The following is a 57,671-nucleotide window of genomic DNA, read 5'->3' as shown; positions in this document are numbered from 1 at the left end:
GGCGCGGCTTATCCGTAATTTTCTGGCGGCGGCGCTTGGGCACATCTTCCGGTGCACGTTCGGCTTCCACCGGTTCTTCCGGGCGCTCCACCAAATGGCGGGAGCCATCGTTATAAACATCAACCTGATGGGTTTTCAAAATATCATTAACATTCAGCTCGCCAGTCGCTATAGCAAAATAAAGGTCTACGTGCGAGGTGGTATCATAATATTTGACAAGCTGCTCCACAGACTCTTCATAGTCCACCTTCAGCGGTTTCAACTTGCGCTCCAGCGCTTCCCGGCCGACCTCTCCCTGTCGGCGGCGCTCCTCTTTCATGGCGGAGCGGATTTTAGCGCGGGCTTTCCCGGTTGTCACCATTTTCAGCCAGTCCTCTGTAGGGTGCTGTTTCTTATTGGTGATGACCTCCAATTGGTCCCCGTTGCGCAATTCGTAGCCCATGGGCACAATGCGGTTGTTCACCCGTACTGCCTGGCAGTGGTAGCCCACATCAGAATGAATGCCAAAGGCAAAGTCGAGTGCAGTAGCACCTTTCGGCAAAATGCGCATATCGCCTTTGGGCGTGTAAACAAATACCTCCTCGTTGAAGAGGTTATTGGATTTAAAGTCGCCCAAAAATTCAACGGCATCCGTTTGCGGATCCTCCAGGATTTCCCGCACGCTATCCAGCCAGCGCTCATACAGGTCAGGATTTCTGGACACTCCCTTATACTTCCAGTGCGCAGCAAATCCACGCTCGGCGATCTCATCCATGCGTACCGAGCGGATCTGGACTTCCACAAAGCGGCCCTGTGGCCCGATAACGGTGGTATGTAAGGATTCGTAACCATTGGACTTGGGCGTAGTAATCCAATCTTTGAGCCGCTCAGGTATAGGCGTGTGCACATCCGTCACGATGCTGTAAATCTGCCAGCAGATCAGTCGTTCCTGCTCAATTGGCACGTCTACTATGATGCGGACTGCAAAGAGGTCATATATTTCCTCAAAAGGGACATTCTTATTCTTGATCTTATTCCAGATGGAATAAATGGACTTAGCACGCCCCACAATTTCGTAGGGGACGTCAAGGTCATTCAGCTTTTGGCGCAGCGGCTCAATAAAAGCAGAAATATAGGCTTCTCTTGAGCGCTTTGTTTCTGCCAGTTTTCGGGCGATCTCGCGGTAGTCGTCCGGGTCTGTAATTTTCATACAGAGGTCCAGATACTCCGTCTTGATATTGTAGAGCCCCAACCGGTGCGCCAGAGGAGCATAAACATAACTCGTCTCAGCTGCAATCTTGAGCTGCTTGTGGCGCGGCATAGCCCCGAGGGTACGCATGTTATGCAGGCGGTCAGCCATCTTGATGAGCACCACCCGCACATCATCCACCAGTGTGCTGAGCACTTTACGGAAGTTCTCTGCCTGGGGGCTCTCTGCATTATAGGCACTATCCAGCTTGGTGAGGCCATCCACGATTTTCGCAATACGGGCCCCAAATTGCTCCCGAATATCCTCCAGGGTCACCTCCGTATCCTCAACAACGTCGTGCAGAAGAGCGCAAATGATAGCAGTGGGCCCAAGCCCAATCTCATCAGCACAAATCTTGGCTACAGCGATAGGATGCAGGATGTAAGGTTCTCCCGACTTACGCCGCTGGGCAGCATGGGCCTGCACAGCTAGCTCATAGGCTGCCCGGATATTTACGCGGTCCTCTTCATACACATCTGACTTGATAGACCGGAGCAAATCGCGGTATGCACCCTGAATGAGCTGCCTTTCTTCATTATTTTCGATCAATACCTCTGCCATAATCTTGTGTGTCCTGCTGGATTAGTAATTTGTTAGTTCACGTGTACAGATTTGCTGATTGACTAAGTTACTTTAATAGAACGCACAGGCAATGCCTATCGTCCACTTTTAGTGCTGACTTTCACAAATATTTAATATTCAACGATATACAATGGAAAACGTTTCACCATCCCAGCCAATAAATCGTCTTTTATCATTGCAGTTGATTCAATTGGAGCATGCCGTTGCTGCTGCTTTAGGCTGAAAAGGTGGATAGGGTTGTTTTGGTAAGGAGCAATCACTGTAGTTACTGCTTCTGCAGCCTTTTTACAAATCTAATAAAAAGAATTTCGTTTCCAACATACTTTTCAGCCTGCCTGCACTCCCAGCTATAGACTCCCCCCTTTAGATATTATTTTTTACGCCTTAGGTAGCAGTTTCCGAACAAAAACCTTATCTTTGCCGCTCATTTAATGAGATGTGGCAACTCGCAGTCGCTAAACGTAGCATACATGCCTGTTGAGTGGTCAATCTTCCGAGCGGGTGTGGCGAAATTGGTAGACGCGCTAGACTTAGGATCTAGTGCTTAACGGCGTGGGGGTTCGAGTCCCTCCACCCGCACAAGGAAAAGAAAAGGCAAGTGGAGGGGCGAGAAGTCTATCCCGGTCTCACAAGACATAGGTCAGGATTACCGGGAAGTCCCTCCACCCGCACAAGGAAAAGAAAATTGCAGTGTGCATAGCCTGCAATCACCCAAATACTCAGCGAGCGTAAAATGCATGCCCACCCGGGCATGGGTCAGAGCGCCGACCGCGAAGGCTGCATGAGCACTTAGAGTTATGCAGCCTTTATTATACTTACCCGATAACCAAGCATTCAACTTTCACTTCGGGTTACGGGTTCTCGCAAAGCTCAGAGCCTGCACTTTAATATTGAATTCATCAAACGCCAAGCGTTATGCCAAAAGTCGAACACGAAAATATCGACAACCTGAACGCCGTACTCACGGTGACCCTCGAGAAAAGTGATTACGAGCCTAAGTTCAAAACAGAACTCAGCAAATATCGTAAGCAAGCCAACATGAAAGGCTTCCGGAAAGGGAAGACGCCTGCATCTGTTCTGAAAAAGATGTACGGTAAAGGCGTACTGGCAGATGTCATCAATGAAATGCTCCAGAAAGAGCTGTACGACTACCTGACCGATAACGATATCAAAATATTGGGACAGCCCCTGCCTTCGGCTGATCAGGAACCGCAGGACTTTGACCTGAAGACCCTTCAGGACTACGTTTTCAAATTTGACCTCGGCCTCGCACCGGATTTTGAAGTACAGGGTGCCGATGAGCACACGACTTTCGAAAAGATGGCCGTAGAGCCCGGCGAAGAGATGATAGACGAAGACCTGCAAGCCGCCCGCAAGCGCGCCGGCGAGCGCAAGGCCGTGGAAGACACTATACAGGACAACGACATGGTGAAACTGGAAGTGGCTGAGCTGGACGGCGATGCGCTTAAAGCAGATGGCATCACTTCTGAATTCAGCCTGCTTATCGGCAACAACACCAACGAAGACCTGAAGCAAGCCCTTAAGGAGAAAAAGCAGGGCGATAAGCTTAAGATTGACATCCTTAATATTGAGAATGGCCGGGACGAAGACTACGCCCGCAGATATTACCTCGACCTGGACGAGGAGGAGGATGCTGAAAAAGAATTCAATAATGAATTTGAAGCCACTATCACTGAGGTTACACGCATCGTTCCTGCTGAAATGGACCAGGAATTCTTCGATCAGACTTTCGGAGAAGGAGAAGTGACTTCTGAAGCCGAAGCCCGTGAGAAAATCCGCGAGCAGATCAAAGGCTTTTACAACGGTCAGGCAGAAGCGCTTATGTCCCGCGATATTCAGGAGAAACTGCTGGAGCTAAATCCTATGGAGTTCCCGGAAGCGTTCCTCAAGCGGTGGATGCAAGCCAACAACGAAGATGTTGACGAAGAGACGATAGAAAAAGAGTACGACAATTTCGAAAAGAACCTCCAGTGGTCGCTGATCCGCAATAAGCTGGTAGAGCAGTTTGAGATAGAGGTCAATAATGACGATATCGTAGAGGCCGCCCGCCGCCGCATCCGTCAGTATTTCGGAGGGCAATCTATGCCGGGCATGGAGCAGATCGTGGATAGCACCGCGCAGCGCATCCTTCAGGACCAAAAGCAGGTAGAGCAGCTGTACGAGGAAGTCCTCACCGACCGTACCTTCGAAGTCCTGATCGAGAAAGTCAATGTTGAAGAAAAGCCGGTAAGCCTTGAGGAGTTTGAAGGTGCCGTAAAAGCGGCACAGGCCTCTAATATCCCCGCTGTAGCGGAGGAAGAAGAGTAAGCAGGACCGGAGAAAAGGCTTGGATTACGCGCCGATTAAATATTTTCTGATATTTAAACGGTGGTGCTCCAAGTCTTTTTTTTATTTATTCAACCCCAGGGCACCAAAGTTGTTAATACAGTTGATATTCAAACCGCATCGGAGTTTTTGCTCCGGATAAGACCTTAAAGCAAAAAGCGCATGTTCCAAAAGAACGAATTCATGAAGTATGCTACCAAGCACCTAGGTATGAGTAGCATGCACCTCGAAAAATACATCGACCAAACCACTCCAATGGGTATGGGTGCAGGCCCTAATGTACAGGGTTTCACCACGGCTATCATCGATGAGCGCATCAAGAACGTTTTCCCAATGGACGTCTTCTCCCGCCTGATGATGGACCGTATCATTTTCATGGGTGTGCCCGTAAACGACTACGTTGCAAATGTTATTCAGGCACAGCTCCTTTTCTTGGAGTCTGATGACCCCAAGCGCGACGTGCAGATGTTCATCAACAGCCCGGGTGGCAGTGTAATTGCCGGACTAGGCATTTACGATACCATGCAGTATGTGGCTCCGGATGTGAATACAATCTGTACGGGCCTCGCTGCTTCTATGGGCGCTGTATTGCTTACAGCAGGAGAGACAGGTAAGCGTACCTGCCTCCGCCACAGCCGGGTCATGATCCATCAGCCACTGGGTGGCATGCAGGGTCAGGTCACTGATATGGAGATTTCCTACAAGCTGATCAAGGACCTGCAAAAGCAATTGTATGATATTCTTGCACAGCACACCGGCCAGCCTTACGAAAAAATCGAGGAAGACTGCGACCGCGACAACTGGATGACTGCAGAAATGGCTAAAGAGTACGGACTGATCGATGAGGTTCTGGACCGTAACAGCCCACGCAAAGAAAAAATATAAACAACCCTGACGGGCGGACCCTGCCGCAGAGTCCGCCCTGTCTCTTTTTGAGCGATTCAAGCCAGGCTGTTTTGGCCGGCAGTTTTATAAACAGCAGCGTATGCGAAAAAGCAAACAAAGCTACCGTTGTTCCTTCTGCGGAAGGGACAAGTCTGAAGCACTTATTCTCATTGCCGGTATTGACGGGCACATCTGTGAGGTTTGTGTTGAACAGGCAGGGGAAATCATTGAAGAAGAACTCTACGGTGGCAAACGCAAGGAAGAAGAAGCACCACAGCAGGACTTTCTGTTGCCAGATAAAATCACGCCACAGGAAATCAAGGGGCATCTCGATGAATATGTCATCGGGCAGGACGAAGCCAAAAAGTTTCTTTCCGTAGCGGTTTATAACCACTACAAGCGCCTGCGGCAGCACCGCAATGATGATATTGAGATCGAAAAGTCCAACATCGTCTTTGTAGGTCAAACCGGCACAGGCAAAACCCTGCTGGCTAAAACCATTGCGAAGTTCCTGAATGTACCCTTCTCCATAGTTGATGCTACCGTATTCACAGAAGCCGGCTACGTTGGGGAAGATGTGGAAAGCATTCTCAGCCGACTGCTACAGGTATGTGACTATGACGTGGCAGCCGCTGAAAAGGGCATTGTATACATTGACGAGATCGATAAGGTAGCACGCAAAAGCGACAACCCTTCTATCACACGCGATGTCTCCGGTGAAGGCGTGCAGCAAGCTATGCTGAAGATGCTGGAAGGCACTGATGTCAATGTCCCGCCACAGGGGGGGCGCAAGCACCCGGAACAAAAGCTGGTCAAAATCAATACGAGCAATATCCTCTTCATTTGCGGAGGTGCTTTTGACGGTATTGAGAAGGTAATCGCCCGCCGGGTGAATACCCACGTCATCGGCTTTAAAAACAAAGAAGCTTCTACTGATGCGGTTGACCGGACCAAGCTCCTGCAGTACATTAGTCATCAGGATCTCCGCACCTTTGGGCTGATCCCTGAACTACTGGGGCGTTTGCCGGTACTGGCCTATCTGGAGCCTTTGGATATCGAAGCGCTCAAGCAAATTCTGGTGGAGCCACGCAATGCCCTCATCAAGCAATACCAAAAACTGTTTGATCTGGAAGGTATCAAGCTGGAGTTTTCAGAGGATGCGATTGAGTTTATTGCCGAAAAAGCGCTGGATTTCAATCTTGGTGCGCGCGGCCTGCGGTCTATCTGCGAGGCTGTGATGACAGATGCGATGTTCGAACTGCCTTCCCGGCAGGATGTCGACCGGTTTGAAATCACAAAAGCATACGCAGAGGAAAAGCTCAGCCGCTCTAAAATCAGCAAGCAACTAAAGGCTGCCTAAAAAAAACAGCCGATACTATAAAAGTTAATGAAGGGCGCTGCGTGCAAGCAGGGCCCTTCTTCATTCCAAAAAGCAGGTCATGGCCAACGCACTTTTTTTCTTCAAAGCTTTACATGTGGTGGGGTTTGTTTCCTGGTTTGCCGGGCTGTTTTACCTGGGCCGTATTTTTGTATACGATGAGGAAGCATCCGGCAAGGCAGAACCGGAACGCAGCACGCTCAAACAACAATTCAACCTCATGGAATGGCGGGTCTACCGCATCATTTGCAATCCGGCCATGATGATCACCTGGACGGCCGGGCTGATTATGGTGGGGCTGGGCCTGTTTTCACCGCTTGTCCCCAACTACCTTACCTCCGGCACCCCCGGATGGATGCACCTCAAGCTGCTGCTCCTGGTACTGATGACCATTTACCACCTCTGGAATAAACGTATTATCCGGCGGATGGAAGCCGGGGAGCGCCCCTTCTCTTCCTGGCAGTACAGGCTACTGAACGAAATGCCTACTTTATTTCTGATTTCCATTTCCTACATCGCCGTCTATGGTAAGGCAGGTACCCTGAATTACCTCTACCTTGTCGGTGGGATCATCGTTTTTGTGGGTCTGATTTTTTTGGGAGCACGGGCTTACAAAAAGGCCAGGGAGAAAGTTCAGAGAAGTTAGCAAACACCCGTGACTTCCGCAGCTGCCTCGCTCAGGGCACTACGGGTTACCGGCCCAGGCCATGCTCTTCGTGCGGATAGCCTTTGTCTTCGAGTGGCTCCACTACCAGTACACGGCCCTCTTCTATCACATCCACCACCCGAACGGAGGAGCCCCTGCGGAGTTCCATCCCGGCAGTCATCGCCTCAATTTCGTAAGGAGCACCTTTAACATTTAGATGGACTTTGCCAAACCCATTCCGGTGGGAAGGCACGGTATACAATACTCTCCCGGTAGACTGCACCAGGCCTTGCGGGTTAGCAACTACAGGTCGGGGAGCCAAACGGAGCAGCATCAGGGTGACAGCCTTAGCCATAGCTGCCGCAATCAGCCCCGCCAAAGCACCACCTGCGATGACATAGTGTTGTGCCAGGCTGGTGTAAGAAATGAGCAAGCCCACCCAGCCAAAAAAGGTAAGGAAAGTAAGAATAGTCCGGGGGTTGAAAACCCGGGACAAACGTGCTGAGGCTTCGGCTTCCGTTTCCGGGTCCAACAGGCTCATGGCAATCAGGATGATCAGCAGTAGTGTGCCTGCCACAGCAACGAGCCATAAGCTCTGCTGTAGTACCGAAAGGGCTTCCCACCAATTGGAGAAAAATAATCCGGGCATAGGCCGTAAGATTTTGCCGGGCATTTTCAAATAAACGATACCCGGTATACAATATTAACAAGACCTGCTGTACTGTACACTTCCCTTCGACCAAGCCCGCCTGATTTTCGGCGAAAGCCGTGCCCTCCTCATAGCATGAGCGCCTTCCACAAGCATTTATCCTGGGACAGGTGTAGCCTCTGCCTTAAATCCTCTGCCTGATCTATGAAATACTACCTCAGAAGTTTTACCTTTGCCAAAGGCATAACCCACGACAAATGATCAAAGGCCCAATGGTAGAAGTTAAACTCTTCTCAGGTACGACATCCGCGTATTTATCCAAAAGCATTGCCGACCACTACGGGCATCCGCTGGGTGATATCAATGTCCACCGTTTCAGCGATGGAGAAATGCAGCCCGTTATCAATGAGTCCGTACGTGGCGCATATGTGTTTTTCATACAGTCCACTTATCCTCCTACAGAGAACCTGATGGAGCTGTTGCTCATGGTTGATGCAGCCAAGCGGGCTTCTGCCGGTTACATCACGGCTGTCATCCCCTACTTTGGGTATGCACGTCAGGACCGGAAAGACAAACCCCGTGTGCCTATTTCTGCCAAACTCATTGCCAACCTCCTCCACACCGCAGGCGCCAATCGTATCATGACGATGGACCTCCACGCGGATCAGATTCAGGGCTTTTTTGATATTCCGGTGGACCACCTCAAGAGTGAAGCCATTTATATCCCCTATTTTCAACAACAAGACCTCAGCAATACCATTTTTGCGTCTCCTGATGTAGGTGGCGTAAAGCGGGCACGCACCTATGCCAAGCACTTCCGCCGCCCTCTTGTGATTTGCGACAAATACCGTAAGCAGGCCAACGAGGTTTCGGAAATGACCGTGATTGGCGATGTCGAAGGCGCAGATGTCATTTTGGTGGATGACCTCGTCGATACCGCAGGTACCCTTTGCCGGGCTGCTGCCATTCTGGTAGAAAAAGGCGCAAGGAGTGTACGGGCCATGTGTACTCACCCTGTGCTTTCGGGGCAAGCTTATGAGAAGATCGAAAACTCCCATTTAGAAGAGCTGCTGGTATGCGATACCATACCGCTGAAGCAGGACTCCGAGAAAATTAAAGTCCTCAGCACGGCCAAGCTTTTCTCCCGGGCTATTCGTAATACCCACGAACATCGCTCTATTTCTGCCCTTTTTGTGGGAGATTGAGGCCTTTACATTCCGGTAAGACCTTTTCGCTCAACTTTTTAGCCAGCCAATTTTTTCTTTTTGGCCGGGAATACCTATCTTTGCGTGCCTTTTCAGGGCTAAATGTGTATTGAGTACACGATTCATTGGAATACAGAAAAAGACAAAGTCTATAAAATCATGGAAACGATAGCTTTTACAGGACAGCCGCGCACCGATATGGGCAAGCGAAGCACAAAAGCACTGCGCAAGGAAGGTCACATTCCATGCGTTGCGTACGGAAGTGAGGATCTGATCCACTTCTCCGTTAACCCTATTGACGTTAAGGATTTGATTTATACACCGGACTTCAAAATCGCGGAGGTTTCTGTTGACGGCAAATCTTTCAAGGCTATCGTCAAGGATATTCAGTTCCACCCGGTGACCGATGAGATACAGCACCTGGACTTCCTGCAGCTTGAGGAAGGCCGTGCGGTAAAGGTGGAAGTACCGATCCGTTTCAAAGGCACTTCTCCTGGTGTCAAAAATGGTGGTAAGCTGATTCAGCGCCTGCGCCGTCTCAAGATCAAGACCAAGCCGGAAAACATGGTGACCGAGATGCGTGTCGATATCTCCAAACTTGAGCTGAACCAGTCTATCCGTGTACGCGACGTAGACCAGAAGCTGGAGACCATCGAAATCCTGAATTCTCCTGGTGTACCTATCGCAAGTGTTGAGACACCACGTGCCCTTCGTTCTGCTGCATCTGCTGCTGCTAAAGCAGGAGCTGCACCTGTAGCAGATGAAGAAGCGGAAGAAGCTACTGAAGAGTAATTATTGCCGTCTGGTTACCCGGACGCATTATAACAAAAGAGGTGTAAGCATCGTGCTTTACACCTCTTTTTGTATTATGGCGCTATGAAAGAGCAATTAACCGTTTCACTACTACAGACCGAGCTGGCATGGGAAGACCCTTCCGCCAACTTCGGGTACCTGGACAGGATGCTGCAGCGGCTTCAGCCCGGGCAGACGAATCTGCTGATCCTCCCGGAAATGTTCACTACTGGTTTTTCCATGAATGCCCCCTGCCTGGCAGAGCCTACTAAAGGGCGGGCTTATCAATGGATGGCCGAAAAGGCGGCTCACCTTCAGGCCGTGGTCACAGGCAGTATTATTGCCGAAGTAAACGGGCAGTATTACAACCGTTTGCTTTGGGTACGCCCGGATGGCACCTTTTCTCACTACGACAAACGGCATTTGTTTACGCTGGCCGGAGAAGAAAAGGTCTATCAGCCCGGGCAAACCCACTTGCTGACCGAGCTTAAAGGCTGGACCATTATGCCACTGATCTGCTATGATCTCCGGTTTCCGGTTTGGAGCCGCAATACTATGGGCTATGACCTGCTGATTTATGTAGCCAACTGGCCTAGTAAAAGACGTAACGCATGGAAGAGCCTGCTCGTCGCACGAGCTATCGAAAACCAAGCCTACACCATCGGTGTTAACCGGGTGGGAGAAGACGGCAATGGCTTCCCACATGCCGGCGACACTTCCATACTGGACTACGCCGGTGACCCGCTGCTGCAGGCCGCTGATGTCGAAAGTGTTTTTACCGTATCGCTGGACCCCGAAAAGCAGGACGAATTCCGACGCAAACTACGTTTTCTGGATGACCGGGACACCTTCGAATTAAGGTGAGCAGCAAGCCGCCACCCTTTACGGCAGGAAGAGTTTAACCTTTCATTTAAAGGCGGAGAGAAAATGAAAAAGACCGCCCGACGTTGAATTCAGGAGTACATCCAAATTTTATCTATAGACAAGATTTTACAACGCAAGCAACAATGTATCAATTGCTCCCCCGATTTACGCAGCCTGTACTGGCACTAGCCCTCATGCTCCTAATCAGCTCCTGCGGCCTGTTCACCACCAAGTACAACTACAATACTTCCCGGGGCGGGTCGCCTGCTCAGGAACGCCCTCTTTACGAAGAAGAAAACACGCCTCCCGAAGACAGCCGCCCCTCCCGTGAGGACGAAGAGGACCGCGACACCGAATTTGTCTTTGAAGAGGAAGATGACCCGGAGCCCCCTCTTGATGAACCTGCTGAGGACCCTGACCTCCCGGAAACAGAAGAGGCGCTATTGCGGAAAGAGGCTGTCGACTATGCCAAGACCTTTCTCGGCACCAAGTATAAACTGGGCGGCACCTCGCCAAAGAGTGGCTTTGACTGCTCGGGTTTTACCTCCTATGTCATGAAGCAGGTAGACATTGCCCTGTCGCGCACCTCTCAGGCACAGGAAAATAACGGCAAAAAAGTACGCCTGAAAAACGTACAGCCCGGTGATCTGATATTTTACCGCCGTACCCCTCTGGGCAAAGTCTTCCATGTATCTATGGTCGTCGCCAATAAAGAAGATGGGATTTACGTCATTCACAGTACCTCCCGGGGCGTGGTCATTGATAATGTCACCAAATCGAGTTACTGGTCACCAAAAATTTCCTCTGCCCGGAGTGTTTTTTAGGTAATGCCTGGGCAGAACTGCTTGTACGAAATCCAAGGGTAAGGCCATATGAAAGTCAAAGCCCTTTGAATGAAGTCACTCCTCCTAAGTTTCTTAGCATTTTCGTATTTTGCCCGTTGCGATTCCGGCAGTGTGAAACTGCCATTTTATCAAAACAAACATGCCTTTCGGCAAGCTTCAGCTCCCAAAAGGCAAAAAACCAAAAATGTTACTACACATGATCAATCTGATACTCTTTGGCCCTCCGGGCTCAGGCAAAGGGACACAGGCTTCTAAACTGGTTGAAAAGTATAGCCTGCTGCATATCTCCACAGGTGACCTTTTCCGCTACGAAATGGGCAATGACACCCCGCTCGGCAAAGAAGCCAAAAGCTATATCGAGAAAGGTGAACTCGTGCCAGATAGCGTAACGGTAGGCATGCTGCGCAACAAAGTGGAAGCGAACCCCGATGTAGCCGGCTATATCTTCGATGGCTTTCCACGCACCACGCCACAAGCGGAAGCGCTGGACGAGCTGCTGAGCGAAAAAGATGACGCAGTTTCCTCCCTCATCATGCTGGATGTTCCTGATGAAGAACTGGTTAAACGCCTGTTGGAGCGGGGCAAAACCTCCGGGCGTAAAGACGATGCCGATGAAAGCATTATCCGCAACCGCATTGAGGTCTACAAAAGCGAGACCACCCCGGTATTCGACTACTACGCTGCAAAGGGCAAGGCAGTCAAAGTGCACGGCGTAGGCAGCATAGAGGAAATCTTCGGTCGTTTGTGCGCGGAGATTGACAAGCTGTAAAATGTCTACATTTGCCCTAACCAAATTTTAAACATGTCCGGAAACTTCGTCGATTACGTAAAGATTTGCTGCCGATCTGGAAAAGGTGGCGCGGGCTCTGCACACCTGCACCGAAGCAAAGCCACCCCAAAAGGCGGCCCTGACGGTGGTGACGGTGGCCGGGGCGGGCACATCATCCTGCGGGGCAACAGCAACGTGTGGACCCTGCTGGCCCTGAAATACCGCAAGCATGTTATCGCCGGAAGCGGTGGCAACGGCGGCCGCAATCACATGTTCGGCGCAGATGGTGAAGACATCATTCTGGAAGTGCCCCTGGGTACTGTAGCCAGAGATGCAGAAACCGGCGAGGTGGAGTTTGAAATCACCAAACACGACGAAGAGCGCGTTTTGCTAAGCGGTGGCCGGGGCGGGCTGGGCAACAGCCACTTCAAATCCGCAACCAACCAAACGCCGCGCTATGCACAGCCCGGCGAACCAGGGCAGGAGTCCTGGAAAATCCTGGAGCTAAAGACGCTCGCGGATGTAGGCCTCGTCGGCTTCCCGAATGCGGGCAAGTCCACCCTCCTTTCCGTGATCACAGCAGCGAAACCGAAAATCGCTAACTACGCCTTCACCACCCTCGTACCTAACCTGGGCATCGTTTCCTACCGTGATGGCCGCTCCTTCGTCATGGCCGACATACCGGGCATTATTGAGAATGCCCATCAGGGTAAAGGGCTGGGCTTCCGCTTCCTGCGCCACATTGAGCGCAATGCGACGCTGCTCTTTATGATTCCCTGCGATACGGAGAATATCCGAAAGGAATACAATATCCTCCTCAATGAGCTCCAACAGTACAATGAGGAACTGATGCACAAGCCCCGCGTCCTGGCCATCACCAAAAGCGATATGCTCGACGAGGAACTGAAGGAAATGCTCAAATCAGAGCTGCCAAAGGACTTGCCTACGCTCTTTATTTCCTCCGTTGCCCAGCAGGGCCTGCAGGAACTGAAGGACTTGCTCTGGACTACCATCTCTGAGTATAAGGCTATTGATCAGGCACGTGAGGAAGATCATTTTCAGGGTTGGGGGGAGGAAGAATGATTAAAAATCCTTCTTTGCCCAATGATCTTCTACCGCAGCAGCAACACCTCCCCCTGCACTTGCTCCACCCTGCCATTTGGCAGCCTTACCTCTAGCATCCAGACGTAAACACCAGCCGGGGCGCTTTCGCCCCTGACCTGCCCGTCCCAAAAGAGGCGCCCGTCTTCCAAAGGCAGATTGCTGCGCTCAAAAAACAAGCCGCCCCAGCGGTCAAATACCCGGAACTGTGCCGCCTCAATGCCCGGACGTGCTGGCAGGGGCCCAAAGGTATCGTTACGGCCGTCTCCATTAGGAGAAAAAGCATTGGGCAGGTAGTAAGCGGAAGATGGCAGGACGGTGACTTGCACCTCATCCATCGCCGTGCAGCCCAGGCTATCTGTGGCTAACAGTTGGTACACTTGGGTAGCCATCAGCTCTACATCGGTGGACAAACAAGTTGGGCAGCTTAATCCCTCTTCGGGGAGCCATTGCACCATTGCTGCACTGCTGCTGCCCGACAGCGTGACCGGCTGCCCCGGCAACACTTCCTGATCTGCTCCTGCGCTTACCATCACAGGTGGCGCTACAGCAAGTTCAAGACAGGTAAGAGAGTCACAGCCAGCCACCGTATTGTAAGTCATACAAACGCTTGTATCCTGCTCCCACACTTGCCCTTCCCAGCTAAACGCATCCCCCGCACAAATATCAGCCTGCAAACTGCTCCGGACCGTATCTGAGAAGTACAGGTGCAATTCATACAGCGAATCACAGCCCGCAGCACTGCTGTACACCCCTTGCAGCAAGGTATCCGAAAGGACTGGCTCCCCTTCCCAAAAGAAAGGCTCCCCGGCGCAGCGGCGTAGGGTGTCAGTTACCGCTATCGGCGCCTCAGGCTGCTCAATGATAGCTGTGGAAGAGAAAGTACAGCCTGCCGCATCTGTGGCCGTAACGCTGTAAGTGCCCGCAGGCAGCCCGGTAACTGTTGCACCCAACCCGACAGGCTGCCAGTTGTACGCATACGGTGGCAAACCACCGGAAGGCATCGCTTCCAGCACACCGGTGCTGTCCCCAAAGCAGACAACATCCGTAGTTTCCAGCAATAAGCCCGAGAAATCCGAATAAGCGACTGCTATCGTATCCGAACCAGTGCAGCCTTCGCTGTTGCTGGCTTGCAGGGCATAATCCCCCGGCTGTGCCACCGTGAAGGATAAGCCGGTGCTGCCATCCTGCCACTGTTCCACCTGCAGGCCCGCCGGGGCTTCGAGCAGTAAGGTATCGCCCTGGCATAAGGCCGTGTCTGCACCCAGGCTGAACACCGGAGGGGGAAGCAGGCTGACCGTAGCCACAGCGGTATCACCGGGGCAACCAGGCGCACCAGACTGAATGTAAAAATAAGCGCCCGGCGCATCTGCTTCCGGGTCGAAACTGCCACTGCCCGGTTGCCATTGCCCACCGGGAGCCGGGCTGCCGCCGAGCTGAGCAAATAAGTCTACCGGGGCACTGCCCGGACAGAGGGCCACCGCTGCATCTTCTCCCGCTGAAGGCGGATATGGGAAAATGGGGAGGTATGCAAAGGCAGTATCGCTCACATTGCCTGCCGCATAAGCAACCACTCTGATTTCCCGGGTGCCCTCCGGTGGAAGGCCGGGGCCTCCGTAGGTGTACTGGGCTGCACCCAGCACGGCCTCCCAGGCAGGCAATGAAGGCTGGCCCTGTTGCGGTAGGAAGCGCAGCTGGGCGCTGCCACTGCCAAGCACTACAATGCTATCAGTGCCGGTACTGGCCAGTTGCTCACCCATACCGCCCGGGCCTGACAGCGTAACCCGGATAGAATCTATAAACCCAATCTCGGAGAGCAGCTCCAGGCTTGGCGGCAGGATGGGCTGTGGGGCACCCGTACAAGCCGTGTCGGCCTGATAGGCGCTGCCGGGGAATGCACCACCTATTGGGTTAACTTCCAGCGCGCAGGGCGGGGGGAGGGATTCTTCGAGGGCAAAAAGACTGATAATTCGAAAATCCACACTACAAACGAATTCAAGGGTTTGTGCTTCAAAGTTAACTTCTAGAATTTCGTCTGTTTGCTCTAATACCGCATCAGTCACAAAAGTACGGCTATTCTGGCAGTCCACGGACACCGTACCCAAACCATTGGAAAAAGGTTCAAAAGAAGGATGCGGAAAAAGCAATTGGCTATTGGACAAATCATTGGTATCTAACTGATAAAATCCATCTTTCCAAGTACTAGCCACCAGATGTCCGTTAATCACAGTTAATCCGGAAGCCGCAGCAATAGGGTCTACCTCTCCGAAACTGGGGTTCAGTATTTCTTGCTCCCCGGTAATTAGGTTATATTTCCCCAAAGCAACCCCAGGTGAATAAAACACAGCAAACAAGGTCTCTCCAATGACTTCTAAGCCAAAAACTACAGCACCAAACTCTCCTGGTATTACTCCAAAATCTGTAACATAGGATAATGTTCCGGTCTCCAAATCCACCTGATATATCGTATCTGCTATTGCAGTGTAAAGGTTCGTATCCCGGTCAAAGGTGCAATTGCCAATCGGGCGTTCCGGCTCTATGACATGTGCAGTATCACAGGTTGACAAATCAATAATTCCAATATAACTGTTCAGTGAATCATCGTCTGAGCCTGCTGAAAAATACAACTCTTGAGCCGAAACGGAAAGTGAAACTAGGGCAAAGCCAAGCAGCAATAGAAGTTTAGAATGCGCCATGGGATTAGGATTTGGGAATAGGAAGAAAGCTCAGCTCTCCATAAAGAGAAAGCTGAGCCATGTTTTGATTTTAGAAACAGAACTACTTACGGATGAGCTTACCGGAAGTCGTAGCAGAAGGGGTCTCCACCCGGTAGAAATAGACGCCGGGCTGCCAATTGCGGGCTATGATCTGATGCTCTACTAAAGGCTGAAGCTGCTGCTGATGGATCAACTGCCCCGCAGCGTTAAATACGCGGAGTTGACCTACTTCCACTGTCCCACTAATTGTAAATTGCGCTCCAAATGGATTAGGGAAAACCACAATTTTTGAGTGCTGTTGCGGGGATATTGACCAACTGCGCTTATTCCCGTCCGGGTAAATATTCGCACCGCTCAATAGCGAAAATACTTCAGCTATGGTTGAGAAAGGCTGCTTCACTTTCGCCCTTACGGTCAATTGGTCGTCTTTTCCAAGTTCCAGGAATTGCTGTTCTAATGGAAGCCAGATGCCATGAAAGCGCCCGGTTTGGGCATTCACGGCATATCCCTCTTCCTGTAACCTAAAACCTCCTTCCCCACGGACTTCCAGTACTTCAAGGTGCTCGGGAGAAAGTATAAACTCAAGCCCAATTAACCATAGCTCTTTATACGCTTCCTCCGATGACAATCGAAGCTCGATTATTCCGCCTTCTGACAAACTTCCTGTAACCTTTGCTTTCAGCCCTGCTAGTGGAACACTATTTGAAGAACTATTAGTAGTAATGCACTGATTACAAGATACCTCTACATCTCCTGTTTTTACACCAATAAAATTGAGGTTGGGTGCACCGGAAAGTGGCGCGTTTATTACTGTTGCCGTTTCTCTAATCAAACTTAAGTTGAAACCATTTAAAACACCCCCACTCAAAGCGGCAGCATTGACCATCCGCCAGGATTTGAACCCGCCAGGGTAAACATCATTCAAGATGGCATTTCTGATCCCTATTTGATCAAGCGTGGTCACTGCATTGCTGAGATTAAAGTCCGCAGCAACGAACTCCCAGGGGTTTGTAAATGGAAACGAGCCCAGAATATGCCCGGAAATCCGGACAATATCTGCGTCATCCAAGCCACAGTCTGGTTCGGAAAGATCATACTCAGGGCTTACCAGATAGTCTTCTCCATCAAGTACGGTACCGGAATAATCCCCTGCCACATCTGTTTGAACAATTAAAGGAGTAAGGCCCGGCGCACTTGTGCTTGAGATGGTTACCGTAGCATCGGCTAAGCTTTGGTCGATAGAGCCCATGCAGTTTTGAATAGCAGTAATCGTCCCGGAGAGGGTGCTTCCTCCACTGAAAGTACAGGAAACCGGAGTATTTTGGAAAGTTGGTTGACAAGGAGTACCAGTTGGAATACCCGATTCTAAATTGATCATTGCTGAAGGATCAATCGAAGCGGTGACCGTTGCTCCGAAATCCCCAAGAAACTCAAAGGTGAATAGAGTCAACCCTGTACCAGAGAATGATGGTAGCTGAAAATTTGTAGAAGTAGAAAAACTTGTTCTGTTTACCGTAATTAAATTAGTTGGCGACACAGTCAGGTTATACCCCCCTGCTGCGGCAAGCTCACTTCCAAGTGTGGCGTTAAGGTTGTTGCCATTGGAGGATACAATAACCGTCACATTGAGACGAACCAATGGATCAGTAGGCGGACTAAACATCCTCACCTCATAGCTATTACAATCGCTGCCTGTTTGTATCAAAGCGATAACCGGGTCGGTACAAGTCTGGGCGAATATCATAACACTAGAGAAGAGAAGAGAAGAGAAGAGAAGAGAAGAGAAAATTTCTTCATGGCGTTTGGTTTGTCATACCCCGAAGGTACTTTCCGGGATACAGATTTAAGTAAATAACGCTATAGCAGAGATGCGGAAAACGCTTGTATATTTCAATTGCAAATATAACTACTTTCCAGGCAGCAGCATACGCCAAATATCCATTTTGTCTGAAAACCGCCAAATTTCCTCCTCTGCAGGAGAATAGTCACCGCGCCACCCCCTGCCGCAACAACCGTTCAATCGCCTCCTTCTTCAGCCCCTTCCCAATCACCACTAAGGTGGAAGGGCTATCCGTTGAAAGCGGTGCAGCTGCCGGTGTGATTTGCAGCGCCTTGCCGGTGGACTGTAGCAGATAGCTTTGACCATCTTCTTTACTTTTTACCACACCCTTAATGCGGTAAATCTGCTTGGCGTAGAGCATCAGGCTTACGGTCAGTACGTGCCGGAGCTGATTGAGGTCAAAGGGCTGGTCGAAAGTATGAGTAGTCGAGGAAATATCAGACTGCTGAAGATGGCTCGTTGCTTTGGGTTTTGCAGCCGCCGCAACACTCTCCGGTAATTGGAAAGCCATGCGGGAACGCCGGGTTTCGAGCCAGGATACGGGAATACGGCCGTCTTCACTGGGCACTACCGGCGCAAAGGGATTGAGCTGGCGGAGCAAATCACGGGCTTCTGCAATTTGCTCCTCCGTGGCTTCCTGTATTTTATTCAGCACCAGAAGATCGGCGGCGGTAATTTGACGGCTGACTTCTTCGGCTTCCTCAAGGCGCTGGGCGACATTGGTCGCATCCACCACACCGATGACCTGAGCCAGCTCATAGCGCTGGCTGATATCCCGGCGTAGGAAAATGCCCGACAGGCTGCCACTGTCGGCTACACCAGTGGCTTCGATAAAGAGGTGGTCGGGCACCGGGTCTTCGTGGACAAGCTCAGTGAGTACATCAAACAACTCGTCGTCAAGCGAACAACAAATGCAGCCGTTGCTGATCTCATAGACATCGCTGGAATACTGCCGGACCAATCCGCCATCAATGGACACCTGCCCGAACTCATTCTCAATGACCACATTATTCTGTCCGTTTAATTGTTGCAACAGCGCATTGAGCAGGGTCGTCTTGCCCGCGCCCAAAAAGCCGGTGAGAATGGTGACCTGTATCTTTTTCATGCACTCAAGGTATTAATTCCGCATAGACTCCGGGAAGAGGAACGGCCTTTTCACAAAGACTATGGTATATATAACATGCTGAAAGCCCCTTTTGGACCTTCCCGAAACAGAAGCGGGCAAGCGCATGATGAATTGCACTTGCCCACTTTGTTTTTTAACCGACCGGTCTACTGACCACTCAAAATTGAGTTGTACCGCGCCGTGTCATTAAGTAGCGCAATGGCTTCCTCAATTTCCTTATCGTTGCGCAGCCCCATTTTGATTTTGCCCTTCTGATAGTAAAAGCGGCTGGCTACATCTTTCTCAATGAGGTCAATAATAACCTCCTGATTCTTTTGCAAAGCATCTTTTTTGCTGGCTTTGATGTCCTGCTGCAGGGCGGCGATTTCTTCGGTCAGGTCATAGCCGTCTTTCTGACTCGCTTTCTGAAGTTTTTTGAGCAGTTTTTCGCTCTCTGTATCGTATTGGAAAGCCTGCGCATCAAGGTAATCGACAAAAGCCTGGAAATCATCGAAGCGATAGTCTTCTACTGAATCAATGCTGTCCACCCCTGAAAAATAGGCTGTGACGAAATCAAAAATCAAGTGTTGATCAATCAGGCTTTTGACGATGGAGGCATCGGTGAATTTGTCTACCACCACATCCGGCTTCACCCCACCGCCATCAAGTACGGTACGCCCGTTACGGGTGGTGAATGGCGTACGGCGGTCATCAGGGATATCCACAGGCTCGCCATCTTCATACTCCACACTTTGGATGCAGCGGCCACTTGGGATGTAGTACTTAGCGGTGGTAAGCTTGAGCTTGGAGTTGTAGCCGATATCGCGGGTATTTTGCACCAGCCCCTTTCCATAACTCCGCTGCCCCATGAGCACGCCCCGGTCATAATCCTGAAGCACACCGCTCACAATTTCTGAAGCAGAGGCAGAACGGTCGTTGATCAGGACAACCACAGGAATTTCTTCATCGGTAGGATTACCCATTGTACTGAAGGAGCGGTCCCACTCCTTAACTTTACCTTTGGTGGTCACCACCACTTCTCCACGGGGGATGAACACGTTGGAGACATTGACCGCCTCAGTGAGCAAACCGCCGCCGTTGCCGCGCAAGTCAAAGACTACGCCCTTCATATTGGGGTTTTCCGCTTCGAGCGCTTTGAGCGCACTGCCCACATTTTTGCCGGCATTTCGGGTAAAAGTAGTCAAGGCCACATAACCAATGTCATCATTGAGCATGCCATAATAAGGCACGTTCTCCACTTCCACTTCCGTGCGTGTAATGCTCACTTTAAATTGCGCTGCCTCACCAGGACGTTGGATTTCCAATTCAACCTCCGTGCCAGGGAAACCGCGCAGGATGTTATTGACCTGCTCCGGCGTTTTGCCCACTGCATCTTTGCCATCGATGGAAATGATGCGGTCACCCGGCTTCAGGCCAGCCTGATCTGCAGCCTGATCTTCGTATAACTCAACGATCGTAACGAAGCTGTCAATTTGCTGGCTGATAGCGCCAATACCGTTGTATTTGCCTTCCGTCATGAACCGGTACCCTTCAATTTCCGACTCGGATATGTAGTTGGTGAAAGGGTCAAGCGACTCCATCATGGCGTCGATCCCGGTGCGCATGAGTTGCCCCGGGTCCACATCGTCCACGTAGTAGGTATTGATTTCTTTGTAGAGATTGGTGAAAATCTCCAGGTTTTTCAGAATCTCAAAGTACTTGTTGCGGGGCGACATCGTAGCCGACATACCGATAACGACGATCCCTACTATAGCACTAATTTTTAGAATACGTTTCATATGCATGATTTTGTCCATCCCTGAGGGGGGACCGGGTGTTGTGAACTTACCGGTGTGGCCGGGCCGAATGCCTTGGATCCTGTTTCAATACCATAGCCTTTGCCATCAAATGTGTACGGCGGAATCCACCAGGTAAGCAATATATGTTTTCAATAACGTTATTTGATGCCAATCGTATGCGGTAAAAACCTGCTTTTTTGTTAAAAAGCCAATAAAACCGAATGTAGAACGTGTTTTAGGCGATCAGCTATTAAAAAAGCGACGAACTTTAATAAATGTTTAAGAACCTCCTTTGGCCGTTAATTTTGTTGGTGCCCGTGTTGACGCACGCGCAGTACCGCCTGCAATGGCTGGCCACGGACACCACGCAGGCATTCGTGGAGGAGGTTTTCTCTGAAACGGTGTCCACCTGGCCAGACACCGTTGCCCTGAAAGCGGGCCTCGCCGAAAATATACGCACGCTGCACGCCATGGCATTCGCTGAAGCCTCGGTGGACCGGCTTACACGCAAAGACAGCATCTTTTTCGCTACGCTGCACGTAGGCCCGCACTACCGGTGGATTGCACTATCAAACGGCAATATCTCTTCGGCGATCCTCGATGGGGCCGGATTTCGGGAACGGCTTTACCGCAACAAGCCTTTTCGCTACGATCAACTGCGCAAGCTGCAGGAGAAGCTGCTCGACTATGCCGAAAATCATGGCTATCCCTTTGCCAAAGTATGGCTCGACAGCATTCTGATCAATAAAGGGCGGGTAGCGGCTCAGCTGATGATGGACCGGGGGCCGCTCATTCTTGTGAAAGAGCTGGACCTGCGCGGCAATGCAAAAATTAGTCAGGTTTACATGGAGAACTACCTGGGTATCGCTCCGGGCCGGCCCTACAACAATCAGCAGGTCCGGCAAATCCGCAACCGCGTACAGGAACTGCCTTTTCTTACCCTGGCAGAGGACCCCACGGTCACCTTCATCGAACGGGAAGCGACGATACAGTTGCCTTTGGAGAAAAAACGGGCGAGCCGGTTCGACTTTGTCCTCGGCGTACTCCCTCAGAACGAAGCCGGCCGGCAACTCAATGACCGCACCGTGCTCGTGACAGGTACCTTCAAAGGGGAACTGCAAAATCAGTTTGGACGGGGCGAGCGCATCTATGCTTCTTTCGAGCAGCTAAGGCCGGAGACGCAGGAACTGGAGCTGGAGTTCAACTATCCTTTTGTGCTGGGGCTGCCCTTTGGTGTAGACTTTAGCTTTGATTTGTACAAACGCGACACCTCCTACCTCGACCTGGAGTCGGACCTTGGCATACAGTACCTGTTTGAAGGGGGCAACTATCTGAAAGTATTCTGGAACAACCGCTCTTCCACCCTGCTCACCGTAGATGAAGCCCGGCTGCAACTGCAGGAGCGCCTGCCCCAAAACCTGGATGTCAGCAATGCCTACTTTGGGCTGGAATACGCGCTGCAGGAACTCGACTACCGCTTCAATCCCCGAAAGGGCTGGTCTGTACGGCTGAGAGGAGGTGCTGGGGTAAAGCGCATTGAACGCAACAACCGCATTCTGGAACTAGGCTACGGTGAGCTGTACGACACCCTTGAGCTGCGCAGTTTTCAGTACAAGTTTAGCGGACAGATAGAAGGCTACCTGCCTTTATTCAACCGCAGCACCCTGCTCGGGCGGCTGCGCGGCGGGGCGGTTTTCTCAGAAGCGCCAGTGTACTTCAATGAGCAATTCCGCATTGGGGGCAACCAAATCCTGCGTGGCTTTGACGAGGAATCCATTTTCGCAACCCGCTACGCGTTATCCACTGTGGAATACCGGCTGCTGATTGGGCAAAATTCTTACCTCTATGCTTTTGGGGACGTGGCTTATGTGGAAGATGTGACGCCCGTGAAGGACGTGACCGACTGGCCCTATGGCTTTGGAGCAGGTATTTCTTTCGAGACCAGTGCAGGCGTTTTTGGCGTAAGCCTGGCGTATGGCAAGCAACTAGGCAACCCCATTGACTTTAGCGCACCCAAGGTCCATTTTGGGTATGTGAGCCTGTTCAATTAAGCATACGTTTCCTCCGCCTCCTTCACCCGCTCCATGGGGTAAGCAAGCCGGAAGTACAAACCTGCTGCAAAACCAAAAACAAAACCGCCAATGTGCGCCCACCATGCGGTGCCACCCCCTTCAGCCCCTACCTGCAGTGATGCCCAGCCACTACTCCACTGCATCCAAATCCAGATTCCCAAAAACAGGAATGCCGGGACCCGAAAGATCAGAAAGAAGAACCAAAGCTTCACGCGGGAGGCCGGAAACATAACCATATAAGCGCCCATTACGGCAGAGATCGCCCCACTTGCGCCTACCGTTGGCACCACACTACCCGGATTGAAGTAGATGTGGGCAGCATGGGCAGCCATTCCTCCCAGGAGGTAGAACAACACGAATCGGACGTTGCCAATCGTGGCCTCGATATTGTCTGCAAACACCCAAAGGAAAAGCATATTGCCCAAAATATGACCGAACCCGCCGTGCATAAACATACTCGTCAGCAAGGTGAACAGGTTACGGCCCGACTCAATCTCCGCGGGCACTGCCGCATATTGATCAATCAGCATACCCGGGCTCGTGAGCTGAAAATAAAAGGCTATAACATTAAGGACGATAAACAAATAACTAAACAGCGGGAAATGCCCGCCTTTTACCTGATCATCGCCAATGGGAAAAAGCATAAATTATGGTTTGTTATGCGGCTGTTGGCAGTGGATTTATATCGCCTCCACAATGAAGGTCACCACGTATTCCTCCGGCTGTATGGATTGCCCTGCCACCGGATAGGGCGTAACTTCCGACAAGCGGTAAATGTACCCGCCCATACTTTTGCTGGCCAGCTCCGGCTTGCCCTCCCGCAGGGTCAGGTCAAGCGTTTGCCGGTCGCCGTTGCCAAGTGCCAGTTGCACAACCGCCTGCCCTTCCCACACACAATTGGTGTATTCCGGGCAGCGGGAGTCTTCCTTGACCGCAATTAATTGAATAGGGGTATCCTGGCATTCCACAGTGCCCCCAATTTGCAGCTTGATGGGTTCGCCCATTGGGCAGCCCGTCAGATCGTCGCTGCATTTGGCAGCTGCCAGCGCTATAGCCAGCAGTGGCAATAGGTATTTGATTTTCATGCTTCCTGTTTTCAAAAATTAACGATTGGCATAAGCCCTGAAGTACAGGCACTCGTCAATTATCTGCTGATAAAAATCTGTGCCGGCATAGTTCTGCACCAATAACTCAAAGTTCTCAAAGCTCTGCACGGCATCCGGCCGCCAGCGGTTGACGTAGTACTCGTTGCGCTCGCACTTGGCCGCCATAAAGGTAGCCTTGGCAGCTAACTCAAGGCTATCGGTAGCCAACCGTGCCCTTTCAAAGTAAAGCCGCGCTCTGGAACAGTCAAAATTTTCCTGATTACCGTACGGAAAAATCGGATGAGGGGTCACATTATCGCCATCCCGGAGGTAAGCGGTTTCCAGGCTCGCTCCGCTGCGGTAAAAATCCATGGCTTTCCAGGCCTGCCCAAAGTAGGACATATTATAAAGCGCCAAACCGATCTCATAGTTCAGTACACCTACATCGCCAGTGCCTGCTTTGGCCTCATATTCTTTGGTCAGCAGTTCTTCGATGAGCTCTCCTTTGTTGTATAACGGGACGTTGGACGGCAGCGGGCACCGTATGCAATCCCGGATGCGTTCCACAAAAGGGTTGTAGAGCCCGTAATTGTCCCAGTCTACCCGCTCCATGCGCTTGAGGGTCTCAATGGCTGCCTCAAATTTGTACTCTGACATCAGGTAGCTGGCTTTAATATTCAGGAGCATTTGCTGAATGGTACTGTCGCCATCGGCAATGATTTGTTCTTCCAGTTTGGAGGGGTTGGCTTTTCGGGTGACGGCCAACAGGTTTTCGATCAACTCAGGCTTGATATTGGGCTTCAGGTGCTGAGGCGGGTGCTGCATCAGGAAGGCCTTGCCGGGCTGCCCGTTCTCTTCGTATAATTCAGTGAGGCGGTCGCGGAAGAAGTCCTTGAAGTCTTCAAAGACCTCATAGGCTTCATTGGTCTCCTGCAAGCCTACAATTTTGTTCTCAATTTCGTGATTGATATCGTCGAGCGCGTTGATGTACAGGGCCAGCTCAAAGGCATCAAGCTGCTGCTGCAGAATGGGCGGCAGGTCCATGTCCCGGGCTTCGTCAAAGGACTTACGGGCATCGTAAAAACTGCCGGATAGCATGGAGAGGTAGCCTTGGGCAATCTTCCAAAGCCCGGGCCTGGTGATCACGCCTTCTTTGAGCACCTGCGTCACGAATTGCTCCAACCGGATGATCCGCTGACCCGCATCGGCAACCGGAACGCCGTAGTAGAATTTGTTCTGCCGCCGCTGATTATTGAAGGACAGCCCGAGCAGGTTGCGCTCCAGTTTCAGCATCTCCTGTATGAGAAACATCGGTAGATAGGGGCTGTCGGGATCGCGCTGATAGATTTCCTTCATTTCCACCTGCAGCTTGCTGTTCGGAAAGCTGGCGCGGATGGCAAAAAGGGTGGCCTCTTCTTCGGGCGTCTTGCATTTCGCCAGAATAGCCGCCCATTCCTCGTCGTTTTTTACCGAAAAGCTGCGGTAAGCAGATTCGCGTTTGCTGGGGCAGCGGTCGAACAAGCGGGAATAAATGTATGCCGCCTCCACGCGCTGTCCCAGAGCCAGCAGTGCGCCCGCCCGGTGGCCTTCTATCCAGTCCTCGATAATACTGGGATCATTATCGATTTTGGGCATCAGGTCATCGTAGAGGGACAGGACTTTTTCGTATTGCTTGCTGTAGTGGGCCAGGCGGATAACCTGATAGGCGTACCGGAGGCGGATGTAATGGGACTTGGTTTGCAGGAGCTGATCCACCCCGTAAGTGATCCAGTCGTCCATTTCCTGATAACGCAGCTGTGGGTTGTCCCATGGGCTGCGGCGGGTAGCGTAGTACTCGCAATTTTTGGCGAAAGCCAGGTAGGTGACTGTCTCCTCGCACTGATGGCTTTTGAGGTATTTGGCGAAAGCGTTGTTGGTCAGCTTGTAGGGCAATGGTGCCCGCTTGCTTTTCACGGCCGTGACCAGGCTTTCGAAATCCGAGCGGGAAGATTGGTAGATCACATCGCCAATATCCTGCACGGTATGCAAGTCACAAAAGCGCTCCTGCCATTCTTCAAGATTCCCTTTGACTTGCGGGTCGCCCTGCTGACGGGCGTAGTCCTCCAGTTCCTTGAGGCTGACAAACAGGCGGGCCCCTGGCACTGCGGGGCTGATGAGGTTGGTGTTGATGAAACTATACCCCTGAAAAGGCGGCCGGTTGTCGCTGCACCCTTTCCCATTGAGTAAATCCAATGGGCTCAAAACCACCAGGAAGATAACAAACGTAAGCTTACGCATACTGAATATTTCGTGAAGGACCTGACCGGGCTGGCACTGTACATGCCACTACCCATTAACAAGAAATGAAAAAAATGCTTACATTAATCCAATATCCTTCGTAAAACTATGCTTACCGATCCATTTTATAATTATTCCATTACACTACTGGTTATCCTGATTACCGGAGGGACAGCGCTGCTGCTCTCCCGGCAGCGCATTCAGGCCTACCGGGCCAGCCGGTTGCTGACCCTATTATTGCTTAGTGTCCTGTTGCAGGCGGTTCTGCCCCTGGTCAAAGCCCCTATTGCCCAGTCACTTATGGATGGGCTGCTCCTGGCTATTGCCCCGCTTTTCCTGTTGCACCTGCGCAGCCTGCTTGGGGACTGGCTCAGCAAAGGTCGGGATGGCTATCACTTCACGGCTTTCGCGGTTTGGAGTGTCGTGAGCCTTTTCCCTGCCCAGGGGGCTGTCCATCAAACCTCCTGGTATGCGCTGTTTCCGGAGCTCTTTATGCTCACCTACCTGGGGGGTAGCTACCTGTATCTGCAAGGCCGGGTCGAAAGCCTGGTTCAAATTCGAAGCCGTATCCCGATGGGCAAAATCCGCTGGGCAAAAATATCACTGATTCTTCTGGGGCTTTTCGCCTTATGCAGCGCGGCAGCAGATGGACTGGCCATTCAGGCGGCTGCGGAAAGCCAACCCCTGTTCTTTGCTTTGGCACAAGGCATGACCGTGCTCGTTGCCATAGGGCTTGCCGGGATTGGGCTGACTCTTGAGCGGCCGGTGGTCCCGGTAGACCTGCAGGAGGAAGCGTTCCTCTTGCTTATTGCAGACCGCAGCGATCCGGAACCTGAAGACATTCGCGAGAATGCAACACTTTTCAAGACCCTTGACGCCACCATGCAGTCCGAGAAATACTTTTTTGATGACGATCTGCGACTGAATCAGCTGGCAGACCTCATGCACCAACCGCCCCGGGCCATTTCCCGGGCCATCCACCACGTAGGTGGGCAAACGTTTTTCGATTACGTCAATGGCTACCGGGCACTAAGCGCACAGGTGCTCATTGATGATCCGGAAAAGCAGCTTACCCTCGATGAGGTACACAAAGCCAGCAATATTGAATCCCGCATGGTCTTCAATAAAACCTTTAAACGGCTGACCGGGTCGGCGCCCACCGCTTACTACAAGCTCAATAATGGCACAACAGACTAAGAGATGCTAACATAGCATCTCTAAGAAATCAGCGAAGGCAGTTTCATAGCCAGCCCCATATCGCCTTTTATTTTGACCTTACCGGTCATTACGGCAGACATAGCGTTGATGTCCCCCTTTCGGATCCCGTCCAGCGTCTCAATACTGGTGGTAATCACGCAATCGGCTTCTTTGTCGTCATTCGTTACCTGGGCTTGCTCGCCGGTCAGGTCGATGTGGACGATGCCCTGGTCAAAGACAAACTTAATGGATTTACCCAGGCTGGGCGCTTTGGCAGCTGTTTTGCCGAACTGTTCTGTAATGGCTTCTAGTGTCATAACCTGATTTTGGAGGCAATATAGTGAATTCATTTGTGGAAAAGCCCCACACAGTCTTCTTGCAGCACACCACCTTCCACCTTAATATCGTACCAGGCCTTTTCTGCGATCTCCCGGCAGTAGATTTTCACCTGATGGCCGTGGGCAGCAGCATCATCGATGGTGGCGCCGAAGTAGATCTTAGAGACTCCCGCCCAAACCGCCGCCATGGCACACATGGGGCAGGGCTCGCAGGTAGAGAACAGGATGCTGCCGGTGGTTGAGATGCCCAGCTTCCGTGCCTGCCGGATAGCGTTGACTTCTGCATGAGCGGTTGGGTCGGCATCGGCTTTGACGCTATTAGCGACGATGACTTTTCCACCGGTTTCAGGCTGTAGGAGTACGGCGCCGTATGGGGTACCTGCTGACTCAGCTTTCTGAATAGCAGCCTGCATATAATAAGCCTTTAGGTCTTTCATTACTTCATGTGTTTCGCCAGGAAGCCCAGCATGGCTTTGTAAAACTCAAAGCGGTTTTCTTCATTGGAGAAGCCATGCCCTTCGTTGTACTTCACCATATATGGTACATCAATGCCGCGCTCCCGCAGGGATTGGACGATCTGGTCCGATTCGTCAATATTTACGCGGGGATCATTAGCCCCCTGCACCACGAAGAGCGGGGTTTTGATCTGATCGATATGAAAGACCGGGGAGCCGGCATGCAGGCGGTCTTTGTCTTCTTCGGGATGGCCCACCATTTCGTACAGCATATCCAGGTAAGGCTTCCAGTAGGGCGGGATGGTCTCCATAAAGGTGAAGAGGTTCGAAACCCCTACGTAGTCTACCGCACAGGCGTAGAGGTCCGGTGTAAAAGCAATACCAGCCAAGGTAGCGTAGCCCCCATAGCTCGCTCCGTAAATGGCCACGCGTTTGGGGTCCGCCACACCAGAATCGATCAGCCACTTCACCCCATCGGTAATGTCATTTTGCATATCGTGCCCCCACTGCTTGAAGCCCTTCATCCAGAAAGATTTGCCATAGCCGGTACTCCCACGGTAGTTGGGTTGGAAAACCGCATATCCCCGGCTGGCCAGCAGCTGAACCTCCGGGTTGTACCCCCAGCTGTCGCGCACCCAAGGCCCGCCATGTGGATTAATGACTACCGGCATTTTCTCCCCTTCCTTATTTTTAGGCACCGTCAGGTACCCCTGTACTTCTTCTCCGTCTTTGGCTTTGTAGGACACCGGCTTCATGGGCGCCATATCTTCTTCGTTCAGCCACGGGCTGATCTCCGTTATCTTCCGGATGCTGTCCTGCCGCAAATCGTAAAAGTAGTAAGCGCCCAGTGACCGGTCGCTGAAGGTACGGACCATGTATTTGTCTTCCGCCCGGTTGCTGCTTACCGCCACCACTTCATATCCCGGCAGCAGGCTTTCCAGACGCTTTTGCATTTGCCTGCGCTGCTCGTCAAAAAACTCAATCTGCCGCTTCCAGGTGGTGTACACGGCCCCGAGCAACACTTTACGCTTGCGGGAATACAGCAGGCTTCCAGCGTCTACTTCAGGGTGTGCGAAGACCGGTGAGCCCACTTCTTCTCCCTTTTCAAAGTCAAAGCGGATGATCTCGCTGCGGTCCCGGCCAATGTCGCTTACACAATAGACCACGTGGCCATCATCAAAGTCAAAGAACAACGGGCTGAGGCTTTCTTTGAAATTGGTTTTTACAACCGTACGGAAAGGCTGGTCTTCAGCAGCCCGGTACATGATGTGCTGGTTGACACCATTGAGGGTTTTGATGGCGATGCGCAGCCGGCCGGCGTGGTCAGTCATCCAACCGGTAATGGGCTCCTCCGGGTTGTCGTTAGGCGCCAGGCGCTGATAGGCTCCGGTTTGGACATTGAGCCGGTAGGGCTCAAACAGCATGGGGTTTTCCTTATTCATACCGATAATCAGCTCATCTTCCTGGTCTTCCAGATCGTCGATGAACTCGATTTTCACATTCTGAAAAGGCGTCAGGTCCCGGGGATTGCCCCCGTCCCGGTCTACGGCAAAGAGCTGAAAGTTCTCATCCCCGCCGCTATCCTTGACATAAACGATGCGGTTATTATTGGCCCAGAAAAAGCCGCCAATATCGCGTTCAGTTTCTTGAGTGATCCGTACCGGTTCGCCCCCCTCTGCCGGGCAGACGAAGACATTTTGCCGTCGTTCGTAAGGGCCGGCATAGGCCAGATAGTCTCCGTTGGGGGACAACTGAAACCCTGTTTGCTCAGGGTTGCGGAAGAAGTCTTCGACCGAATATTTATAATCGCCTTCCTCTCTTCCAATCAGGCGTAGCAGATCCTCAGCCGAGCTGGGCAATGAAGGGTTGCCCGGCAGTTCGTGTTCTTGTTCGAGGTTTGACATAGGTATACAGGGGTAGATTCCTCACAAAGGTAAGAAAAGGTAGCAGAGCGCTGGAAGACGGCAATAAAATCTACTGAACCGGAAGGCTATTCCCGGTCCGGGTACCGCGCCTTCATGTAGGCCACCGATTCCGATATTAATGCTCTGAGAACCAGGGGGTCTATATCCGAAAGGCGTTTGACGTACAGGCAGGATTTGCCGGTTTTATATTTACCCAGCTTTTCCATTAAACTTTCGTACCGGCTAAAACCCGACATGATATAGATGGAAAACTGCCGTTTGCGAGGCGAAAAACCGGTGAGGAAAGAAAAGCCCTCGTGCCCGCTGTCGTAGCGGTAGTGGTAACGGCCAAAGCCAATGAGGCTGTTGCCCCACATCACTGCTGCTTCACCGGTAGCTTCCTGCATTAATTTAAGCAGCTCGTAACTGTCCGCTCTTTTCTGTTCGTCTTCCAACTGATCCAGGTACTCCTGTACGCTCTGATCCGTTGGCAGGTTTTTTTGTTGTGCCATTCAGGTGGTTTTACCCAAAAAATACAGAAAAGGTTAAGAATATGCCCTCCGAATGCGTATAAATTTATTTTTTGTCAAAACCAGCCTTGCCATTATGTGTTATTGTTCGTAGAATAGGTCTAAATAAAGAAAATTACAATGAGCAATCCCGTTACCAAAAGCCCTGTAATGCTATATACCGAGCAGACCCCAAACCCGGAGTCGCTCAAATTCGTGACCAACCGGATGATTTACAAAGGCACTGCCGACTTCCGGGAGGAAGAACTCGCCAAGGAATGGTCTCCACTGGCTACAGAATTGTTTGAGATGCCTTTCGTCAAGGGGGTTTACATCTGCAACAACTTCGTGACCATTACCAAGGAATTCAATTACGACTGGGCAGACATCATGCTTAAAGTCAAAGAGTACCTCAAAGGCTATATTGGGGATGAAAAGCCCATTATCAAGGACGGCTTTGAAGACGCAATGGCTAAGATCGAGGAAGAGCGTGGCGCCAGCTATGACTACACCGAAAACGAGGCTGAGATCGTGAAGAAGATCAAAGATTTGATCGATACGCACGTAAAACCTGCCGTAGAAATGGATGGCGGTAATATCGAATTCAAATCCTGGGATCAGGGCAAGGTTACCTTGGTGATGCAGGGTGCCTGCAGTGGCTGCCCGTCTTCTACCGTAACTCTCAAGCAGGGTATTGAAGGTATGCTGCAGCGTATGATCCCTGAAGTAAAGGAAGTGGTGGCAGAAATGGGCTAAGCCCTTGCTCAGGTACAGCTTCTACTGTAAAAGCGCCCCTATGGATAGGTTTCCACAGAGGCGCTTTTGCTTTTGCCGGAACGTTAATGCAATTACAAACTAAATCCTACGGATACCTGTATGTTCAGGTTCCGGTCGTTATCGTCCCGGGTGACAAACTCATTTGTATCATTGAGCATCTGCCATGAAATATCCCGACTGGCATTCGTAATATCGCTAATACCATAGTTTAGGCGCAGTCCCAGAAAAAGCCCGCGGTTGATGTAATAGGATACACCACCAACCAACCCCAGGTCTAAGGTTTTGTAAAGGTTTTCATCCGACTCGGCTTCCTGGTAATAAGCCCCGAGCGTCTGAGGTATTTCTACCGGCTGATTATCAATATCCCGCCTAAAAACAGCAGTATTTTCTCCTTGCCGGAAAGGCTCATCAAAGTAATTATAGTCAAGGACCAGCAAAAAAGGCACAATAGGGTCGCCCTGCGATGAAGCACCCGCGAAACGGGTTTCTCCTGAAGCCCGGGATGCTACCAGAAAACCAAGGCTCATGCCAGCACTAATTTCAAATTTATTGAAGCGTGCCACGCCCATCACAGGGATATCAATGTAGGAATTGGTGACTTCCAGGGAGATTTCACGGTTGCCAGTGGATACAAATGACTCGCTACCATTAGTTGGCGTGAATATCCAATACGAATTTCCATTATAATTGTACACTCCTCCTTTTTGGGAGTAGAGCAATTCTGCCCGCAAACCAAAAATGTCTGTAAATTGAAGCGTCCCCATAGCCCCCACATGAAAACCATTGGAATACTCAAAAACCTCCAGTTCGGTCCCATCCGCGTTCCTATCCAGCGGACCATTGAAAGTTGTAAAATTGAGCCCTGCCCGAAAGCCACCTGAAAATTCCTGCGCTTTCAACAAAATGGTACTCAACAGCGCTAACACAAAAACTAAGCTAAAGCGAAGCATATCTTTCCAATTTGATGGGCACCGTTTGCAGCGATTAAGGCAAACTACCTGTATCCGCCAATCCCGGCTCGCCCTAATTAACGAATCAGCTCTCCTAAACTAAGAAATGCTATGTTAGCATCTCTAAACAGCCTGACGGGAATAGCGCCAAGCCAGGCCATTTCTCTTTAGGGTTTTGCGGTTTTCAATACAGTTTACAGATTTTCAATTGTTTATGAAACCCCACAAAACCTCAAACGGCCTAACTTATTTTATTCCCGTTTCTAAGACCTTTTCCAGCCATATTCGGTTGGTTAGCGGGTCTGCTCTTTTTTCAACAGCTGTAATATAAAAGCCATTGTTCAGGGCAAATATAAGCATCGGCTTTAGGTAGTTGCGGGTTTTAAAGCGGATATGCCTGTATCCATACGCTTTTGCCCAGTTTTCCTGCTCCCGTGCCAGTGCCTGAGCAACACCTTGCCTCCGGTACATGGGATGCACACCGCCCATCCACGAGTAAAAAGCTCCTTCGCGCTCATAGCCGGCCTTAAAGCCAGCGACATCGCCGCCCGACTTTGCCAACAGCAGCAAATGAGGCACACCAGATAACCGCTTTTCATATTCAGCAGCCGGATAAGGTTTTTTAAATTCCGGGATTTGCCTAGAACACGCTACAGCTTCTTCAACAGTGCAGCTTCTGATTTGCAACATTACTATAAATTGTACGTCGCGATAACAGGGCAGTGGTCTGAGTGCACGGCATCTGTCATTTGATAGCAGGCCTCAAGCCTGGAAGCGAAGGCATTGCTTACGGAATGATAGTCCAGCCGCCAGCCTTTGTTATTGGCGCGGGCGTTAGCACGGTATGTCCACCAGCTGTATTCTTCTTTACCGGGGTTCAAATGGCGGAATGCATCTACAAACCCACTCTCCAACCATTTATCCATCCAGGCCCGCTCTTCAGGCAGGAAGCCGGAAGTCTTTTTATTACGTACCGGGTCGTGGATATCTGATTCATTGTGCGCAATATTGTAATCGCCTACAATGACCAGGTTGGGCCTCTCTTTGCGCAACTCCTGCACCCACTTAAAAAAGTCATCGAGGAACTCCATTTTGAAAGCCTGCCGGACATCCCCGGTAGTGCCTGAAGGGAAGTAGCAGTTCAGTAAGGTCAGCTCCCCAAAGTCAGTCCGCAGAATCCGGCCTTCCGCATCGTACTTCTCGATTCCACATCCTTCTGATACCAAATCAGCCGGGCGCCTGCTCAAGGTCGCTACTCCGCTATACCCTTTTTTTTCGGCCGAATGCCAGTAGGCATGACTAAAACCTATTTCCCGAAGTTGGGCTTCTTCCTTTTTTACCTGATCAGGTTGGGCCTTGGTCTCCTGAAGACAGAGCACCTCAACCGGATGTTCAGCAAACCAGTCGGCCATACCTTTACGCATCGCAGCTCTGATGCCATTTACATTATAGGAAGCAATTGTTACAGACATATTGGATCATTTAGCGCAAATATAAAAACTGGCACTGTTTTTGGTCTTTTTTAGCCTAATTCGATCAGGCTTTCTCTATTCACAACAATACACCTGCCCTTTTTTAATTTTTTTCTCGTTTTACGCAAAAAAAACGGCACGTAAAAACACAAAAAACCGCCCCATAAACAACGATAAATCACTGATAAACAACTAAATAAAAAAATACAAACTCTTCTTAAACACACAGTAACCACACAGAATGTACTTACAATGCCTGTAGTTATGTAGCACCTTTGTATTGTCAGCAGGGAAAAACAGATACAGAGGACGATTGAAAAAGAAGCTGACGAACCCTGTCACAAGCGACAGGAAAAAGGTTGAATCCCACGAATGCAATTATAATCTCATGAAGATTTTGAGACATCAAAGGATGTTTCAATTTGGTATGTAGATAGCCTCTCAAAGCTCTTTTGGAAACCGGTCCCTCACAGGATCGGTTTTTCTTTTTCTCCTACATTCTACGTGTCTTTTCTGCTTTGGTTGCACGCTATCTTAACAAATTTGATTTTTTCTTCATGTTTTCTGGCTACTTTCCGATAATCGCCACCTCTGTTCGCCGATTCCGGGCATGCATACTTTCCGTACAAGGCACGCTTCCACCAGTCCCGTCACAATCGCAGTCCACCACCGGATTAAGCTCGCCGTAACCAAGTGCCAGAATTCTGTCTCTTTTGATACCTAGCTGCACCAAAAAATCACGAGCCGCTTCTGCCCGCCTGAGCGAAAGTTTCCGGTTGTACTCTTCTCCACCAACACAGTCCGTATACGCCCTTAGCTCGACCCTCATCCCAGGGTTTTCCCTCATCAGTTTAGCCAGATGCCGCAGGTCTGCTGCAGCTTCCTCCAGGATTTCTGCCGAGGCAAACTCAAATTGCAGATTATCCAGTAAAAACCGGCTGCCCACCTCAACCGCGCTTCGGTCGCCAAGACTTGGTGCCGGGGTATCTTTATAAGAGCCTGATTGAGGGAAGCCGCCACTCCGGGGGACAACCGGCAATGGCTTAAGCGCGAGGGAGGCGCCAAGCGAGCGGTTACCACGGCGGTTAACGGTTTGCAAATAAGTGGTGTCGTTCTCAAAACCTACAAGGCTACCCACTATTATAAAACGAAAACCATCAGGCAGGCAATACTTAAAAACGCCTCTCTCATCCGAACTGATTGTTACCCGCCGCTGCTCCTCCTGATTGAAAATCAGAATAGTCGCTCCTGCAATCGGAGCTCTTGTCTCTACATTTTTCACCTCCCCTTCCAGCGTGATACAGTCATCTCTTTTCAAGGGTATGCCTACCGGCCTGTTAAACCGGTTGTCCGATGGCATGTAGTATTCTTCTGCTGCGAAAAACCCCCGCTTCTCCACCTTAATCCTGTACTCTTTGGACACATCAAGCATGATGTAGGCTTTACCTTCGCTGTTAGTCACTTCATCCGGTTCCTCCAGGTCTTCACTCCGCTGATCAATCTGAGCCTGCCCGTCTCTGCCCATACCTATACTTGCGCGAGGCAAACGCAAGTACTGAATGTTCCCAGTGCTGCCGATTACCCGCTCATAAATTTTTATTTCTGCCCCGGATACAGGGCGGCGCCCTTCTTCTGTAAACACGTCAATCGTAGTTGTTTTGAAGTCGGGAAAGACCACTCCCTGAATGCCTTCGGGAGCATCGAAGCTATAAATATCATCTCTACCCACTCCGCCTTCACGATTAGAAGAAAAATACCCGCTTTTGCCTTCTTCATCCAGAATCAGGCCAAAATCATCCGCATCTGTATTAAAAGGCTCTCCCAGGTTGACGACTTCCGCCCAGGAACCATCGCCTTTGCCTTCAACCATATAAAGGTCATAGCCTCCATAGCCCTTCTTGTAGCCATCTGAGGTAAAAAAAAGTGTCCCGGACTGATGTAAAAAAGGGAAAAACTCGTGCCCGGGCGTGTTAATCCGTCCTCCCAGGTTCATTGGAGGCGACCATCCCCCGTCCATTTTAAGAGACACATAGAGGTCATACCCCCCCTTGCCTCCCGGCCGGTTGGAGGAAAAGATCATAAAAGTGCCGTCATGCGACAGTGTGGGGTGCATGCAGTTATAGGTATCGCTGTTGAATGGAAGGGGCCTGATCTGCTCCCAGTCCAGAAACCCGAAAGTTGCTTCGTATATCTTCATCCGGATTTTGCCATCAGCCGCTACGGGCTCAACCCCATTTGTAGTGTTGTTGCGTGTAAAGTAAACCTTGTTGGCCTTCAAATCAAACGTAGACTGCCCTTCGTGTTGCGCGGAATTGAGGTTGATGGAAAAAGGCTTTGGAGAACGAAGGCTACCGTTTGGGCCGATAGGCGCAAAATAGAAATCAAAGAAGGATTCGCCGGTAGCGGGGTCTTTAGGACCAGCGTGGCGTGCAGAACAAAATACCAGCGTATCTCCATAAAAGGAAGGTGAGAAGTCCGACGCTGTGGAATTGATAGCAGTCTCGTTGTAAATACTAACCCTTTGGTTAGGTTGTGCAACCGAGCGCAGATTTACAGTTGCGGGGTCCTGAGCCTGCATACCAAATGCAAAGCCAAGCAGCAATAGAGGCAGATAGAATCTCATATAGGGCGTCTTGTTGTGAAGGAACGCCTGGAGACGTTCCTAAATACCATTGTCCAGCAAGGTATCAGGTTTTCTCATCATATAATCAGAGACACCAAATAGTGTACCCGTCCAAAGGGCAGTGCCAATGATTCAAAGATTACCACAAGTTAGCTATTATCCGCCATAAAGTAAACCTTCTGCCACAATCCTTAAAGAGCGTCCGGGCTTAACAAAGCTCTAGTGGCTCAAGTCCTAAATCCTTGACACCTAGTAAAAACGCTTGTTACTGCCATTGCTGTTAAAAAAGCGCGGGTTATCATAGGTGGCGCCTTTCCCGCTTTTGCCACCGAAAAAGTGGTGGATGAAAAGCTCCGCACTGCCATCGTTATAGTCCTGCAGGTCAGAAAGGGTGAAGTCATAGGAGGCTCCAACCATCCACTTTTCCCCGATCCGGGTGGAAAAAAGGCCAGACACAGATTCCCCAATGCTGTTTTCTTTATTGCCTCCCGTCCGGTAGGATGCCCCTGCGGTAAACTGCTCGAAAAAGGTGAAAGAAAGGTTGATATCGGCATCGAAAGGTGCTCCCTCCACATATTTCAACAGGAAATTGGGCTGCATAACGATATCATTATCCATCAGGCGCACATTGAAGCCCGTCATTAAATACCAGTGCCGGTCTTCCTTGGAGATCGTACCCTCGTCATCTGACAGGTCAATGCTCGACTGCAGAAAGCGGGGTATGGAGAAGCCAACGTAAAAATCGTTGCTATTGTAGTAAACCCCTCCTCCGAAATTAGGTGTTACCCGGCTCTGAAACCCTGTCGGGATGGCATTATCGATCTCGACCGGCTGATTGGCCCGAAGCTCGCCAAGGCTTGCTTGTATCAAACGGATAGAAGCAGAAATACCAATGCCGAAGTACCCATTCCCTAAACGGAAACGGTAAGCGTAGTCGCCCTCCAGGGTGTAGCGGTCCATGATACCAATACTACTGCGCACGAGACTGCCCCCGATACCCACTTTGGCATTGAGCGCAGAATTGAAGGTGATTAATTGCGCTTCCGGAGCCCCCTCTATTCCAATCCACTGCTGCCGGGCCATTGCAGTGAGGCGGGAGCTGCCAGTCGATCCCGCATAAGCTGGATTGAATGCCAGCTTATTGTGCATAAACTGGGTGAAATGGTCTTCTTGCTGCGCCTCCGCCAAAACGGCCAGCAGCAGGAAAAGTATAGTGGTCAGGTAGTAGTTTTTCATAAATACTTATTTGGGATTTTGCCCCGGCAGAGCCGGGGCAAAAAGATTCCTTATTTAAATTATTTCTGAAGCAGAAGATATCCGGTAATCGGCCGGCTCCCATCTCCAAGGTCCAGAATATAGAAGTAGGTGTCCACTGGCAGATCTTCTCCATTAAAGGTGCCGCGCCAGTTGTTTAGATAAGGGCGGGGCGAATTGTATACCTCGTCTCCCCAACGGTTGAAGACAGAAAGCTGACTATTTGGGTAGGCGCCTGTGTCCAGTAAACACGGAATAATGAAGGCTTCATTTACCCCGTCACCGTTTGGCGTAAAAATATTCGGGGGCTCGCAGTCTACCCCTTCGCCAACGGTGAGCCGTAAGACGGCATCAGCACAGGCACATCCTTCGCGGCAAACCTGATAAACCAACTCGTCCGTTCCGGCAAAATCGGGGTCGGGCGTATAGGCAATCCGGTTATCTGCCGTTACCCTCGCACGCCCGTTGAACGGCTCCATAATCACTTCCAGGGTGCTCCCTTCCGGCACAGCGTCATTAGCCAGCACATCTACAATCGTTTCCACAGCAAATTCAATGGTCCGATCGTCATTTTGCACTACTGGCGGTAGCTGGTAATCAATAATCAGGGTATCCCTGGAGCTATCGCCGCACAATCCTCCGTCCAGCGTCCAGATGGCCAGGTTATCGCCCACTGTGAGGTTGGCCACCTCTGTGTCAGTATTGTTCCGGTTGGAAAACACCAGCTGCTCATCCGGTGAGCTCCACCTTCCGGAGCTGCCATCCGCCGACTCTCCCGCCGCCAGCATCGCCACGCCGTTTTCCTCGCAGACAATCACATCAAATCCGGCAAACGGGTTATTATCAGCCAGGGTAATGAGGACTCCAGTGCTGTCCATTCCGCATTCGCTGACCACCGTCCAGGTAAAGGCATAAGTATTGCCGGGCAGTAATCCTGGCCCGGAAATTCCGGTACCTGGATCTTCCGGGTTATCAATTTCCACATTGAAGTCGGCCTGTACGGCAGACTGTGACCAGTTGCCTTCTCCTGCCTGTGGGTTGGCAGCATTTAGGAAGATTGGATCACCAGGACAAAGCAAAGTATCCATACCTGCCTCGGCCGGCTCAGGAACGTTTACCTGGATTTGCAGCGTGTCCGAGCTAAAGCTTTTACAGCCTCCGTTGGACAATACCCAGACCAGTTGCCGGATACCTTCCTCTTCAAAGCCCGAAACATTTGTGGTAGCACTCCCGGGGCTTTCAATGACAAGTGCCCCTCCATTAGCATTGAGCTCCAGCCAGGTGCCTATGCTTTGCGATACCGGCGTAGCGGAAACAAGCAGATCTGCTCCCGCGCAGGTGAAAGTGTCCTGCCCAACCATGGCCATCTCATCCGGTATGGTATCCAATGCAACCAATAGAGAAGGCGACGGGTCAGAGATACAATCGCCGGTTTGCACTTCTGCCTCCAGCGTAAGCGAACCTTCGAAACCTGAGAAATCAGTTATCAGCAAATTGGGCGTGACCGTAGTATCTAATGGCACCCCGGCATTATACCACAGGTACTGAATGCCTCCACCCGATTGTCCATTGGGAATGGAGACAGTTAGAGTGGCGCCCGGTTCATCCACGCATATAGGCCCATTGCTAATGAGATTGGCAGGAGCTGGTAGCGTTTCGTTGATGACCACCGTAACCGTATCTGGTTCAGACTGGCAACCGTCACGCTGAGCGGTTACCACAAAGGCTCCGGTATGAAGGTCCGGATTGGCAGAAGGAATAATAATATTCGGTCCACTTGGCGTAGTGCCCATCGGAGTCTGCCAGGTATAGGTAGCCCCAGCCGGCCCATTTGCAAAAAGCTGCAACTGCGCACCGCCGCAAACAGGGCTGTTACTGGAAGCCTCCACCGTTGGATTGGCATTCACCTGAATGGTACGAACGGGAGAAGGAACAGAGGGACAGCCATCTTCAATGAGGGACACCTGATAGCTTCCCGCATCATTCGTAGTGAGATTAGATATCGTTATACTGTTATCCGGCCCTGTGTTTACTGGCCCGGACGGGGTATTCCAGATATAGGTTGCATTGGTCACCATTGGCGTGGTGAGGGTCAGTTCCTCGCCTTCACAAAAGGAATACGTAGCGGAAGGGTTAGTAGGGGTCGGGGCTCGCGGGGGGGCATCCTTCACCTGCAGCGTCGTACTTACCGGCAGTGAAGGGCAGCCTTCCTCTGTAAACACGACAAGAGAATAGCTGCCTCCATTTAAAGCCTCCGTTACATTCTCGATAACAGCGACCTCGTCAGAAGAGTTATAGCCCGGACCTGTCCAGAGAAAATCATAGGTTCCATCATTGACAGGAAAAACGGTAGCCTGAAGCGTTACATCCGTTGCCCCATACAAACATTCAGGAGCGCTGTTACTAACACCGATGATATCAATAGCTTCGATGACCTCAACACTGACAGAAGCCGTATCGCTACATCCCTGTTCGGTAGTGACCGTGAGGGTATAGGTGCCGGAGCGTAAAGGCCCAACTTGATTGATTGTCGGATTTTGCACCACTGAAAAATAGCCGTTAGGCCCATTCCAGGTGTAGCTCGCTGCGGATAAGTTTGGGGTACCAAAGAGTTGCAGAACACTTCTTTCACAAAGTGGATCTTCAGGAGAAATACTCGTGGCTGCCATAGCATTGGGCCGTTCGTTCACTACCACATTCGCGGGCGGAGAAACATCAGAGACACAGGAAAACTGAACCCCGCGTACAGTCCAGGCTCCATTATGCGTCTCATTTGCATTATCGAGAATGAGTGTATTCGTAGTCGTGGTAATCTCGTTCAGGTCTGGCCCGGTCCAGATGTAGGAAGCTGCACCGGCTGGCTGTGCCTGAAGGGTTATTTTGTCCCCTTCGCAGAAAGGGTTAGTCTGCACCGCAATTTGGTAGGGCCCTGGCTTTGGAATCACATTAATGATGGAAAGCGCCGGTTCAGAAGGGCAGCCATTTCGGAAAACCGTCAGGCTGTAAACCCCGGCATTTTCTTCTTCCAGTGGATTGATCACCGGAGGAATCTGCGCCATAGAGAAAAAGCCATTCGGACCGGTCCATTGATAGGTAATACTCGCCCCTGCAACAGAGGTGCCCAATGAAGCCGAGCCTCCCTCACACTCGGTAATAACAGCTGCGTTGACCGATGCAGTAGGCCTTGGTGTCAACGTAACATGTGCCGATCCGGAGGGCTCTGACTGGCAACCATTGGCTTCAATGATAAGGTAGTAGAACCGGGTCTCAGGCTGCTGGGGATTGTAGGCGGGCAAGGTTAGGCTACCTTGATTCGTGGTGGTTATCAACGTGCCATTGGGGAACGGCCCTTCGTACCAATAATAGGTTGCATTGCTCAGCACAACGGAGGAGCTCAATTCCACCGGTTCATCGCCACACTGCTGGGCGTTTGCCTGCAATACCGGGGTAAGAGGCAACCCACTGACGGCCACATTAACCACACCTTCCGCTGTGCAGCCCGATAATCCTTCAATAGTTACCACATAGGCTCCTGAATCATCTTCGTCCACGTTGGGGATAACCGGGTTCTGCTGGGTGGAAATGATATTCCCATCCGGCCCACGCCATTCATAAGTATACACTATACCCCCCTCTGCTGCAGGCGGATTTGCAAAGAGGTTCAGCGTATCTCCACCACAAATACCAGAACTATAGGTGGGTATGGGCGCCTCTGCCTCAATACGGATTGGACGGGTACAGGTAGAAACATTACCTACGACATCCACAACCGTAAGCGTAGCCATCACCGTAGTGCCAGCCTCATCACAAGTAAACGTATTAGGTGAGAGGTACATCGTATCAATCGAACAGTTGTCGAAACTACCGGCATCAAACTCATCCACACTCACGGTATCGGGTTCAATACCGGATGGATTGATTTCCACGACGGTAGGGTTGCAAAGCGCCACAGGAGCTTCATTGTCAAGGACATCGACAATGAAGCTGCAGGTATCCGGATTACCGACCTCGTCCTGCACGATGTAATACACCGTTGTTTCGCCCACATTGAACTCGTGGGTTGGCGACAAGGCTGGTGCAGTCATCTGTGTGTAGGGAATTTCGGTAGCCCCCTCTGCATAATAAAAAGGCGTCACCGTTTGGTAAACCAGGCTTACGAAAGCATAGCTGAGGCTGTCAGTTTCACCGTCTCCGTCCACCGCCATGGCATCACAGGGGTTGATCCCATCGCCGGGCCCGCCCGGAGGTACCGGAATAAAGCTGGGCTGAAGCGTAAAGGTTACACTGCCATCACTTGCCCAGGCGTTGAAATCCGCAGCAGGAATACTCACGGCGTATTGCCCCGGATTGGCACAACTGGCAATGCCCTGCGGAGTAACATCTATGGTGTCTCCATTATCGCCAATGATGTGGAAGAATGCCCCGGAAGAGCTAAAATCCCCCTGTAAATCAATCAGCAAATTGACATTATTAAAAGCATTGGCGGCCACTCCGTTAAAGGTATAGGTCTTCGGGTTGGCGATATAATCGTTGAGGTTGGGGTCAAAGGTGTAAGTCAGCCAGGCACTTGCGGTATCGCCGGGCATAGTTTGGCTGTAGGGGGACTCCAGGCCACAGTTGTCCGTGATGTTGTCCGGGAGTGGCAGGGTCACTTCAGCGGAGCAGGTGCCTGGTTCCAGTGGCTGAGCGATATCAGAAGGACAGGTCAGTTGTGGAGGCTCCTGATCTTCCACCACCACTTGCTGTACACAACTGTCTATATTGCCCGCACAGTCTGAAATGTAGTAGGTGATGGTGTTTTCGCCAATAGGCAACGTCACCATAGCCGGAGCAATAGGGTCAACCAGTACACGAGGGTTGTTATTCGTCCGGTATTCGTAGCGCAGATCGTTGAGTTCAGCTATCGGGAAGATAAGGTTAGCCTGTACAGTACCGGCGGGGTTGCAAAGCGCATTAATCGCAAAGCTACCGGGCTGTGTGGTTGGAATATTAGGCTCCAGGCGAATTTCGATCACGCCATCCACTGCCCAAAGGTCCAATAGCGGTTTAGGCACACTGAGCAGCGTGTCCGCATTTCCACATTGTACCATCGCCCTTCCGGTACGGCCAATGGGCGTACCATCTTCACCGATAACGTTAAAGTACTCTGTGGTACCTTCTGCATCCACATTCTGGAGCTGCAAGCTGAGCTGCCCCCCGGCTTGTGCATTGATGGGCAGTGGCTGGCTTACTGGGAACGATAAGACAATAGGGTTGACGGGCACGCTCGCCTCCTGTCCCGGGGAAGCATTGGAAGTGATCGTTGCATTATCAAATAGATTTACCACAGAGGATGAGCTGGCACACTCCTCCTGAATAAAGGGTACTTCTAAAGTATAATTGGCAGAGCACTGCCCAAAATTGGTCCCAATCACTTCATCTTCCGGACACTCCACAAATGTAGGCGCCGTATTATCAATCACGATAAATGTTGCCTGCTCCAGGGTGGAGTTTCCGCACCCATCATCAACAACAAAATCCACGACCTGCATCAGCAGGGTGTCGCTGCCGGAAGGGCAAATAATATTAGGCGTGCTGCTAACCGTTTGATTCGTTCCGGCTTCAAAAGTATTCCAGTTCAGGCTATCCACCGGTGTACAGGCATCGCCTGCCTGAGCGCCACCGTAGCTTTCCAGCCAGTTGCTGTAGAGGGTTTCAATATCCGTACCCGCCATACAGGTGACCGTCAGGTCTGAGGGCGCCGACAAAAAGACCGGCGCAATGGTATCGATTACTGTTACCTGCTGAATCTGAATGCTGTCATTCCCGCACTCATCGGTTACACGCCATGCGCGCTCAAGGATATAGTCGTTTTCGCAACTGCCCGCAATGATCGTTTCGGAGAGGAGTTCAGTCGTCAGTTCGTTGAACCCTGAGCAATTGTCCGCTTGCATTGTGGGCTCCCCGGTAATGGAAAAATCATCTTCGTCCCCGCAGTTCACAGTCGTATCTGCCGGCACAAGAAAGGATGGCGCGATAGTATCTCTGACAGTAATCAGCTGATTAACAGAAGTAGAAATGCCACACACATCTTCCACCACCCATTGCCTCTCGATAAAGTAGCTATTGTCGCAATTTCCAGGTGCTGTTTCGTCAGAGAAAGTAACGGTAATCGGCCCTCCGCAGGCATCCACCGTATCTGTTACAGTACCTGTAATACTAAGGTCAAGAGGGTCTGCATCGCAGGAAATGGTGATGTCTGGCGGACGGGTGAAATCAGGGGCTGAGAAATCACGTACCCGGATGACCTGAACAGCGGAAGTGAAGTTGCCACAAGAATCCGTAACAAACCAGCTACGGCGGATATCCAAATCATGCTCCGGGCAGGCCTGTGGCCCGGGGATGGTATCCTGCTGGAAACCTACGGTGAGATTGTCCCGGCAATTGTCCATAGCGGTGACCATGGAAGGCGGATTGTTCATCAGGTACTGCTGTATGGTGTCGCAGCTCACTTGTATAGTGTCTGGTACATTTTGCAGTACGGGGGCTATGGTGTCTATAGTGATGAAGGACGCTTCGTAGTTGCGAATATTCCCACAAAAGTCTTCAATCGTAAAAGTCACTTCAAGTGTATCACAGGGGCCTGGCACATAAGAAGATGGTGGCATATTGGTATTCACAGAAAGAATCCCGGTACAATCTTCCAGGTTACTGTTAACGGCAAACAACCGGCTTTGCCTCCAGGAGTCAAAGGTCGGCTCGCCCAATTCGCAGGTAATAACGGTGTCCAGATTGATGGTGAAGTTGGAAATCGGAGGTTCTGTATCCTCTGTGATAATGATCCGTTGGACCGCCTCTGCCTCTGTCATATCGGCGAACGTACCCCGCCAAATGCGGTAAAGGGTATCCGGGCCACCACACACCGAAATGGCATTCAAAAGAGGAGTGCCCGGCAGAATGGTACCGTTGCTTGCCGTACTGTCTACCGGAAGAATGAAGATAGAGTCATTCAGATCCATTGGATTGAACAGCAAGAGGGTGTCCGCCACAGGGATGTTGCAAATACCATCCACTATAGTATCGTTGGGCGGGATCAGTATCGGCGGCAGTTCTTCTGTTCCCCGAAAAGTTGATGACGGTTTTTCAGGGGGGTTAGGACCATCCGCGGCTTTAGACTGAAGCGGGGCTGAAAAGCTGATTAGCAGCACTCCCCAGACCAGTAAAGCGTGTAGTCGTCTCGTCATGATTGTGTTAATTTATGGGATGATTCCATTGTAAGGCCCTCAAATAGAGGCCCCACCAAAGTATGTTTGGGTAATAAAATTTTCCTGCTTGAATGACCAATACCAATAGGCGCAGGGATGCCCGGGGCTTGGTCTTAGGTTGCCTAAGAAGTGCATGTTCAATCGGTTTTGGTTTTATGCTCAAGCGGTTGTCATCGATAGACTAAACACCAGGGGAATACGCAAAAACTAGTCACAAAATATGCAAAAACCAGCAATCAGGCCCACAATCCTCCCCCCTAATTGCTTAAGTAGCACTTAATTACCATTTCGTTGTGCTGCATCGACGATAGTAACTAAAAGCTACCATCAAACTTCAATAGCAGCGCTCCCAAAAGGGAAGTCACTGCTGCTTTGTTTTATTCCGGAGTCACGCGGGGCCTGGAACTATCCTGGCTTTCGTCAGATAGCAGGTGGGTCCATACTTTTGCTTTCGTCCAAAATCGGGCCAGAAGCGTCTATTCTTCTTCATCTTCCGACCTCCGGCTTTTTAGTTTCTTATCTTCTACGTTCTTATCCAGAAATTGATTCACTTTTTCGACATCAAGGTTTGAAGTTATTTCTCCAAACTCATTAATTTTTATGTCGAAGCCTTTCAAATCCTTGTGTACGCCGGGTTGCTCCTCCTTTTCTTCCTCCTTATTTTTTTTACTGGCCATCGGCTCACTATTTTTAGGATTGAACAATGTTATCAAATGCCTCAAACCCGAGTTTCAACCGGGCTATAGCTTCCTCCTGCCCCAACAGTTCCATCATTTCGAAAATCGCCGGCCCTTTCATCGTCCCCGCCTGCGCCAGACGAAGCATTGGCAGCACCTCCCCAAACTTCAGTTCATGCTTTTCCATAAAGCGCTCTGCAGCGGCTTTGATCTCATCGGCAGAGAAATTAGTCAGCTGTTCCATATCCTTAACGAGCTCCGCAAACTGTTCGCTGCGTTCCGGCTGCCAGCGTTTTTGTATCATTTTCTCTTCATAGCTCCGGGGGCGCTCAAAAAAGTAGTAGCCATTTTCCCAGAAATCGGGCAGCGTTACGGCCCGCTCTTTCATCAGGCTGACAAAGCCCTCCACAAAGGCGTCAGAAGGCTGTTGTCCATTGGCTTCCAGTATAGGACGGACGAGGCGTGCCAGGCGGGCATCGTCCGCTTTGATCATATACTGCTGATTAAACCACTTCGCTTTGTCGATATTGAAACGGCTGCCTGATTTATTGATCCGCTCAGGCGAAAAGATGTCCACAAGCTCTTCCAGTTTAAACATTTCCTGCTCATCGCCAGGGTTCCAGCCCAGCAGAGCCAGGAAGTTGAGCACCGCTTCCGGCAGGAAACCGTACTCGCGGAAGCCCGTAAAGCTGTCTTCTGCCGTTGCGCCCTTCCACGAGAGTGGGAATACCGGGAAGCCTAAACGGTCCCCGTCCCGCTTGCTGAGCTTACCATACAACGCACTTTTGAGAAAAGCTTTGAAAGCAGCCTTGCCGGCCTGATCTTTTTCTTTTTCTTTCAGGTTGGCAGGAATATTTTTCTTATCCTGGAACGTTTGCAGGGCGAATACCTCCGCCTTGTATCCCGCATGCTCCGGATACTTACGGGCAAACTCCTCTGCCATTCGGCTGGCCATTGCTGGAATCGTCGACTTGTCAAGGTAACTTTCCGGCGCAGGCTTCAGGATGAGCGGCAGGTGGGCAAACGCAGGCATTTCCTGCTCCCAGCCCAGGCTCCGATATAGCAAAACGTGGTGTGCTGTGCTCGACAGCCACTCTTCTCCCCTTACCACATGGGTAATTTCCATCAGGCGGTCATCCACTACGTTTGCCATGTGATAGGTGGGCATGCCATCGGCTTTGAGCAGAACCTTGTCGTCCAGCTCAGAACTGTCAAAAGCAACTTCTCCCCGCACGATGTCTTCAAAAAGGATGGTCTCGTTATCCGGGACTTTAAGGCGCACAACATGCGGAATCCCTTCATCTAATGCCGCCTCTACCTCCTCAGCACTCATGCTGATACTGTTGCGCATGCGCAGGCGGGCCATGGCATCGTATTTGAATGTCGGGTCTTTCTCCCGGGCTACATCCAGCTCTTCTGAAGTGTCGAACGCATAGTAAGCATGGCCCGATTCAATCAGTTGCTGTGTGTATTTAAGGTAGATATCCTTTCGCTCCGACTGACGGTAAGGCCCAAAGTCACCACCAATGCCAGGACCTTCGTCCGGAGTGATCCCCAACCATTCCAGTGCTTCAACAATGTATTGCTCTGCTCCTTCCACATAGCGGGTCTGATCAGTATCCTCGATACGCAGTATGAAAGTGCCGCCGTTTTTCCGGGCCAGCAGGTAATTGTAAAGTGCGGTGCGGACACCGCCAATGTGTAGTGCCCCGGTCGGGCTGGGGGCAAATCGAAGCCTCATATTTTCCATTGAATTTGAATGCTTTTTGTCATTTCAACGAGCCGGGCAGAATGGGTTGCGCCATTTAGAAATTTTTTTTGAAAAAACTAGTGTTTTCAGGCAGCAAAAAAAGCACTTGATACGTTGTACTCTTTAAATGCCCAGTCTGACCAGTTATTCATCTACTTTCTTCGACACTGAGCCGATACCTCGGGAGGCACAAAGGTAAGCATTTTCGCAGAGCCTGCCAGCGTTAACCCGTTTAACGGGGGAAATCCTCCTTAGTCTGAAAATCAAACACGGCTGCTTCTGAAGGAGCGCCCGTTTTCCTATACCATGAACATTTAATCAAAAGGAGTTATGTACCTCGTTAAGACACCTCAAATTATCCAAAATCTCTTCCCCAACTTTACGTGGAAGATCCCCACTGATGAGAAAGTCATCTACCTGACTTTTGACGATGGGCCTGTGCCTGCAGTTACCCCTTGGGTGCTGGAGCAGCTCAAAAAGTACGACGCCAAGGCGACGTTCTTCTGCGTTGGCGATAATGTCCGCAAATATCCGGATGTTTTCAAACAGGTCCTCAGCGAAGGGCATGCAGTGGGCAACCACACTTTCAACCACCTCAATGGCTGGACCACAGAGAACATTCCTTATTTCCATAATGTGCGTCATTGTGCCAACCGGATGAACTCCGTGCTTTTCCGCCCCCCGTATGGCCGGTTGAAGCCTAAGCAGGCACAGTTCCTGCAGCGGCATTACCGTATTGTGATGTGGGATGTCCTCAGCGGTGATTTCGACCCGAAAATTTCCACAGAGCAATGCCTCGCCAACGTAGTCGACAATGCAGAGCCCGGCTCAATTGTCGTTTTCCACGACAGCGTGAAGGCCGAAGATAAGCTGCGCGAGGTGCTGCCACAGGTCCTGGAGCACTTCACTGCCAAGGGGTATCACTTTGGCAAACTAAACGAACAGGAGCTTATTACCCAGCGGGTCAAAGTGAGCGCCTAGGACTTACCCTGCTAACCACTCTTTGGGGCGTTAGCCGATTAATAAATTCTGCAATGCTTTAGAGCAAAAGCTGCCCCCGGAAACTCCGGGGGTGGCTTTTTCCGTATTAGAATTCAACGGGCTCGGATTCGGAAATCACCAGCGGGAAAGCGCTGCGGACCACCCGCTGCTCTGCTTGCTTAAGTTCTTCATAGGCTTTCCCGTACAACCGCTGAGCTTCTTCCTGCCAAAGCTTCTGATAGCCTTTCAGCAACTGATCATAAACAGTAAGATAGACCTCGTAGCTTGTGCCCCGGTCGTGCTGCAGCGCTACCACGGCATGCCGGGGCGAGGAGGGCAACTTAGGCGACCGGGCAGGATTTTGGACAAATTCCGTAAGTTTTGCTGACAGCTGGGCAACAGGCAGTAGCTCCTGCTCCACCAGCAACTGATTGCCAGCGTTAATCTTCACGCTGAGTACGTTTCGGTCCGGCAATGGCTGTACAGGCGCTGGCAGATAGGCCGGCAGGCGCACCTGTAGCCCGCTTTCCTGGATGATGGTCGTAGTAACCAAAAAGAAAATCAGCAATAAAAAGGCAATGTCGGCCATAGCACCTGCTTCTACCTGATGGGCGGCACGGCGTTTAGGTTTCGGAAACATAATTTATGGATTTGATGGCCCTTTCTGGTAGTCTCCGACACCTGTAATGATGCACAGAAAGTGTAATTTGGTGGCTCACCAAGCCGGATTGTGCTATGCAACACCTCGCTGCCCGATGGAAAGCCCTTTGGAACCCCGACCGCTACCATGGATGGGGCAAGTCCCGAAATTACTTTGAAGGCTGGTACTTTAAGATTGTCAGCCCCTGCGAGCGCCATGCGTTTGCGCTTATTCCCGGCATTTCAATGGATGAGCAAGGGCAGCAGCATGCTTTTATTCAGCGGTTGGATGGCAAAGCCTGCACCTCCGCCTACCACGAATTTACCGCCGCCGATTTCACGCCCCGCGCAGACCGCTTTGAAGTGCGGCTGGGCAACAATCTTTTTGCAACCGACCAATTGGAAATCGCACTACCGGAATTATCGGGCCAACTCATCTTTAAGGGCACCACACCCTGGCCATCCGCCCTTGGCGCTCCCGGTATCATGGGCTGGTACAGCTTTGTCCCATTCATGGAGTGCTACCATGGCATCGTCAGCCTCCACCATAAGCTGAAGGGGCAGCTGAGCGTTTATGGTGAGCCTGTGGACTTCACAGGGGGGATAGGCTACATCGAAAAAGACTGGGGAAGGTCCTTCCCTTCCAGCTGGATATGGATGCAGACCAACCACCTCGCCCAAACAGAAGGCGCCTGCCTGATGGCCTCCGTAGCCCGTATCCCCTGGCTGGGGAGCCACTTCCCCGGATTCCTTGCCGGGCTCAGGCTGGAAGGCCGGCTTTGGGCTTTTACCACCTACAATAATGCCCGTCTGAAAGTCCATTTGGACGAGCCTTCCCGAACTGTACAGCTCGTGCTAAAGCGCCGAGGGGCTGTTTTGGAAATCAATGCACAGCAACGGGGCGGTACCGGCACTCTTGCCGCGCCAATATCCGGAGCAATGGCCGGAAAGGTGAACGAAAGCCTTCAGTCTGTAATACACGTCCGGTTGCAGGAAGGCCAAACCACGCTCTACGAGGGGGAAGGGCGGCATGCGGGCCTGGAAGTCGCCGGCTCTGTAGCGAAAGAGCTGGTTTGAAGTAAACCCTGTCCCGGCTGGGCTGTTGTGAACACCAAAACCCTGCGATCATGCCGATCCGATTACTGTTCATATTGTCCGGGCTCTGCTGCCTTAGCCTGAGTTGCGGACAGGCACAAAACCCACAAGGAACAATGACTAGAGCTAAAAATGTACTTGGTGAGCCCCTTCAGTCCTGCTGTACCGACCCAATGACCGGCTTCTACCGGGATGGTGTATGCAATACCGGCCCAGATGACTTTGGCACGCATGTGGTCTGCGCCGAAATGACTGCTGAGTTTCTGTCCTTCACTAAGTCAAGAGGCAACGACCTCAGCACACCACGCCCGGAGTACCGCTTTCCCGGCCTTAAGCCCGGCGATGGCTGGTGCCTGTGCGCGTTGCGCTGGAAAGAAGCCTATGAAGCCGGTGTTGCGCCTCCGGTCCGACTGGCAGCCACCCACGAGAAAGCGCTGGAATTTGTCGATTTGAAGGCATTGCAGGCTCATCAGGTTGCCCCCTAACCCTGCCTGAGGGGCCTGATGCGAAAGTCCAGCCCCGACAAAGCTCAAATTGCCCCCGCTTTCACGGGCAGAATTAGTACATTTGCTTCTGAACTGCTACTGTACAGACAAACTGCAACTGCCCATGCGCCAACTACTAGAAACCGATCAGAAAGCTCTGGAAATCAACCTCGACCCTTCCATCTACGGCACCTTTGCCGAGATTGGAGCCGGTCAGGAAGTCGCCCGCTACTTCTTTCAGGTGGGCGCTGCGGCAGGGACGATTGCCAAGACCATGTCCGCTTATGACAAAACCTACTCTGACAAAATCTACGGGGAAGAAGTCTCCGGCCGTTATGTCTGTGAGGCGCGCTTGTACAAAATGCTCAACCACGAGTATGATCTGATGCGCTCCAGGCTGACCAATGAGCGGCCTGATACCCGCTTTTTCGTTTTTGCAGATACTGTGGCAGCCATCAACTACACCCGCACCATCAAAGGTAATGGTTGGTTGGGTATCCGCTTTCAGCTGACGCCCGGCGGGGGCACCAATGATCTCGTCCTGCATGTCCGAATGCTCGACAACGACAATCAACTGCAGCAACAGGCGATCGGCATACTGGGGGTTAACCTCATTTACGGCTGCTATCGCTACCACGACGACCCCGAAGTCATGCTACAATCCTTAATGGACGGGCTACACGGCCGGGTGAAAGTTGATATGGTTCGCCTTACCGGACCAGACTTTGAAGACCTTGACAATCGCCTGCTCAGCCTTTGGATGGTCAAGAATAAGCTGACTGATGTGGCCATGTTTGGGCCGGACCGGCAGAATGTTCACGCTTCCGAATTTCTGTACAAAAGGCATGTGATGATGGTCCGCGGCAGTTTCCGACCGGCTACACTGGTCAATATGGATATGATCAATGCCTCCTTTGCCCAATTCAGGAATGAGGCGGAAACGGATCCCCGGCGCACTTTTCTGCTTACCGAAATTACGCTGGACAACCTCTGCAGTACAGGCGAACTCGACGAGCAGGATTTTCTGGACCGGGCGGAGCTCCTCAACACTATGGGGCAGACCGTGGTAGTCTCTGATTGCCAGCAACAGCAAAAAATGGCCACCTATCTTTCTGATTTTAAAGTCCAGAAGCTGGGCTTCGTCCTTGGGGTGCGCGAGCTGCTGGAACTGATCAATACCAAATACTACCAAAACCTGGATGGGCGGTTACTCGCTGCCTTTGGGCAACTTTTCACCCGCAATGTAAAGTTTTACGTTTATCCGGCCTTGCAGGAAGGAAGCGGCGAGATCATCAATGCTCAAAACGTACCTATCCCGGAAGGCGTAAAATTCTTATACAAGCACCTGCTGGATAACCGGCAAATTGTAGACGTCGAGGGCTTCAATCCCGATGTCCTGCATATCTTCTCCAAGGAAGTCCTGCATATGCTCCGCGCCGGCGATGAAGAGTGGGAAAGTATGGTGCCCACTCAGGTCGCCAACCTAATCAAAGAGCGTTACCTCTTTGGCTACCCTGTGGAACAAAAAACCTTTGAATTTTAGCACTTTATGAAGCACCTCATTTTCCTGATTTTCCCGTTTTGCATGGCCTGCCAGCCTGCAACGGATAAGGCGCAGCAAGCCACGCAAGCAGAAGCACCGGATACAGCCAAAAGCCCCCTGACCGAGACAAAGGACACCACTGATCTGGAAAAAGCCCGTGCTATGGGCTTTGACACACAGTACCTTATGGGGCAATTTGACCCCTCCGGGCACCCAGACTTTGTGCAGGTACCCGCCCGGTACGCCGACCGCGAAGGCATGTTGCTCCGAAAAGACACCTATAATGCATTTTTAGCCATGTACGAAGCAGCACAGGCAGATGGCATACAGCTCGTCATCCGGTCTGCCACCCGCAATTTCAATTACCAAAAAGGTATCTGGGAACGCAAATGGACCGGGCAGCAGAAGCTCTCTTCAGGTGAGAATGCCGCTCAGGCCTTTCCGGACCCCAAAGAGCGGGCGCTGGAAATTCTAAAATACACCTCTATGCCGGGCACTTCCAGGCACCACTGGGGCACGGATATCGATTTAAATGCTTTCAACAACCGTTACTTTGAGGAAGGGCAAGGGCAAAAAATCTATGCCTGGCTTACCGCCCACGCTCCTGGCTTTGGGTTTTGTCAGCCGTATTCCCCCAAAGGCCCCGAACGCCCAAATGGCTACAACGAAGAGAAGTGGCACTGGTCCTACCTGCCTGTTGCTCAACAACTTACTGCTTTGGCGCGGGCAGAACTTCAAGACGGGATGATCTCCGGATTCGAAGGCGCAACTACCGCAACAGATATTCATGTTGTCGACAACTATGTCTTAGTTATCAGTGACTTATGCATAGAAAAATAAAATAAATACCCGTTTCCCATGTCACAAAAGTTGATATTTTGTATATCATACTGATGTCTTTTTCCTTTATTTGCACGTAATAATTGACATTGCAACAGAAATACGGGGTTTAAACAGCGATTAAACTCAAACAAAAACACACACAAAAACTTTTTTATTTCTTTTGATTACTTGAGACAAGGGTTTCTGAATTGCTGAATTCTATCAGCTCCTTGCTTCCTCCGCATAAAACGGATATGCACAGTAACTTCGTTTTACCATTGATCTAAAAAGATCGAAAAGAGTAAGAGGGAGTAGACAGAGAATCCTGAATTTCAGCTTGTGATGTCTAATTTTCCAGGAAGTACCAAAATGATTTGGTACACAGGCACTAACATCTAGTGAGAATTTATTCTCAGATAGCTGACCTCCTTAACCCGGGGTCAGCTTTTTTTATTTCTCTTCATACCCGCCGCTCTGCTCCAAACAAAAGTGCGCCTTCCGGCTTTCTTATAACAAAGCAACGAATATATGGCATTTACTGAATCAAAAATGATGCAACTGGGTACTGTAGCGCCCAACTTTAGTCTGGAAGACACCGTGACCGGAGAGACCGTTCAGCTGGGGGACGTGGAATCGCCCCATGGCACAGTCATCTTTTTCCTTTGCAACCACTGCCCCTATGTGATCCACGTTAACCCGGAATTAGTGCGCCTCGCCAATGCCTACAAGAAAAAAGGGATTGGCTTTGCCGCTATTAGCTCTAACGATGCCGTGCAGTATCCTCAGGATGGGCCGGAGGCAATGAAAAAGACGGCTGCTAAAGTGGGCTACCCCTTCCCCTACCTTTATGACAAGACGCAGGAAGTAGCGAAAGCTTACGATGCCGCCTGTACCCCGGATATTTTTGTATTCAATGGGCGCGGCAAACTTTACTACCGGGGCCGCCTCGATGGCTCCCGCCCCAACAACGATGTGCCCCTGACTGGCGAAGACCTCCGGGCTGCCCTCGACCACCTGCTTGCCGGCGACCCGCCACCAGAGCAGCAGTACCCTAGCACGGGCTGCAATATTAAGTGGAAAAATTAAGGTGCCTTGACAAAGGGCGCTGTTCTTCAACCCCAACTTTGCCTTTCGGATTGCCAGAACGGCAGATTGAACGAAAATCCGGGCTGTACTGTTGATTGTCAAGCGAATACCGTACTTTTGCAAGTCCGAAATTTACAAGACCGATAACGATTATGTTTCCAGAATACGATGTGATTGTAGTGGGTGCCGGGCACTCCGGATGCGAAGCCGCAGTAGCAGCAGCTAACCTCGGCTCCAAAGTGATGCTCGCCACTATGAATATGAATACCATCGCGCAGATGTCCTGCAATCCGGCTATGGGCGGGGTGGCTAAGGGTCAGATTGTACGGGAGATTGACGCCCTGGGTGGTTACTCCGGTATTGTGACCGACCACACGATGGTGCAGTTCCGCATGCTCAACCGCTCCAAAGGGCCGGCTATGTGGAGCCCGCGGGCCCAAAGCGACCGTATGCTCTTTGCAGCCAAATGGCGCGAGTTGCTGGAGCAGCACCCTAACATCGACTTCTGGCAGGAAATGGTCACAGGTATTGTGGTGAAAGACGGCCGGGCAACCGGTGTGCATACAAGCCTGGGGTTGGAAATCCCCGCAAAGGCAGTCATCCTGACCAATGGCACTTTCCTCAACGGCATTATCCACATCGGTGAAAAGCAATTCGGTGGTGGCCGGGCGGGCGAACGTGCTTCCAAGGGTATCACCGAACAACTCGTGGAGCTGGGCTTCGAAGCCGGCCGCATGAAAACCGGTACCCCACCCCGCCTCGACGGCCGCTCTATCGACTGGTCGCAACTGGAGGAACAACCCGGTGATGAAGATCCGGGCAAGTTTTCCTACACCGATACTCCAACGCTGAAAAAACAGCGCCCCTGCCACATTGCCTACACGAGTCAGGAGGTGCACGACACGCTGAAGGAAGGCTTTGACCGCTCCCCTATGTTCAACGGGCGCATTCAGGGCCTGGGGCCACGCTACTGCCCTTCCATCGAAGATAAAATCGACCGCTTTGCTGACCGCGACCGGCATCAGCTTTTTGTAGAGCCCGAGGGTTGGAATACCGTTGAGATTTATGTCAATGGCTTTTCGTCCTCCCTGCCGGAGGATGTGCAGTACAAAGCACTGCGGAAAATCCGGGGTTTTGAAAATGCCAAGATGTTCCGCCCGGGCTATGCCATCGAATACGACTTCTTCCAGCCTACGCAGCTGAAGCTTACGCTGGAAACCAAGCTCGTCGACCGCCTTTACTTCGCCGGACAGATCAATGGCACCACCGGTTACGAAGAGGCCGGCTGTCAGGGACTGATCGCCGGTATCAATGCCCACCTTTCCATCAGGGAGGAAGCGCCATTTGTGCTGCGCCGCTCCGATGGCTACATCGGTGTGCTCATCGACGACCTGGTCAACAAAGGCACCAAGGAGCCCTACCGCATGTTTACCTCCCGGGCAGAGTACCGCATCCTGCTCCGGCAAGACAATGCCGACCTCCGTCTGACGCCACTGGCACAAGAGCTGGGCATCCAAGGTGCGGAAGAGCGCATGCAGCGCGTACTGGCCAAGCAGGAAGCTGGTGAAGCCATCAGTAAATTTGCCCGCAAGCTCAGCGTGGAGCCTGGTGAAGTCAACCGCTACCTGGACAGCCTGGGTTCGCAGCCGCTCTCGCAAAAAGTGAAGCTGCACAGCCTGCTCCTGCGCCCGCATGTGGATATTGCCGGGCTGCGCACCGTACTTCCTGCCCTGGATGAGTTCCTGGGCAACTATGAGCCTGAGTTTATAGAGACGGCCGAGACGGATATGAAGTACGAGGGCTACATTGAGCGGGAGCGCGAGCGGGCCGATAAGATGAACCGCCTGGAAAATGTCCGCCTTTTCGACAACCTGGACTACGAGCAGCTGACCTCCCTCTCCAAGGAGGCCCGCGAAAAGCTATCCCAAATCCGCCCGGAAACGGTGGGCCAGGCGAGCCGGATCAGCGGAGTTTCTCCGGCGGATATTTCGGTCCTGCTGGTGCATATGGGGCGGTAGGTGGAGACAGCAGGAACTTTAAAAGTGCCTGCTGTCTCCACATTTTACCCAAAAGCCAAGGACCATACTTTACTCCCCGTTCCCAGCGCCACGAACAACGCGTCTCCCACGTGCCCCTACGCTGCAGCCAGCTGTGGCGCAAGCGTCTGGTGGGGGCTAGGAATCGACCCTATTCAGGAGATGCCCCCCTGACGCCTCCTCCCATTCCCAATCTTACAGCGCTTCTCAGCAGCAAAGCAAAACTACTGCGTGATAATCTCATCGGAACTCCTTCCGAAACCTCATCAAAGGACAGTGTGAAGATTCGTAATTCCATATATACTGGCTATATATATGCCTATACTCCTGAAACGAAGGGGCCAATTTCCAATATATCCGTATACATTTCACCTTTATATATGCTGATGCATATAGGCCATATATAGGAAGAGGGCATGACCCTTTCGAGCCATGCCCTCCTGATTGTTTTGTAAAAAAGTAACCCGCCTGCGCCCTAAAGGGCTTCAGCGGACGGAGAAAAGATAAAATCTAACGCCCCGCCCCCTGGGACGCAGAATCTTCTGAAAGGCAGGAGCACTGCCTATTCCGCGGTCCTGCTGAGGCGAAACCCTATGAAGAGGCTACTATAGCCGGGGGTGCCGCCGAGACGAAACGCACAACGCAGTCGGGCTGGCTCGCCGCGCCAGGAGCCGCCCCGCTGAACCCGGTAAGAGCCCGTACTGGGGCCACGGGGATTACGACTGGGGCTATTTTTATAGTAATCGCTATCGTACCAGTCCCAGCACCACTCCCAGACATTGCCGCTCATGTCATGCAGGCCCAGCTTATTAGCTCGGAATGAACCCACCGGTGCCGTTTGCATGTAGCCACCCTTTGAGCCACTTTCATAGTAGTTTGCATAATTGGACAAAGCTGACTCCGAAGAAGTCCCCGCCCATTTATCATTGCCACCACGGCTGCGCGCCGCAAATTCCCACTCTGCCTCTGTTAGGCAGGCGGTAGCCATCGGCGTTCCAGTCCGCGCTCACGCTTGTACCGCTAATTCGGTATACCTCCTGTAGCCCTTCTTGTTTGCTCTTCCAGTTGCAGTAGGCTACGGCATCGTACCAGCTCACATGGATCACCGGGCGCTTTCCACGCCCCCAGCCTTCATCATCCGGCTTCTTCCGACTGGTTGCTTCGCAAAACTGATCGTATTCCTCAAAGGTCACCTCAAAGCGGTGCATATAAAAGTCATCCACCGTGACCGTATGGGGCATTTCATCATCATGCGCATCGCTATCGCTACTCCCCATCTGAAAACTGCCCCCTTCCACGAAGATCATATCCGGCAGGTCGCGCCGGCGGGTGGTAGAGGAGGGCGTTATAGTCTTGCCCCGCTCAAAGGCCTTGATCTTCGCCTCCGCCTGAGCCCGGTAGCGGCCATTGGGGTACACTTGCCGATAAAAAGCGTAAGCTTCCTTCGTCTTCAGTCGCTGCGCCTGTGCCCAGAGCTGCTCCTCTGCGGCATCCGTACCACCACTGCCGCTACCCTGACAAGCCGAGCGGTGCACAAAAACAAATCCACCATCCTCATGCCCGGTAAAGGAGCCATCCTCTGGCTTGGGATTGGGAATACTACCCAGGTGGTAGCGTAAGTCCCGGATACGCACGACTCCTTTTTCCTG

Annotated in this window: 44 protein-coding genes and 1 tRNA gene (2 of these 45 running past the window's edge); 21 read left to right on the top strand and 24 right to left on the bottom strand. The window is 51.4% G+C overall.

The features are described from left to right. Positions 1–1,789, bottom strand: the 5' portion of a protein-coding gene (locus tag IX84_RS10295; protein WP_044219671.1) for a RelA/SpoT family protein. The gene continues 446 nt to the left of window position 1, outside the view; only the first 1,789 of its 2,235 coding nucleotides appear in the window; it begins with the start codon at positions 1,787–1,789; the stop codon falls past the left edge of the window. 518 nt (positions 1,790–2,307) lie between these two features. Between IX84_RS10295 and IX84_RS10290 the strand changes: the two genes are divergently transcribed. From IX84_RS10290 to IX84_RS10270, 5 genes are all read left to right on the top strand, one after another. Then, a tRNA-Leu gene (locus IX84_RS10290) sits at positions 2,308–2,389 on the top strand. Positions 2,390–2,725: 336 nt separating this feature from the next. Further along, complete coding sequence (gene tig, locus IX84_RS10285; RefSeq protein ID WP_044219669.1) at positions 2,726–4,138, top strand: trigger factor; 1,413 nt, start codon at positions 2,726–2,728, stop codon at positions 4,136–4,138. A gap of 180 nt (positions 4,139–4,318) precedes the next feature. Beyond that, positions 4,319–5,041 (top strand): ClpP family protease, encoded by a 723-nt coding sequence (locus IX84_RS10280; protein WP_044219666.1) that lies wholly within the window; start codon positions 4,319–4,321, stop codon positions 5,039–5,041. 100 nt (positions 5,042–5,141) lie between these two features. Continuing rightward, the gene (clpX, locus tag IX84_RS10275; RefSeq protein WP_044219662.1) at positions 5,142–6,401 is read left to right on the top strand and encodes an ATP-dependent Clp protease ATP-binding subunit ClpX; all 1,260 of its coding nucleotides are present in this window, start codon (positions 5,142–5,144) and stop codon (positions 6,399–6,401) included. A 79-nt stretch (positions 6,402–6,480) separates the two neighbouring features. Then, positions 6,481–7,065, top strand: coding sequence for a CopD family protein (locus tag IX84_RS10270; RefSeq protein WP_044219660.1), 585 nt, complete (start codon positions 6,481–6,483; stop codon positions 7,063–7,065). A 46-nt stretch (positions 7,066–7,111) separates the two neighbouring features. Here IX84_RS10270 and IX84_RS10265 read toward each other — a convergent pair whose 3' ends face one another. Next, positions 7,112–7,714: a hypothetical protein gene (locus tag IX84_RS10265; RefSeq protein ID WP_044219658.1), complete on the bottom strand. Its 603-nt coding sequence runs from the start codon at positions 7,712–7,714 to the stop codon at positions 7,112–7,114. A gap of 272 nt (positions 7,715–7,986) precedes the next feature. Between IX84_RS10265 and IX84_RS10260 the strand changes: the two genes are divergently transcribed. The 6 genes from IX84_RS10260 to obgE all read left to right on the top strand — a co-directional run bounded on the left by IX84_RS10260 (position 7,987) and on the right by obgE (position 13,272). After that, a complete protein-coding gene (locus tag IX84_RS10260) occupies positions 7,987–8,919 on the top strand; it encodes a ribose-phosphate pyrophosphokinase (RefSeq protein WP_044219805.1) in 933 nt (310 codons plus the stop codon). 159 nt (positions 8,920–9,078) lie between these two features. Then, the gene (locus tag IX84_RS10255; protein WP_044219801.1) at positions 9,079–9,711 is read left to right on the top strand and encodes a 50S ribosomal protein L25; all 633 of its coding nucleotides are present in this window, start codon (positions 9,079–9,081) and stop codon (positions 9,709–9,711) included. An 84-nt stretch (positions 9,712–9,795) separates the two neighbouring features. After that, positions 9,796–10,575 carry an amidohydrolase gene (locus IX84_RS10250; RefSeq protein WP_044219799.1) on the top strand — a complete coding sequence of 260 codons (780 nt, stop codon included), beginning with the start codon at positions 9,796–9,798 and terminating at the stop codon, positions 10,573–10,575. A gap of 143 nt (positions 10,576–10,718) precedes the next feature. Further along, complete coding sequence (locus IX84_RS30910; RefSeq protein ID WP_052515918.1) at positions 10,719–11,399, top strand: C40 family peptidase; 681 nt, start codon at positions 10,719–10,721, stop codon at positions 11,397–11,399. 217 nt (positions 11,400–11,616) lie between these two features. Further along, positions 11,617–12,189 carry an adenylate kinase gene (locus IX84_RS10240; RefSeq protein ID WP_044219794.1) on the top strand — a complete coding sequence of 191 codons (573 nt, stop codon included), beginning with the start codon at positions 11,617–11,619 and terminating at the stop codon, positions 12,187–12,189. 33 nt (positions 12,190–12,222) lie between these two features. Then, positions 12,223–13,272: a GTPase ObgE gene (gene obgE, locus IX84_RS10235; RefSeq protein WP_044219656.1), complete on the top strand. Its 1,050-nt coding sequence runs from the start codon at positions 12,223–12,225 to the stop codon at positions 13,270–13,272. A gap of 29 nt (positions 13,273–13,301) precedes the next feature. On the opposite strand, the gene IX84_RS10230 is transcribed toward obgE, so the two are convergent. The 4 genes from IX84_RS10230 to IX84_RS10215 form a co-directional block, all read right to left on the bottom strand. Further along, entirely contained in the window at positions 13,302–15,986 is a 2,685-nt protein-coding gene (locus tag IX84_RS10230; protein WP_044219654.1) for a T9SS type B sorting domain-containing protein, read from the bottom strand. 82 nt (positions 15,987–16,068) lie between these two features. Beyond that, positions 16,069–17,751, bottom strand: a complete 1,683-nt coding sequence (locus tag IX84_RS10225) for a T9SS type A sorting domain-containing protein (protein WP_081968695.1) — start codon at positions 17,749–17,751, stop codon at positions 16,069–16,071. Positions 17,752–17,992: 241 nt separating this feature from the next. Next, the gene (locus tag IX84_RS10220) at positions 17,993–18,952 is read right to left on the bottom strand and encodes a CobW family GTP-binding protein (protein WP_044219648.1); all 960 of its coding nucleotides are present in this window, start codon (positions 18,950–18,952) and stop codon (positions 17,993–17,995) included. Between the two features lie 167 nt (positions 18,953–19,119). Further along, entirely contained in the window at positions 19,120–20,751 is a 1,632-nt protein-coding gene (locus IX84_RS10215; protein ID WP_052515917.1) for a S41 family peptidase, read from the bottom strand. A gap of 275 nt (positions 20,752–21,026) precedes the next feature. Between IX84_RS10215 and IX84_RS10210 the strand changes: the two genes are divergently transcribed. Further along, positions 21,027–22,802 (top strand): BamA/TamA family outer membrane protein, encoded by a 1,776-nt coding sequence (locus IX84_RS10210; protein ID WP_044219643.1) that lies wholly within the window; start codon positions 21,027–21,029, stop codon positions 22,800–22,802. Here the strand turns inward: IX84_RS10210 and IX84_RS10205 are convergent. The 3 genes from IX84_RS10205 to IX84_RS10195 are packed head-to-tail and all read right to left on the bottom strand — an operon-like array spanning position 22,799 to position 26,185. After that, positions 22,799–23,467, bottom strand: coding sequence for a rhomboid family intramembrane serine protease (locus IX84_RS10205; RefSeq protein WP_052515916.1), 669 nt, complete (start codon positions 23,465–23,467; stop codon positions 22,799–22,801). The genes IX84_RS10210 and IX84_RS10205 overlap by 4 nt on opposite strands. 36 nt (positions 23,468–23,503) lie before the next feature. Beyond that, entirely contained in the window at positions 23,504–23,908 is a 405-nt protein-coding gene (locus tag IX84_RS30905) for a hypothetical protein (RefSeq protein ID WP_052456742.1), read from the bottom strand. A gap of 18 nt (positions 23,909–23,926) precedes the next feature. Next, on the bottom strand, positions 23,927–26,185 hold the full coding sequence (locus IX84_RS10195) for a hypothetical protein (protein WP_044219640.1): 2,259 nt from the start codon (positions 26,183–26,185) through the stop codon (positions 23,927–23,929). A 108-nt stretch (positions 26,186–26,293) separates the two neighbouring features. Between IX84_RS10195 and IX84_RS10190 the strand changes: the two genes are divergently transcribed. After that, positions 26,294–27,382: a helix-turn-helix domain-containing protein gene (locus tag IX84_RS10190; RefSeq protein WP_044219637.1), complete on the top strand. Its 1,089-nt coding sequence runs from the start codon at positions 26,294–26,296 to the stop codon at positions 27,380–27,382. A gap of 20 nt (positions 27,383–27,402) precedes the next feature. Here the strand turns inward: IX84_RS10190 and IX84_RS10185 are convergent, their stop codons facing one another. The 4 genes from IX84_RS10185 to IX84_RS10170 all read right to left on the bottom strand — a co-directional run bounded on the left by IX84_RS10185 (position 27,403) and on the right by IX84_RS10170 (position 30,591). Then, positions 27,403–27,699: an SCP2 sterol-binding domain-containing protein gene (locus tag IX84_RS10185; RefSeq protein WP_044219635.1), complete on the bottom strand. Its 297-nt coding sequence runs from the start codon at positions 27,697–27,699 to the stop codon at positions 27,403–27,405. A gap of 29 nt (positions 27,700–27,728) precedes the next feature. Continuing rightward, positions 27,729–28,157 (bottom strand): nucleoside deaminase, encoded by a 429-nt coding sequence (locus IX84_RS10180; RefSeq protein WP_044219632.1) that lies wholly within the window; start codon positions 28,155–28,157, stop codon positions 27,729–27,731. Continuing rightward, entirely contained in the window at positions 28,157–30,079 is a 1,923-nt protein-coding gene (locus tag IX84_RS10175) for a S9 family peptidase (RefSeq protein ID WP_081968694.1), read from the bottom strand. Before IX84_RS10175 ends, IX84_RS10180 begins: the two co-directional genes overlap by 1 nt. Positions 30,080–30,165: 86 nt before the next feature. Next, the gene (locus tag IX84_RS10170; RefSeq protein ID WP_044219629.1) at positions 30,166–30,591 is read right to left on the bottom strand and encodes a DUF1801 domain-containing protein; all 426 of its coding nucleotides are present in this window, start codon (positions 30,589–30,591) and stop codon (positions 30,166–30,168) included. Positions 30,592–30,729: 138 nt separating this feature from the next. Here IX84_RS10170 and IX84_RS10165 point away from each other — a divergent pair, with 138 nt between their 5' ends. Further along, the gene (locus IX84_RS10165; RefSeq protein ID WP_044219625.1) at positions 30,730–31,344 is read left to right on the top strand and encodes a NifU family protein; all 615 of its coding nucleotides are present in this window, start codon (positions 30,730–30,732) and stop codon (positions 31,342–31,344) included. Between the two features lie 92 nt (positions 31,345–31,436). Here the strand turns inward: IX84_RS10165 and IX84_RS10160 are convergent, their stop codons facing one another. The 8 genes from IX84_RS10160 to gltX form a co-directional block, all read right to left on the bottom strand. Then, positions 31,437–32,315: a porin family protein gene (locus IX84_RS10160; RefSeq protein ID WP_044219622.1), complete on the bottom strand. Its 879-nt coding sequence runs from the start codon at positions 32,313–32,315 to the stop codon at positions 31,437–31,439. Positions 32,316–32,561: 246 nt separating this feature from the next. Continuing rightward, positions 32,562–33,005 (bottom strand): GNAT family N-acetyltransferase, encoded by a 444-nt coding sequence (locus IX84_RS10155; protein ID WP_044219619.1) that lies wholly within the window; start codon positions 33,003–33,005, stop codon positions 32,562–32,564. A 2-nt stretch (positions 33,006–33,007) separates the two neighbouring features. After that, positions 33,008–33,787: an exodeoxyribonuclease III gene (locus IX84_RS10150; protein WP_044219617.1), complete on the bottom strand. Its 780-nt coding sequence runs from the start codon at positions 33,785–33,787 to the stop codon at positions 33,008–33,010. 568 nt (positions 33,788–34,355) lie between these two features. Continuing rightward, positions 34,356–36,410, bottom strand: coding sequence for an OmpA family protein (locus IX84_RS10145; protein WP_044219614.1), 2,055 nt, complete (start codon positions 36,408–36,410; stop codon positions 34,356–34,358). 249 nt (positions 36,411–36,659) lie between these two features. Further along, positions 36,660–37,646 (bottom strand): PorP/SprF family type IX secretion system membrane protein, encoded by a 987-nt coding sequence (locus tag IX84_RS10140; RefSeq protein WP_044219611.1) that lies wholly within the window; start codon positions 37,644–37,646, stop codon positions 36,660–36,662. A 59-nt stretch (positions 37,647–37,705) separates the two neighbouring features. Continuing rightward, the gene (locus IX84_RS10135) at positions 37,706–44,887 is read right to left on the bottom strand and encodes a T9SS C-terminal target domain-containing protein (RefSeq protein WP_044219608.1); all 7,182 of its coding nucleotides are present in this window, start codon (positions 44,885–44,887) and stop codon (positions 37,706–37,708) included. 497 nt (positions 44,888–45,384) lie between these two features. Continuing rightward, positions 45,385–45,585 (bottom strand): hypothetical protein, encoded by a 201-nt coding sequence (locus tag IX84_RS10130; protein ID WP_044219606.1) that lies wholly within the window; start codon positions 45,583–45,585, stop codon positions 45,385–45,387. A gap of 13 nt (positions 45,586–45,598) precedes the next feature. Beyond that, positions 45,599–47,335 carry a glutamate--tRNA ligase gene (gltX, locus tag IX84_RS33320; protein ID WP_044219603.1) on the bottom strand — a complete coding sequence of 579 codons (1,737 nt, stop codon included), beginning with the start codon at positions 47,333–47,335 and terminating at the stop codon, positions 45,599–45,601. Between the two features lie 330 nt (positions 47,336–47,665). Between gltX and IX84_RS10120 the strand changes: the two genes are divergently transcribed. Next, complete coding sequence (locus IX84_RS10120; protein WP_044219600.1) at positions 47,666–48,316, top strand: polysaccharide deacetylase family protein; 651 nt, start codon at positions 47,666–47,668, stop codon at positions 48,314–48,316. Positions 48,317–48,422: 106 nt separating this feature from the next. Here IX84_RS10120 and IX84_RS10115 read toward each other — a convergent pair whose 3' ends face one another. Beyond that, positions 48,423–48,956, bottom strand: coding sequence for an ExbD/TolR family protein (locus IX84_RS10115; protein WP_044219598.1), 534 nt, complete (start codon positions 48,954–48,956; stop codon positions 48,423–48,425). A 95-nt stretch (positions 48,957–49,051) separates the two neighbouring features. On the opposite strand from IX84_RS10115, the gene IX84_RS10110 reads away from it, so the two are divergent. The 6 genes from IX84_RS10110 (at position 49,052) to mnmG (ending at position 56,004) form a co-directional block, all read left to right on the top strand. Further along, positions 49,052–50,032: a tocopherol cyclase family protein gene (locus IX84_RS10110; protein ID WP_044219595.1), complete on the top strand. Its 981-nt coding sequence runs from the start codon at positions 49,052–49,054 to the stop codon at positions 50,030–50,032. A 134-nt stretch (positions 50,033–50,166) separates the two neighbouring features. Beyond that, positions 50,167–50,535: a DUF2237 family protein gene (locus tag IX84_RS10105; protein ID WP_044219592.1), complete on the top strand. Its 369-nt coding sequence runs from the start codon at positions 50,167–50,169 to the stop codon at positions 50,533–50,535. A 124-nt stretch (positions 50,536–50,659) separates the two neighbouring features. Continuing rightward, positions 50,660–52,078, top strand: a complete 1,419-nt coding sequence (locus IX84_RS10100) for a hypothetical protein (protein ID WP_044219786.1) — start codon at positions 50,660–50,662, stop codon at positions 52,076–52,078. 6 nt (positions 52,079–52,084) lie between these two features. Further along, positions 52,085–52,918 (top strand): M15 family metallopeptidase, encoded by an 834-nt coding sequence (locus tag IX84_RS10095; RefSeq protein WP_044219590.1) that lies wholly within the window; start codon positions 52,085–52,087, stop codon positions 52,916–52,918. Positions 52,919–53,428: 510 nt separating this feature from the next. Continuing rightward, the gene (locus tag IX84_RS10090; RefSeq protein WP_044219589.1) at positions 53,429–53,986 is read left to right on the top strand and encodes a thioredoxin family protein; all 558 of its coding nucleotides are present in this window, start codon (positions 53,429–53,431) and stop codon (positions 53,984–53,986) included. 152 nt (positions 53,987–54,138) lie between these two features. Beyond that, positions 54,139–56,004: a tRNA uridine-5-carboxymethylaminomethyl(34) synthesis enzyme MnmG gene (gene mnmG, locus IX84_RS10085; RefSeq protein ID WP_044219587.1), complete on the top strand. Its 1,866-nt coding sequence runs from the start codon at positions 54,139–54,141 to the stop codon at positions 56,002–56,004. A 580-nt stretch (positions 56,005–56,584) separates the two neighbouring features. Here mnmG and IX84_RS34330 read toward each other — a convergent pair. After that, positions 56,585–57,010, bottom strand: coding sequence for a formylglycine-generating enzyme family protein (locus IX84_RS34330; protein ID WP_081968693.1), 426 nt, complete (start codon positions 57,008–57,010; stop codon positions 56,585–56,587). Continuing rightward, a protein-coding gene (locus tag IX84_RS32300; RefSeq protein WP_052515914.1) for an SUMF1/EgtB/PvdO family nonheme iron enzyme crosses the window boundary here: on the bottom strand, positions 56,946–57,671 show its 3' portion. It continues 666 nt past the right edge of the window; the window shows 726 of its 1,392 coding nt (coding positions 667–1,392); its start codon lies off the right edge, out of view — the gene reads right to left on this strand; it ends in the stop codon at positions 56,946–56,948. Before IX84_RS32300 ends, IX84_RS34330 begins: the two co-directional genes overlap by 65 nt.

Source organism: Phaeodactylibacter xiamenensis, assembly GCF_000759025.1.
Taxonomy (GTDB): Bacteria; Bacteroidota; Bacteroidia; order Chitinophagales; family Saprospiraceae; genus Phaeodactylibacter; species Phaeodactylibacter xiamenensis.
Note: the sequence above shows the minus strand (reverse complement) of the source record. Positions and strands in the feature narration are given on the sequence as shown.

Excerpts from the sequence above, each read along its gene's own strand:
- tig (WP_044219669.1), top strand. The coding sequence starts at position 2,726 with ATGCCAAAAGTCGAACACGAAAATATCGACAACCTGAACGCCGTACTC.
- IX84_RS10280 (WP_044219666.1), top strand. The coding sequence starts at position 4,319 with ATGTTCCAAAAGAACGAATTCATGAAGTATGCTACCAAGCACCTAGGT.
- clpX (WP_044219662.1), top strand. The coding sequence starts at position 5,142 with ATGCGAAAAAGCAAACAAAGCTACCGTTGTTCCTTCTGCGGAAGGGAC.
- IX84_RS10270 (WP_044219660.1), top strand. The coding sequence starts at position 6,481 with ATGGCCAACGCACTTTTTTTCTTCAAAGCTTTACATGTGGTGGGGTTT.
- IX84_RS10265 (WP_044219658.1), bottom strand. The coding sequence starts at position 7,714 with ATGCCCGGATTATTTTTCTCCAATTGGTGGGAAGCCCTTTCGGTACTA.
- IX84_RS10260 (WP_044219805.1), top strand. The coding sequence starts at position 7,987 with ATGGTAGAAGTTAAACTCTTCTCAGGTACGACATCCGCGTATTTATCC.
- IX84_RS10255 (WP_044219801.1), top strand. The coding sequence starts at position 9,079 with ATGGAAACGATAGCTTTTACAGGACAGCCGCGCACCGATATGGGCAAG.
- IX84_RS10250 (WP_044219799.1), top strand. The coding sequence starts at position 9,796 with ATGAAAGAGCAATTAACCGTTTCACTACTACAGACCGAGCTGGCATGG.
- IX84_RS30910 (WP_052515918.1), top strand. The coding sequence starts at position 10,719 with ATGTATCAATTGCTCCCCCGATTTACGCAGCCTGTACTGGCACTAGCC.
- IX84_RS10240 (WP_044219794.1), top strand. The coding sequence starts at position 11,617 with ATGATCAATCTGATACTCTTTGGCCCTCCGGGCTCAGGCAAAGGGACA.
- obgE (WP_044219656.1), top strand. The coding sequence starts at position 12,223 with ATGTCCGGAAACTTCGTCGATTACGTAAAGATTTGCTGCCGATCTGGA.
- IX84_RS10230 (WP_044219654.1), bottom strand. The coding sequence starts at position 15,986 with ATGGCGCATTCTAAACTTCTATTGCTGCTTGGCTTTGCCCTAGTTTCA.
- IX84_RS10225 (WP_081968695.1), bottom strand. The coding sequence starts at position 17,751 with ATGATATTCGCCCAGACTTGTACCGACCCGGTTATCGCTTTGATACAA.
- IX84_RS10220 (WP_044219648.1), bottom strand. The coding sequence starts at position 18,952 with ATGAAAAAGATACAGGTCACCATTCTCACCGGCTTTTTGGGCGCGGGC.
- IX84_RS10215 (WP_052515917.1), bottom strand. The coding sequence starts at position 20,751 with ATGAAACGTATTCTAAAAATTAGTGCTATAGTAGGGATCGTCGTTATC.
- IX84_RS10210 (WP_044219643.1), top strand. The coding sequence starts at position 21,027 with ATGTTTAAGAACCTCCTTTGGCCGTTAATTTTGTTGGTGCCCGTGTTG.
- IX84_RS10205 (WP_052515916.1), bottom strand. The coding sequence starts at position 23,467 with ATGCTTTTTCCCATTGGCGATGATCAGGTAAAAGGCGGGCATTTCCCG.
- IX84_RS30905 (WP_052456742.1), bottom strand. The coding sequence starts at position 23,908 with ATGAAAATCAAATACCTATTGCCACTGCTGGCTATAGCGCTGGCAGCT.
- IX84_RS10195 (WP_044219640.1), bottom strand. The coding sequence starts at position 26,185 with ATGCGTAAGCTTACGTTTGTTATCTTCCTGGTGGTTTTGAGCCCATTG.
- IX84_RS10190 (WP_044219637.1), top strand. The coding sequence starts at position 26,294 with ATGCTTACCGATCCATTTTATAATTATTCCATTACACTACTGGTTATC.
- IX84_RS10185 (WP_044219635.1), bottom strand. The coding sequence starts at position 27,699 with ATGACACTAGAAGCCATTACAGAACAGTTCGGCAAAACAGCTGCCAAA.
- IX84_RS10180 (WP_044219632.1), bottom strand. The coding sequence starts at position 28,157 with ATGAAAGACCTAAAGGCTTATTATATGCAGGCTGCTATTCAGAAAGCT.
- IX84_RS10175 (WP_081968694.1), bottom strand. The coding sequence starts at position 30,079 with ATGTCAAACCTCGAACAAGAACACGAACTGCCGGGCAACCCTTCATTG.
- IX84_RS10170 (WP_044219629.1), bottom strand. The coding sequence starts at position 30,591 with ATGGCACAACAAAAAAACCTGCCAACGGATCAGAGCGTACAGGAGTAC.
- IX84_RS10165 (WP_044219625.1), top strand. The coding sequence starts at position 30,730 with ATGAGCAATCCCGTTACCAAAAGCCCTGTAATGCTATATACCGAGCAG.
- IX84_RS10160 (WP_044219622.1), bottom strand. The coding sequence starts at position 32,315 with ATGCTTCGCTTTAGCTTAGTTTTTGTGTTAGCGCTGTTGAGTACCATT.
- IX84_RS10155 (WP_044219619.1), bottom strand. The coding sequence starts at position 33,005 with ATGTTGCAAATCAGAAGCTGCACTGTTGAAGAAGCTGTAGCGTGTTCT.
- IX84_RS10150 (WP_044219617.1), bottom strand. The coding sequence starts at position 33,787 with ATGTCTGTAACAATTGCTTCCTATAATGTAAATGGCATCAGAGCTGCG.
- IX84_RS10145 (WP_044219614.1), bottom strand. The coding sequence starts at position 36,410 with ATGAGATTCTATCTGCCTCTATTGCTGCTTGGCTTTGCATTTGGTATG.
- IX84_RS10140 (WP_044219611.1), bottom strand. The coding sequence starts at position 37,646 with ATGAAAAACTACTACCTGACCACTATACTTTTCCTGCTGCTGGCCGTT.
- IX84_RS10135 (WP_044219608.1), bottom strand. The coding sequence starts at position 44,887 with ATGACGAGACGACTACACGCTTTACTGGTCTGGGGAGTGCTGCTAATC.
- IX84_RS10130 (WP_044219606.1), bottom strand. The coding sequence starts at position 45,585 with ATGGCCAGTAAAAAAAATAAGGAGGAAGAAAAGGAGGAGCAACCCGGC.
- gltX (WP_044219603.1), bottom strand. The coding sequence starts at position 47,335 with ATGGAAAATATGAGGCTTCGATTTGCCCCCAGCCCGACCGGGGCACTA.
- IX84_RS10120 (WP_044219600.1), top strand. The coding sequence starts at position 47,666 with ATGTACCTCGTTAAGACACCTCAAATTATCCAAAATCTCTTCCCCAAC.
- IX84_RS10115 (WP_044219598.1), bottom strand. The coding sequence starts at position 48,956 with ATGTTTCCGAAACCTAAACGCCGTGCCGCCCATCAGGTAGAAGCAGGT.
- IX84_RS10110 (WP_044219595.1), top strand. The coding sequence starts at position 49,052 with ATGCAACACCTCGCTGCCCGATGGAAAGCCCTTTGGAACCCCGACCGC.
- IX84_RS10105 (WP_044219592.1), top strand. The coding sequence starts at position 50,167 with ATGACTAGAGCTAAAAATGTACTTGGTGAGCCCCTTCAGTCCTGCTGT.
- IX84_RS10100 (WP_044219786.1), top strand. The coding sequence starts at position 50,660 with ATGCGCCAACTACTAGAAACCGATCAGAAAGCTCTGGAAATCAACCTC.
- IX84_RS10095 (WP_044219590.1), top strand. The coding sequence starts at position 52,085 with ATGAAGCACCTCATTTTCCTGATTTTCCCGTTTTGCATGGCCTGCCAG.
- IX84_RS10090 (WP_044219589.1), top strand. The coding sequence starts at position 53,429 with ATGGCATTTACTGAATCAAAAATGATGCAACTGGGTACTGTAGCGCCC.
- mnmG (WP_044219587.1), top strand. The coding sequence starts at position 54,139 with ATGTTTCCAGAATACGATGTGATTGTAGTGGGTGCCGGGCACTCCGGA.
- IX84_RS34330 (WP_081968693.1), bottom strand. The coding sequence starts at position 57,010 with ATGGCTACCGCCTGCCTAACAGAGGCAGAGTGGGAATTTGCGGCGCGC.